Annotated in this window: 57 protein-coding genes and 1 tRNA gene (1 of these 58 running past the window's edge); 24 read left to right on the top strand and 34 right to left on the bottom strand. The window is 62.6% G+C overall.

Annotated features, from left to right (window positions below; genetic code table 11):
• The 17 genes from NKI69_RS10685 to NKI69_RS10765 form a co-directional block, all read right to left on the bottom strand.
• On the bottom strand, positions 1-492 hold the 5' portion of the coding sequence (locus NKI69_RS10685) for an ABC transporter permease (RefSeq protein WP_023810234.1). 672 nt of this gene lie to the left of the window's left edge; only the first 492 of its 1,164 coding nucleotides appear in the window; its start codon is at positions 490-492; its stop codon lies off the left edge, out of view.
• A gap of 302 nt (positions 493-794) precedes the next feature.
• Positions 795-1,706 carry a glycine betaine ABC transporter substrate-binding protein OsmF gene (osmF, locus tag NKI69_RS10690; protein WP_128305719.1) on the bottom strand — a complete coding sequence of 304 codons (912 nt, stop codon included), beginning with the start codon at positions 1,704-1,706 and terminating at the stop codon, positions 795-797.
• Positions 1,707-1,883: 177 nt separating this feature from the next.
• On the bottom strand, positions 1,884-3,101 hold the full coding sequence (locus tag NKI69_RS10695) for an MFS transporter (protein WP_352721223.1): 1,218 nt from the start codon (positions 3,099-3,101) through the stop codon (positions 1,884-1,886).
• Positions 3,098-3,598 (bottom strand): transcription antitermination factor NusB, encoded by a 501-nt coding sequence (gene nusB, locus NKI69_RS10700; RefSeq protein WP_023810231.1) that lies wholly within the window; start codon positions 3,596-3,598, stop codon positions 3,098-3,100. Before nusB ends, NKI69_RS10695 begins: the two co-directional genes overlap by 4 nt.
• Positions 3,595-4,089: a 6,7-dimethyl-8-ribityllumazine synthase gene (gene ribH / locus NKI69_RS10705; protein ID WP_013532245.1), complete on the bottom strand. Its 495-nt coding sequence runs from the start codon at positions 4,087-4,089 to the stop codon at positions 3,595-3,597. The genes nusB and ribH overlap by 4 nt, the downstream gene beginning before the upstream one ends.
• 107 nt (positions 4,090-4,196) lie before the next feature.
• A complete protein-coding gene (locus NKI69_RS10710; RefSeq protein WP_023810230.1) occupies positions 4,197-4,400 on the bottom strand; it encodes a type II toxin -antitoxin system TacA 1-like antitoxin in 204 nt (67 codons plus the stop codon).
• Positions 4,400-5,017: a riboflavin synthase gene (locus NKI69_RS10715; protein ID WP_023810229.1), complete on the bottom strand. Its 618-nt coding sequence runs from the start codon at positions 5,015-5,017 to the stop codon at positions 4,400-4,402. The genes NKI69_RS10710 and NKI69_RS10715 overlap by 1 nt, the downstream gene beginning before the upstream one ends.
• A 12-nt stretch (positions 5,018-5,029) precedes the next feature.
• Complete coding sequence (gene ribD / locus NKI69_RS10720; protein ID WP_023810228.1) at positions 5,030-6,145, bottom strand: bifunctional diaminohydroxyphosphoribosylaminopyrimidine deaminase/5-amino-6-(5-phosphoribosylamino)uracil reductase RibD; 1,116 nt, start codon at positions 6,143-6,145, stop codon at positions 5,030-5,032.
• Positions 6,146-6,147: 2 nt separating this feature from the next.
• The gene (gene nrdR, locus NKI69_RS10725; RefSeq protein WP_023810227.1) at positions 6,148-6,627 is read right to left on the bottom strand and encodes a transcriptional regulator NrdR; all 480 of its coding nucleotides are present in this window, start codon (positions 6,625-6,627) and stop codon (positions 6,148-6,150) included.
• 160 nt (positions 6,628-6,787) lie between these two features.
• On the bottom strand, positions 6,788-7,438 hold the full coding sequence (locus NKI69_RS10730) for a hypothetical protein (protein WP_352721225.1): 651 nt from the start codon (positions 7,436-7,438) through the stop codon (positions 6,788-6,790).
• A 76-nt stretch (positions 7,439-7,514) separates the two neighbouring features.
• Positions 7,515-8,828 carry a serine hydroxymethyltransferase gene (gene glyA, locus NKI69_RS10735; RefSeq protein WP_023810225.1) on the bottom strand — a complete coding sequence of 438 codons (1,314 nt, stop codon included), beginning with the start codon at positions 8,826-8,828 and terminating at the stop codon, positions 7,515-7,517.
• A 179-nt stretch (positions 8,829-9,007) separates the two neighbouring features.
• Positions 9,008-10,654, bottom strand: a complete 1,647-nt coding sequence (locus tag NKI69_RS10740; protein WP_352442548.1) for a Na+/H+ antiporter — start codon at positions 10,652-10,654, stop codon at positions 9,008-9,010.
• 142 nt (positions 10,655-10,796) lie between these two features.
• Positions 10,797-12,050: a L,D-transpeptidase family protein gene (locus NKI69_RS10745; protein WP_023810224.1), complete on the bottom strand. Its 1,254-nt coding sequence runs from the start codon at positions 12,048-12,050 to the stop codon at positions 10,797-10,799.
• 362 nt (positions 12,051-12,412) lie between these two features.
• Positions 12,413-12,811: a hypothetical protein gene (locus NKI69_RS10750; RefSeq protein WP_352611698.1), complete on the bottom strand. Its 399-nt coding sequence runs from the start codon at positions 12,809-12,811 to the stop codon at positions 12,413-12,415.
• 176 nt (positions 12,812-12,987) lie between these two features.
• Positions 12,988-13,503, bottom strand: a complete 516-nt coding sequence (gene ldtR / locus NKI69_RS10755; protein WP_008875359.1) for a transcriptional regulator LdtR — start codon at positions 13,501-13,503, stop codon at positions 12,988-12,990.
• Between the two features lie 238 nt (positions 13,504-13,741).
• Entirely contained in the window at positions 13,742-14,164 is a 423-nt protein-coding gene (locus NKI69_RS10760) for a DUF6163 family protein (RefSeq protein ID WP_023810222.1), read from the bottom strand.
• Positions 14,161-15,204 carry an enoyl-CoA hydratase/isomerase family protein gene (locus NKI69_RS10765; protein ID WP_352721229.1) on the bottom strand — a complete coding sequence of 348 codons (1,044 nt, stop codon included), beginning with the start codon at positions 15,202-15,204 and terminating at the stop codon, positions 14,161-14,163. The genes NKI69_RS10760 and NKI69_RS10765 overlap by 4 nt, the downstream gene beginning before the upstream one ends.
• A 247-nt stretch (positions 15,205-15,451) precedes the next feature.
• Here NKI69_RS10765 and NKI69_RS10770 point away from each other — a divergent pair, with 247 nt between their 5' ends.
• The 4 genes from NKI69_RS10770 to NKI69_RS10785 all read left to right on the top strand — a co-directional run bounded on the left by NKI69_RS10770 (position 15,452) and on the right by NKI69_RS10785 (position 19,094).
• Positions 15,452-16,228, top strand: coding sequence for a DUF8605 domain-containing protein (locus tag NKI69_RS10770; RefSeq protein WP_245273170.1), 777 nt, complete (start codon positions 15,452-15,454; stop codon positions 16,226-16,228).
• 88 nt (positions 16,229-16,316) lie between these two features.
• Positions 16,317-17,348 carry a porphobilinogen synthase gene (gene hemB, locus NKI69_RS10775; RefSeq protein ID WP_023810219.1) on the top strand — a complete coding sequence of 344 codons (1,032 nt, stop codon included), beginning with the start codon at positions 16,317-16,319 and terminating at the stop codon, positions 17,346-17,348.
• Between the two features lie 6 nt (positions 17,349-17,354).
• The gene (locus NKI69_RS10780) at positions 17,355-18,299 is read left to right on the top strand and encodes a cobaltochelatase CobT-related protein (RefSeq protein WP_352442539.1); all 945 of its coding nucleotides are present in this window, start codon (positions 17,355-17,357) and stop codon (positions 18,297-18,299) included.
• Between the two features lie 147 nt (positions 18,300-18,446).
• Positions 18,447-19,094 (top strand): dihydrofolate reductase family protein, encoded by a 648-nt coding sequence (locus NKI69_RS10785; protein ID WP_023810218.1) that lies wholly within the window; start codon positions 18,447-18,449, stop codon positions 19,092-19,094.
• 50 nt (positions 19,095-19,144) lie between these two features.
• Here the strand turns inward: NKI69_RS10785 and ppk2 are convergent, their stop codons facing one another.
• Positions 19,145-20,065, bottom strand: a complete 921-nt coding sequence (gene ppk2 / locus NKI69_RS10790; protein WP_352721232.1) for a polyphosphate kinase 2 — start codon at positions 20,063-20,065, stop codon at positions 19,145-19,147.
• Between the two features lie 270 nt (positions 20,066-20,335).
• On the opposite strand from ppk2, the gene NKI69_RS10795 reads away from it, so the two are divergent.
• On the top strand, positions 20,336-21,379 hold the full coding sequence (locus NKI69_RS10795; protein ID WP_352721234.1) for an aldo/keto reductase: 1,044 nt from the start codon (positions 20,336-20,338) through the stop codon (positions 21,377-21,379).
• Between the two features lie 174 nt (positions 21,380-21,553).
• A complete protein-coding gene (locus tag NKI69_RS10800) occupies positions 21,554-21,706 on the top strand; it encodes a hypothetical protein (RefSeq protein WP_013532262.1) in 153 nt (50 codons plus the stop codon).
• A gap of 66 nt (positions 21,707-21,772) precedes the next feature.
• Here the strand turns inward: NKI69_RS10800 and NKI69_RS10805 are convergent, their stop codons facing one another.
• Both NKI69_RS10805 and NKI69_RS10810 read right to left on the bottom strand, forming a co-directional pair.
• Positions 21,773-22,006 (bottom strand): DUF982 domain-containing protein, encoded by a 234-nt coding sequence (locus NKI69_RS10805; RefSeq protein ID WP_244506945.1) that lies wholly within the window; start codon positions 22,004-22,006, stop codon positions 21,773-21,775.
• A 113-nt stretch (positions 22,007-22,119) separates the two neighbouring features.
• Positions 22,120-22,785: a GntR family transcriptional regulator gene (locus tag NKI69_RS10810; RefSeq protein ID WP_352721236.1), complete on the bottom strand. Its 666-nt coding sequence runs from the start codon at positions 22,783-22,785 to the stop codon at positions 22,120-22,122.
• A gap of 182 nt (positions 22,786-22,967) precedes the next feature.
• On the opposite strand from NKI69_RS10810, the gene NKI69_RS10815 reads away from it, so the two are divergent.
• Positions 22,968-24,230 carry a multidrug efflux MFS transporter gene (locus NKI69_RS10815; protein WP_352721238.1) on the top strand — a complete coding sequence of 421 codons (1,263 nt, stop codon included), beginning with the start codon at positions 22,968-22,970 and terminating at the stop codon, positions 24,228-24,230.
• A 39-nt stretch (positions 24,231-24,269) separates the two neighbouring features.
• Positions 24,270-24,644 (top strand): DUF423 domain-containing protein, encoded by a 375-nt coding sequence (locus tag NKI69_RS10820; protein ID WP_352584498.1) that lies wholly within the window; start codon positions 24,270-24,272, stop codon positions 24,642-24,644.
• 43 nt (positions 24,645-24,687) lie between these two features.
• Here the strand turns inward: NKI69_RS10820 and NKI69_RS10825 are convergent, their stop codons facing one another.
• Complete coding sequence (locus tag NKI69_RS10825) at positions 24,688-24,837, bottom strand: hypothetical protein (RefSeq protein ID WP_127288860.1); 150 nt, start codon at positions 24,835-24,837, stop codon at positions 24,688-24,690.
• Positions 24,838-24,897: 60 nt separating this feature from the next.
• Positions 24,898-25,041, bottom strand: coding sequence for a hypothetical protein (locus tag NKI69_RS10830; RefSeq protein ID WP_126068772.1), 144 nt, complete (start codon positions 25,039-25,041; stop codon positions 24,898-24,900).
• Positions 25,042-25,196: 155 nt separating this feature from the next.
• Between NKI69_RS10830 and NKI69_RS10835 the strand changes: the two genes are divergently transcribed.
• Positions 25,197-26,276 (top strand): LacI family DNA-binding transcriptional regulator, encoded by a 1,080-nt coding sequence (locus NKI69_RS10835; protein ID WP_128305702.1) that lies wholly within the window; start codon positions 25,197-25,199, stop codon positions 26,274-26,276.
• Between the two features lie 2 nt (positions 26,277-26,278).
• Here NKI69_RS10835 and NKI69_RS10840 read toward each other — a convergent pair whose 3' ends face one another.
• On the bottom strand, positions 26,279-27,493 hold the full coding sequence (locus NKI69_RS10840; protein ID WP_352721241.1) for an OpgC family protein: 1,215 nt from the start codon (positions 27,491-27,493) through the stop codon (positions 26,279-26,281).
• A gap of 202 nt (positions 27,494-27,695) precedes the next feature.
• On the opposite strand from NKI69_RS10840, the gene NKI69_RS10845 reads away from it, so the two are divergent.
• Positions 27,696-28,358, top strand: coding sequence for an alpha/beta hydrolase (locus NKI69_RS10845; protein WP_352721243.1), 663 nt, complete (start codon positions 27,696-27,698; stop codon positions 28,356-28,358).
• Positions 28,359-28,383: 25 nt separating this feature from the next.
• Here the strand turns inward: NKI69_RS10845 and sthA are convergent, their stop codons facing one another.
• Positions 28,384-29,772 carry a Si-specific NAD(P)(+) transhydrogenase gene (gene sthA / locus NKI69_RS10850; protein WP_352721245.1) on the bottom strand — a complete coding sequence of 463 codons (1,389 nt, stop codon included), beginning with the start codon at positions 29,770-29,772 and terminating at the stop codon, positions 28,384-28,386.
• 207 nt (positions 29,773-29,979) lie between these two features.
• On the opposite strand from sthA, the gene NKI69_RS10855 reads away from it, so the two are divergent.
• The 3 genes from NKI69_RS10855 to NKI69_RS10865 all read left to right on the top strand — a co-directional run bounded on the left by NKI69_RS10855 (position 29,980) and on the right by NKI69_RS10865 (position 32,380).
• Positions 29,980-30,450, top strand: coding sequence for an RDD family protein (locus NKI69_RS10855; protein ID WP_352442530.1), 471 nt, complete (start codon positions 29,980-29,982; stop codon positions 30,448-30,450).
• A 140-nt stretch (positions 30,451-30,590) separates the two neighbouring features.
• Positions 30,591-31,355, top strand: coding sequence for an arginyltransferase (locus NKI69_RS10860; RefSeq protein ID WP_023810205.1), 765 nt, complete (start codon positions 30,591-30,593; stop codon positions 31,353-31,355).
• Positions 31,356-31,483: 128 nt separating this feature from the next.
• Positions 31,484-32,380 (top strand): DMT family transporter, encoded by an 897-nt coding sequence (locus tag NKI69_RS10865; RefSeq protein ID WP_023810204.1) that lies wholly within the window; start codon positions 31,484-31,486, stop codon positions 32,378-32,380.
• 12 nt (positions 32,381-32,392) lie between these two features.
• On the opposite strand, the gene NKI69_RS10870 is transcribed toward NKI69_RS10865, so the two are convergent.
• Together NKI69_RS10870 and parC are read right to left on the bottom strand one after the other, a co-directional pair.
• The gene (locus NKI69_RS10870; protein WP_352721247.1) at positions 32,393-33,607 is read right to left on the bottom strand and encodes an AI-2E family transporter; all 1,215 of its coding nucleotides are present in this window, start codon (positions 33,605-33,607) and stop codon (positions 32,393-32,395) included.
• Positions 33,608-33,924: 317 nt separating this feature from the next.
• Entirely contained in the window at positions 33,925-36,177 is a 2,253-nt protein-coding gene (parC, locus tag NKI69_RS10875) for a DNA topoisomerase IV subunit A (RefSeq protein ID WP_023810202.1), read from the bottom strand.
• On the opposite strand from parC, the gene NKI69_RS10880 reads away from it, so the two are divergent.
• Complete coding sequence (locus NKI69_RS10880) at positions 36,133-36,402, top strand: hypothetical protein (RefSeq protein WP_164893083.1); 270 nt, start codon at positions 36,133-36,135, stop codon at positions 36,400-36,402. The two genes, parC and NKI69_RS10880, sit on opposite strands and share 45 nt — an antisense overlap.
• Positions 36,403-36,598: 196 nt before the next feature.
• Positions 36,599-37,696 carry an aq_1923 C-terminal domain gene (locus NKI69_RS10885; protein ID WP_502900171.1) on the top strand — a complete coding sequence of 366 codons (1,098 nt, stop codon included), beginning with the start codon at positions 36,599-36,601 and terminating at the stop codon, positions 37,694-37,696.
• Positions 37,697-37,808: 112 nt separating this feature from the next.
• Here the strand turns inward: NKI69_RS10885 and aspS are convergent, their stop codons facing one another.
• A complete protein-coding gene (gene aspS, locus NKI69_RS10890; RefSeq protein WP_023810199.1) occupies positions 37,809-39,599 on the bottom strand; it encodes an aspartate--tRNA ligase in 1,791 nt (596 codons plus the stop codon).
• 299 nt (positions 39,600-39,898) lie between these two features.
• Between aspS and NKI69_RS10895 the strand changes: the two genes are divergently transcribed.
• Positions 39,899-40,237 (top strand): hemin receptor, encoded by a 339-nt coding sequence (locus NKI69_RS10895; protein ID WP_352553995.1) that lies wholly within the window; start codon positions 39,899-39,901, stop codon positions 40,235-40,237.
• 26 nt (positions 40,238-40,263) lie between these two features.
• Here the strand turns inward: NKI69_RS10895 and NKI69_RS10900 are convergent, their stop codons facing one another.
• Complete coding sequence (locus NKI69_RS10900; RefSeq protein WP_352721251.1) at positions 40,264-41,130, bottom strand: LysR family transcriptional regulator; 867 nt, start codon at positions 41,128-41,130, stop codon at positions 40,264-40,266.
• A 41-nt stretch (positions 41,131-41,171) separates the two neighbouring features.
• Here NKI69_RS10900 and NKI69_RS10905 point away from each other — a divergent pair, with 41 nt between their 5' ends.
• The 3 genes from NKI69_RS10905 to rnd all read left to right on the top strand — a co-directional run bounded on the left by NKI69_RS10905 (position 41,172) and on the right by rnd (position 44,745).
• On the top strand, positions 41,172-42,140 hold the full coding sequence (locus tag NKI69_RS10905; RefSeq protein WP_352721253.1) for a DMT family transporter: 969 nt from the start codon (positions 41,172-41,174) through the stop codon (positions 42,138-42,140).
• 133 nt (positions 42,141-42,273) lie between these two features.
• A complete protein-coding gene (locus NKI69_RS10910; RefSeq protein ID WP_023810194.1) occupies positions 42,274-43,515 on the top strand; it encodes an MFS transporter in 1,242 nt (413 codons plus the stop codon).
• A 78-nt stretch (positions 43,516-43,593) separates the two neighbouring features.
• Positions 43,594-44,745, top strand: a complete 1,152-nt coding sequence (gene rnd / locus NKI69_RS10915) for a ribonuclease D (protein ID WP_352721256.1) — start codon at positions 43,594-43,596, stop codon at positions 44,743-44,745.
• 50 nt (positions 44,746-44,795) lie between these two features.
• Here rnd and NKI69_RS10920 read toward each other — a convergent pair whose 3' ends face one another.
• Genes NKI69_RS10920 through guaB form a run of 3 tightly spaced genes read right to left on the bottom strand, consistent with a single transcriptional unit; the run spans position 44,796 to position 47,329 of the window.
• A complete protein-coding gene (locus NKI69_RS10920) occupies positions 44,796-45,215 on the bottom strand; it encodes an MAPEG family protein (protein WP_352721257.1) in 420 nt (139 codons plus the stop codon).
• A 37-nt stretch (positions 45,216-45,252) separates the two neighbouring features.
• On the bottom strand, positions 45,253-45,876 hold the full coding sequence (locus tag NKI69_RS10925) for a hypothetical protein (RefSeq protein WP_352721259.1): 624 nt from the start codon (positions 45,874-45,876) through the stop codon (positions 45,253-45,255).
• Positions 45,827-47,329 (bottom strand): IMP dehydrogenase, encoded by a 1,503-nt coding sequence (guaB, locus tag NKI69_RS10930; protein ID WP_127258107.1) that lies wholly within the window; start codon positions 47,327-47,329, stop codon positions 45,827-45,829. The genes NKI69_RS10925 and guaB overlap by 50 nt, the downstream gene beginning before the upstream one ends.
• 306 nt (positions 47,330-47,635) lie before the next feature.
• On the opposite strand from guaB, the gene NKI69_RS10935 reads away from it, so the two are divergent.
• Entirely contained in the window at positions 47,636-49,057 is a 1,422-nt protein-coding gene (locus tag NKI69_RS10935; RefSeq protein WP_352442523.1) for an MFS transporter, read from the top strand.
• A gap of 11 nt (positions 49,058-49,068) precedes the next feature.
• On the opposite strand, the gene NKI69_RS10940 is transcribed toward NKI69_RS10935, so the two are convergent.
• Both NKI69_RS10940 and NKI69_RS10945 read right to left on the bottom strand, forming a co-directional pair.
• Positions 49,069-49,866 carry an RlmE family RNA methyltransferase gene (locus tag NKI69_RS10940; protein ID WP_352442521.1) on the bottom strand — a complete coding sequence of 266 codons (798 nt, stop codon included), beginning with the start codon at positions 49,864-49,866 and terminating at the stop codon, positions 49,069-49,071.
• 22 nt (positions 49,867-49,888) lie between these two features.
• Positions 49,889-51,247: a Ppx/GppA phosphatase family protein gene (locus tag NKI69_RS10945; RefSeq protein ID WP_352721261.1), complete on the bottom strand. Its 1,359-nt coding sequence runs from the start codon at positions 51,245-51,247 to the stop codon at positions 49,889-49,891.
• A 392-nt stretch (positions 51,248-51,639) separates the two neighbouring features.
• On the opposite strand from NKI69_RS10945, the gene NKI69_RS10950 reads away from it, so the two are divergent.
• The 4 genes from NKI69_RS10950 (at position 51,640) to NKI69_RS10965 (ending at position 55,389) form a co-directional block, all read left to right on the top strand.
• The gene (locus NKI69_RS10950; protein ID WP_023810186.1) at positions 51,640-52,572 is read left to right on the top strand and encodes a lysylphosphatidylglycerol synthase domain-containing protein; all 933 of its coding nucleotides are present in this window, start codon (positions 51,640-51,642) and stop codon (positions 52,570-52,572) included.
• 176 nt (positions 52,573-52,748) lie between these two features.
• Positions 52,749-52,822 (top strand) — tRNA-Gln (locus NKI69_RS10955).
• A 37-nt stretch (positions 52,823-52,859) separates the two neighbouring features.
• Positions 52,860-53,639, top strand: a complete 780-nt coding sequence (locus NKI69_RS10960) for a hypothetical protein (RefSeq protein ID WP_352721263.1) — start codon at positions 52,860-52,862, stop codon at positions 53,637-53,639.
• A gap of 70 nt (positions 53,640-53,709) precedes the next feature.
• On the top strand, positions 53,710-55,389 hold the full coding sequence (locus NKI69_RS10965) for a hypothetical protein (RefSeq protein WP_352721265.1): 1,680 nt from the start codon (positions 53,710-53,712) through the stop codon (positions 55,387-55,389).
• Between the two features lie 99 nt (positions 55,390-55,488).
• Here the strand turns inward: NKI69_RS10965 and NKI69_RS10970 are convergent, their stop codons facing one another.
• On the bottom strand, positions 55,489-55,710 hold the full coding sequence (locus NKI69_RS10970; RefSeq protein WP_023810183.1) for a hypothetical protein: 222 nt from the start codon (positions 55,708-55,710) through the stop codon (positions 55,489-55,491).
• Between the last annotated feature and the right edge of the window lie 134 nt (positions 55,711-55,844).

The following is a 55,844-nucleotide window of genomic DNA, read 5'->3' on the forward strand; positions in this document are numbered from 1 at the left end:
TTCCTTCAGGATCGATAGATTGTCCCAGCTTCCCGAAATCAACAGCAGCCCGATCGCCAAAGCCGCGACCACAAGCACGCCAACCCGCGCCAATGGCGACAGGTTCAGCCTTGTCAGCACGTCGGCGAGCAAAAGCGTGAAGGCAAAGATCAGAATCCAGAAACCGGAGGCTGGCGAAACTCTGGCGAAGGTGTTGCCCGCCGGCGTGAGAAATGTTCCGGCGACACCGATCAGCAGCGCGAGCGCGGCAAGCGCCATCACGCTGGCGGCAAGGCGCAGCACAAGTGGTGTCTTGAACAGCGCGATGAGTGCTGCGGCGACAATGATGGCGAGCAGCAGCGTCCCGGTCGTTGCCGGCAGCGCCTCGAGAATCGAGCGCGCCTGGCCGGGGACGATGCGGTTGGCACGGAACGTGGCAAAGGGCGCGGCAAAAGCCGCGTAGGCTGATATCGCGGCGATGACCACGCCGAGCTTGTCGAAGCGGGGAGTCATGGTTGCCCCTCATGAGGGGCGATTTGCCACATCGCGCAGCTTTCTTTGGGGATTGGCGAAAACCGACGCGATATCCGATCTCCCCCCTTGCGGGGGAGATGGCCGGCAGGCCAGAGGGGGGTGTGAAGGATCGCCAACTTTCGGGTGTCGGCTTGTTCAGAAGCAACCCTGTCGAGGCATGCACCTTTGACGGGTTGGGAGGTCGGCGGGACAGCACCCCCCTCTGTCCTGCCGGACATCTCCCCCGCAAGGGGGGAGATCAGCAGCTTCCAGAGGGGGGTGCCTTGCACCGGTGTCACTGACTACTTCAAAAACCCGTTCTTCTTCAAAAAGTCCTCGGCGACGCCCTTGACCGGCTCGCCGCCGACCTGCACGCGACCGTTCAGCTCCTGCAGCGTGACGAGGTCGAGCTTGGCGAAGACCGGCTTCAGCAGCGTCTCGATCTCGGGATGTTCCTTCAGCACCGCTTCGCGGATGATCGGCGCCGGCTGGTAGACCGGCTGCACGCCCTTGTCGTCGTCGAGCACGACGAGGCCGGACGGTGCGATGCCGCCATCGGTGCCGTAGACCATGGCTGCATTGGCGCCGTTGGTCTGGTTGGCGGCCGCTGCGATGGTTGCTGCCGTGTCGCCGCCCGAAAGGGTGATCAGTTGGTCCGGCTTCAGCGTGAAGCCATAGGTGGTCTGGAAAGCCGGAAGTGCAGCCGCCGAATTGACGAACTCGGCGGAAGCCGCCAGCACCACCTGACCGCCGCCCGCGACATATTTGCCGAAGTCGGTGAGCGTGGCAAGTTTGTTGGTCTCGGCGACTTCCTTGCGCAGCGCGATCGCCCAGGTGTTGTTTGCGGGCGACGGCGACAGCCAGACGATCTTGTTGGCGTCGTAGTCGAGCTTCTTGGCCGTTTCATAGGCCTTGGCGGCGTCTTTCCAGACCGGGTCGTCGGCCTTTTCGAAGAAGAAAGCGGCGTTGCCGGTATATTCGGGATAGATGTCGATCTCGCCGGCGGTGATCGCCTTGCGCACCACCGGCGTGCCACCGAGCTGGATACGGTCCGATGTCTTGATGTTGTTGGCGTTGAGCACGAGCTGGATGATGTTGCCGAGCACGCCGCCCTCTGTGTCGATCTTGGAAGAGACAACCACCTGGGCATTGGCGGTAGCCACCGTAATGCCGAGCGCCAATGCCGCGCCGGCCAGAAACTTGACTGAAAACATTGTGAAACCCCTTGCTATGAACCGAAACGCGGTGACCGCATATGAGCATGGCTTCAACGGCCAGTCGGGGCACACGGTTTCATAACAATAGGTACAGACGCAATATTTTTGTTACGGAGCGGTAAATTCGACCGACATCGTGCTGACAGCGCCGTGTCAGGTGAAACGGCGGATGGATCAGGCTTCGGCTTTGCGCAAGCTCGTCAGCTTGAGCGCGCCGAGCGCCACGAAGCACAGGACGGTGACCGGAAAGACTATCCAGTTCAGCATCTCCCAGCCCCAGGCATTGTAGACCATGCCCGACATCAGCGAGGCGCAGGCGACGGAGCCGAACAGGACGAAGTCGTGGAAGCCTTGCACCTTGCCCTTTTCCGACGGCCGGTAGGTGGCGGCCACCATCGCGGTCGCGCCAATGAAGCCGAAGTTCCAGCCAAGGCCTAGCAGGATCAGCGACGTCCAGAACTGCCACAGCGCCAGGCCCGACAGAGCGACAATGGCGCAGCCGATGAGCAGGATCAGGCCGGTGGCCACAATGCGTTCGGCGCCAAAGCGATGGATCAGCGAGCCGGTGAAGAAGCTTGGCGCGAACATCGCCATGACGTGCCAGGAGATGCCGAGCGTCGCGTCGTTCTCCGACAGGCCGCAACCGACCATGGCCAGCGGTGCGCCCGTCATGACGAAGCTCATCAGCGCATAGCTGCCAACCGCGCAGAAAAGCGCGGCGACGAAACGCGGCTGCGTGACGATTTCAGCCAGCGGCCTGGCGTCGCTGTCGGCGATCTCCACCTTGCCGGATGCTTTCGTCGGCAGCCGCAGGAACGACAGGATGATGGCGCCGACCGCTGCCAGCGGCAGGATGGAGACGAACGAACCGGCAAACATGACCGGCGCAAGCAATTCGCGGGTGAAGATGACGATCTGCGGTCCGAGGATGGCGGTGACGATGCCGCCGGCCAGCACGAAGGAGATGGCGCGCGCCTTGAATTCAGGCGGTGCGTTGTCGGCGGCGGCGAAGCGGAACTGCTGGACGAAGGCGCCGCCGACACCGATCGTGAGCAAGCCAAAGGCAAACAGCCAGAAGCTGCCTTGAAAAAGCGCTAGCGTGGCGATCAGGCCACCGAGCGCCGTGACGATCGTGCCGGTCATGAAACCGCCGCGCTGGCCCATACTACGGATGATAGCCGCCGCAGGCAGCGCGCCGAGCGCCACGCCGATGTTGAAGCCGGTGATCGGCGCTGTCGCCAATGATTTGTCGGGACCAAGCAGATATTGCCCGGCCAGCGCCCCCACGGAGATGGCGATGGGGGCCGCCGAGCCGATGATCGCCTGCGAGGCGGCCAGGATCAGCGCCGTGCGTCGCGCCTCCTGACTGGCATCGAGGGCGATGGCCGTCATGATGCGTCCTTGCCGCGCCCCTCGCCACGCACCCGGCGAGACACACGGTCGAGCACGGCATTGACCAGCTTCGGCTCATCTTCCTCGTAGAAGGCCTTAGCGATGTCGACATATTCGGAGACGATGACGGCGACGGGGACATCCTCGCGCTTCATCAGCTCGTAGACGCCGGCGCGCAGGATGGCGCGCAGCGTCGAATCGAGCCGCGACAATGGCCAGTCCTCGGTCAGCGCCTGGCGGATGATCGGATCGATGGTCTTCTGGTTCTCGACGACACCCGCCAGAATAGCGCGGAACCATTGCGCATCGGCCTCGCGGTAGAGCGCGCCGTCGACTTCCTTGCCGAGACGAAAGGCCTCGTATTCGGCGGTGATCTCGAAGACGCCACTGCCGGCGACATCCATCTGATAGAGCGCCTGCACGGCGGCCAGACGGGCAGCGCCGCGTTTGTTGGCGTGGCGCACCGAGGGCTGGCCGGGCGAAGCGGGTTCGCTCACGATCGCGCTCCCAGTTGTTCCTTGAGGGCAATCATGGTCAGCGCCGCACGCGCGGCAAAGCCGCCCTTGTCGCCTTCCGAGCGCTTGGCGCGAGTCCAGGCCTGGGCGTCATTCTCGGTGGTGAGGATGCCATTGCCTATGCAGACAGAGTCCTGCACGCTCAAATCCATGAGCGCGCGGCTGGATTCATTGGCGACAATGTCGAAATGATAGGTGTCTCCGCGGACGACGGTGCCGAGCGCGACAAAGCCATCATAATGTGTGCCGCCTTCCGTCGCGCCGTCCAGTGCAAAGGTGATCACCGCGGGGATTTCGAGCGAACCTGGGACGGTGACGACATCATAAGTCGCGCCCGCTTCATCGAGCGCGCTTGTCGCGCCATCGAGCAGCGCGTCGGCAAGGTCGTCGTGAAAGCGCGCTTCGACAATAAGCAGATGCGCCTTCGCCTTCGGACGAATGAAGGCTTTGCCGTGTTGGGATGTACCAGCCATAAAAGTCTCCGGGGAGTTGCCGGTGACTTAGGCCGAAGCCGGGTTCATCGCAAGCGGAAGATTGTCCACGTTGCCGAAGGTCCGCAGAACTTATTGGTTTCCAGTGCTCATACGCCTGTATTGTGACGGTAGCCACGCACGGTATCGCGCAGACGATCGTTCACCGATCGAGGATTGATCAAGGCTTCAACGAAGACTCTGCTGTCGTTGACGGACAGATCGAGTTGCGAGTGCTCTTCGGTGTTCACATCGGCCTGCACCTCACGCATCAACTTGTCTTCCTGCGTGGAATTCACCCTGTCCTTGGTCATCAAAGCCCCTCTTTCGTCGCCTCCACCAGCCGCGCCGCATAGCGGGCCATGGTGTCGATCTCGAGGTTGACGCGGTCGCCGACCTTGCGCTCGCCCCAGGTGGTCACGGTCAGCGAATGGTGGATCAAAAGCACGTCGAAGCGCGTGCCTTCGACCTTGTTGACGGTGAGCGAGGTGCCGTCGAGCGCGACGGAGCCCTTGGGCGCGATGAACTTCGCCAGGTCGCGCGGCGCCTCCAGCGTGAAGCGCACGGCGTCGCCCTCATCCTTGCGCTCGACGATTTCGGCCATGCCGTCGACATGGCCCGAAACGATGTGGCCGCCGAGTTCGTCGCCGATCTTCAGCGCCCGCTCCAGATTGACCTTGGTGCCGGATTTCCAGCCCGAGGCCGTCGTCAGCCTCAGCGCCTCTTCCCAAGCCTCGACCTCGAACCAGCGCGCGTTCGAGCCGCTGTCGGGCAAGGCAGTGACTGTCAGGCAAACACCGCCGCAGGAGATCGAGGCGCCGATGGCGATGGTCTGCGGATCATAGGCGGTGTCGATGCGCAGCCCCACCCCTTCCCTGAGCGGCTCGACGGAAGCGACAGTGCCGACATCGGTGACAATTCCGGTAAACATTGGTGTTGATCCCTAGAGGTCTCTTATCCACTCGGCGTAGCTGTCTTCGCCGAAACGCATGTCGCGCAGTTTGCGAAATCCTGCCGGGATATGGTCGGCGTCGATCGGCGATGCAATGCCGTCGTCGCCGATCGCTTCCGGCCCCTGGAACAGCACAACGCGGTCGACCAACCCATCGGCCAGGAAGGCGCTCGCCACCTTGGCGCCGCCCTCGACCAGCACGCTGCCCATGCCGAGCGCGGCCAGATCCTCGAGCAGTTCCGGCAGAGCGATGCCGCCCTCATGTGTTTCAGTGCCGATGAAGCGCACGCCTGCGCGTTCGAGTGCTGCCCGCCGCAGCGGATCGGCCTCCAGGCAAGCGGCGACATAGAGCGGCACCCGGTCGACGCCCGAAACCAGCTTCGAGGCCTCCGGCAACCGGATCTGGCGGTCGAGCACGATGCGGGCAGGCGAACGGTTCTCCAGCCCCGGCAAACGCACCGTCAGGGCCGGATCATCCTCAAGGGCCGTCCCGATACCAACCAGTATGCCATCCGCCTCGGCCCGCATCAGATACACTTCGCGGCGCGCGATATCTCCGGTGATCGACACCTGCCCACCGCCTTCCCTGCCGATCTTGCCGTCGCTGGAAAGCGCAAGCTTGAGAATCACTTCCGGGCGTTTTCTCAATGATCGGATCAAATAGCCGGCCATCTGCTCGGCGGCTTGCTCGGCCAACACCTTCTCGACCACCTCGACACCGGCGGCACGCAGGATCGCGTAACCCTTGCCGGATACGCGCGAATCGGGATCGCTGGCCGCACCGACGACGCGTGCGACACCGGCATTGACCAGCGCATTGGCGCAAGGCGGCGTGCGGCCGTGATGGGCGCAAGGCTCCAGCGTGACGTAAGCGGTGGCGCCGCGCGCGAGGTCGCCGGCCTCGGCCAAGGCCTCGGTCTCGGCATGCGGGCGGCCGCCGACAGCGGTGACGCCGGTGCCGACGATCATCGGGCCATTGCCGTCATCGCGTACGATCAGCGTGCCGACGGAGGGGTTGGTCGCGGTGCGCCCGGCATTTTTTCGCGACAGTCTGAGTGCCGCCGCCATGAAGCGGCGATCAAGGGCGGCCTGTTCGCTTGCAGTCATGCTCAGCTGGCTTCCTCTTCACCCTTGATTTCGTCGCCCTTGAGCTCGCCCAGCAGTTCGTGGAAATCCTTGGCCTCGCGAAAATTGCGGTAGACCGAGGCGAAACGCACATAGGCGACATCGTCGAGCGATTTCAGCGCTTCCATGACCAGCCGGCCGACTTCTCCCGAAGCAACCTCAGTCTCGCCGGAACTTTCGAGCTGGCGCACGATGCCGGTCACCGCGCGGTCGATGCGCTCGGGATCGACATTGCGTTTGCGCACGGCGATCTCCACCGAACGCAGCAGCTTGTCGCGGTCGAAGGGTACTTTGCGGCCCGATTTCTTGACCACGACGAGGTCGCGCAACTGCACGCGCTCGAAGGTGGTGAAGCGACCGCCGCAATCGGGGCAGACGCGCCGCCTGCGGATCGCCGCGCCATCCTCGGCGGGGCGCGAATCCTTCACCTGCGTATCTTCTGACTGGCAATAGGGACAGCGCATGGAGAAGCCTTTGGTTGGCGAATCTGGTGAAGCGAAAGGCTTAGAGGTTTTTGCAGCGATGGCAAAGTGTCGCCAACAATCGCCCTTCATCGCACAGAGATAGCGAGGCGCAAGCAGGATTGCCAGCCTCGCCAGGCGGCCGCACAGCGTACCGATGTCTTCAGGGAGCGACGTCGGCGGTCGGAAATCCGCATGATGTGCCGAGACTTCGATAGGCCTTGGTGAAGCCGTCCATGGATATGCTTCCAACCGGCGCGTCGCCGAAGGAGACGTCAAGCACCGATGCCCGCCGCATGGCGCGCAGGAGCGCCAGGCTGGTCTTGGCCTGGTTGTCCACGGTCCAGCTGAGCCGGCCGTTTACGGCGCCATCAGAATGGAGTTTTGCGGCAACACGGCCCTTGTCGTCGCCGAAGGTGGCGGCGACGGACTTGCCGGCCGGCAGATCCTTGTTGTCGACGGCGATCGTTACGGACGGGTAGGCATCCGGCGGCAGTGCATCGCCGTTCGTGTTGACGAGCGTCAAGGTACCGGGCACGCCGCCCGCGCCGATAAAGGCGGTCGAGGCAGCGCAGGTCTTGCGCAGATCCTCACCGGTGTCGACCTCGTCGACCAGGGTCGACCATCTGCCGAAAGTTTCGAGCTTGGGTGCCGGCTGGGCGGGCGCCGCCGGCTCGGCCTGAGGTGCGGGTTGCGCGGGCGCGGGTTGAGCAGAGGCGGTTTGCGCCAAGGCGATGCCGGGGAAAGGCACGGCGATCAAAGCGGCCAGAGCGCCAACGGCGCCAAGGTCGGCGAAACGAAATGGTCGCATCATCAAGGCTCCTGCCGGCCGCCCCGGCCTGCTGCAACGACGCTTGTCGTTGCAGCAGGCCGTAAGACTTCCTATCGCGTCAGCCCAGATAGGGATAGAGCGGGAAACGATCGGTCAGCGCCACGACCTTGGCCTTGACCGCTGCTTCGACAGCGGCATTGCCCTCGTCGGAATTCGCAACCTTGAGACCGTCCAGCACTTCGGCGATCAGCTTGCCGATCTCGCGGAATTCGGCCTGGCCGAAGCCGCGCGTGGTGCCGGCCGGGGTGCCGAGACGCACGCCCGAGGTGACGAACGGCTTTTCCGGGTCGAACGGAATGCCGTTCTTGTTGCAGGTGATGTTGGCGCGGCCCAGCGCCGCCTCGGCGCGCTTGCCGGTGGCGTTCTTGGGCCTGAGGTCGACCAGCATGAGATGGTTGTCGGTGCCGCCGGAGACGATGTCGAGACCAGTCTCCTTGAGGCTGGAGGCCAACGCCTTGGCGTTGGCGGCAACGCTCTCGGCATAGACCTTGAAGCCTGGCTTCAGCGCTTCGCCGAAAGCGACAGCCTTGGCGGCGATGACATGCATCAGCGGGCCGCCCTGCAGGCCTGGGAACACCGCCGAATTCATCTTCTTGGCGATGTCCTCGTCATTGCACAGGATCATGCCGCCGCGCGGGCCGCGCAGCGATTTATGCGTCGTGGTCGTCACGACATGGGCATGCGGCAGCGGCGACGGGTGCACGCCGCCGGCGACGAGGCCGGCGATGTGGGCCATGTCGACCATCAGATAGGCGCCGACCGCATCGGCGATCTCGCGAAAGCGCTTCCAGTCCCAAACGCGGGAATAGGCGGTGCCGCCGGCCAGGATCAGCTTCGGCTTGGTCTCGTGCGCTGTCTTCTCGATGGCGTCCATATCGAGCAGATGGTCGTCCTGGCGCACGCCATAGGAGACGACCTTGAACCATTTGCCGCTCATGTTGACCGGCGAACCATGGGTCAGATGGCCGCCGGAATTGAGGTCGAGGCCCATGAAAGTGTCGCCGGGCTGCAACAGCGCCAGGAAGACGGCCTGGTTCATCTGGCTGCCGGAATTCGGCTGGACGTTGGCGAAGTTGCAGCCGAACAGCTTCTTGGCGCGCTCGATGGCCAGTTCCTCGGCCACGTCGACGAACTGGCAGCCGCCATAGTAGCGCTTGCCCGGGTAGCCCTCGGCATATTTGTTGGTCATGATCGAGCCCTGCGCCTCAAGCACCGCGCGGGAAACAATGTTTTCCGAGGCGATCAGCTCGATCTCGTGACGCTGGCGACCGAGTTCGTTGCGGATGGCGCCGAAAATCTCCGGATCGGCATCGGCCAGCGTGGTTTCGAAGAAGGATTCGAATTTGTTCGACACTGCCGCTGCTGTTGCCATGGCCTGAAATCCTCGGGGTTCGGGGGCAATTTTCGATTTATGCAAGTCGTTGTCCCAAAACCGCTGCACACTTTTGGGCGACTTGCATTTGCCGGGCCATTAACACAGTTGTTTTCGCCCCGCCACGTTTGCGGCGCGAAATTTGCTGGCCGGATTGCGCCAGCGAAGCCTTCAGGTCGCTATTTCCTCGCCTTGCGGCCTCTCAGCAAGGCCTCGGTGAGCGTGATCTCGGTAAACAGCGCCTGCGACGTGTGGTCGTTGATCTCGCCCCGGCGAAACATGGCGCGTACGGCCTCGCGCTCGGCTTCGATGCCCGCAAATCTCAGCTCGAGTTCCAGCCTTCCGGCTTCGCGCGCCTCAGCGCGGGCCTCATCGGCTTCGTCCGAGGCGGCGATGCGGCGCCGGTAGCCGGCGACGATGCTGTCGGCGGCGGCAAGCCTGGCGCCGGGCACCTCGCCTCCCTCATCGTCACCAACTCCAGCGATGCTCTCGATGCGTGCGATTGCCGCCTTGGCGGCGCCGACACGCGCCAGGCGCTCCTCGGCTGCGCCGGCATCCTCGCCCGGTTCGACCAGCCCCCTGGCGATCGTCGGCAGAGCGAGGCTGGCGAAGACCAGCGAACAGATGATGACGCCAGCGGCCAGGAAAATGACCAGGTCGCGCGCCGGAAAAGGCGAGCCGTCCGGCATGGCGAGCGGCAGCGACAATATGCCGGCCAGCGTAATGGCGCCGCGCACGCCGGCCACCGAACCGGCAAGCCGCACGCGCAACCCGAACGGCTCCACCTTGCGCTTGCCCAGACGCGCGGCGATGCCGGCCGCGATATCGCCCACCCAGATCCACAGGAAGCGCAACGCGATCAGGCACAGCGTCAGCGCGATGACGGTCGCGATCGGCTGGATGATCGGGTGCAGGCTCATGAGTTCCGGCGGCACATGGCGGATGATGTCGGGAAGCTGCAGGCCGAGCACGATGAAGAGAGCGCCGTTGAAAACGAAGGAAAGCGTCGTCCACAGCGACATCGTCTGCATGCGCGCCGAGACACCGAGGAAGCGAAACACGCCGGAGCCGCCGGTGAGCAGGCCGGCGGTGACCGCCGCCAGGATGCCGGAAGCTCCGACATGCTCGGCGCCGAGATAGGCGATGAAGGGCAGCAGGACCATCACCAGCACCTGCGCCTCGGCCGGCACGCCGCCGATCCGGTTGAGCAGTTGCAGCAGCTTGGCGGCAACGAACAGCGCCGCCACGCCGATCAGGATGCCGATCGCCACGGCATAGAGAAAACTGAGCGAAGCCGCGGCAAGGGAAAAGCTGCCGGTCAGCACCGCCGCGACGGCAAAGCGGAACATGACCAGCCCCGACGCATCGTTGAGCAGCGACTCGCCTTCCAGAATGTGCATCAGCCGCGCCGGGACGACATTTCTGTCGACGATCGAGGACACGGCCACCGCGTCGGTCGGCGACAGCACCGCGGCGAGCGCGAAAGCGACGACCAGCGGGATGCTCGGCACCAGCCAGTGCAAGGCGTAGCCGAAGCCGACGATGGTGAAGAAGACGAGCCCTATGGCAAGATCGAGGATCGGTCTGCGCAGCGCCATCAATTCACGCTTCGGCGCGCCATAGGCATCGCCGAACAGCAGCGGCGGAATGAACACCAGCAGAAACAGTTCCGGATTGATCTCGACATGGATGCCGCGCACCGGCCAGGCGAGCGCGGCACCGATCGCAATCTGCAGCACCGGCAACGGTACCCGCACCAGGCGAACCAGAGCGCCGGAAAGCGCCACGAAGACGAGCACGACCAGAATGAAGACGGCGACTTCCATGGTCCGGTTCCAGGCTTTCCGCCGACCATGCGCGCAAAGCCGGCCGATCCGTCCAGCCGCCCGTCCCGTGAAAAACGCCGCGGCACCCAATCAATAAAAAGGCCGCCCTGAGAGGCGGCCTTTTTAGATAAGAATCAAATGCTTACAGCGCAGACGTGATCTGCAGTTCGTTGTTGCCATCAAGCGCGTAGACGTCGTCGCGGAACTGCACCACGCCCGGACCGGTCGACCAAGCCGAGAGATAGAGGAAGTGGACCGGCACCGGATTGGTGACCTGGATCGGCGTGTTTTCACCGGTCTTGATCGCCGCCTCGAAATGCTGGCGATCCCAGCCGGGCGTGTCGCGCAGGATCCAGGTGACGAGGTCGCGCACATTCTGCACGCGCACGCAGCCCGAGGAATCGAAACGCAGCATCTTGCCGAACAGGCTCTGCTGCGGCGTGTCGTGCATGTAGACGCCGTCAGGGCTCGGGAAATTGATCTTCACCGAGGCCATGGCGTTTTCCGAGCCGGGATCCTGGCGGAAACGGTACTTGGCGGCGTCGTCGGTCGACCAGTCCACATTCATCGGATCGACTTCGCTGCCATCGGGCGCGAACAGGCGGATGTGGCTGTTCTTGAGATAATCGGGATTTTTCCGCATCAGCGGAATGATGTCCTTGCGCACGATCGAGACGGGCGCGTTCCAGTATGGATTGACGATGATCTCATTGATCTTGGAATTGACGATCGGCGTCTGCCGGTCGATCTTGCCGACGATCGCGGTGTGGCGAAGCACGACGCGATCGTTCTCGACCGCTTCGACCTGCGCTGCCGGAATGTCGACCAGCACGTAGCGGCTGCCCAGCGTGCCGGCCTTCTCGCGCAGCCGTTGCAGATTGGTCTGCAGCTGGCCGAGCCGGATCTGCGCCGAAACGTTCATCGCCGCATAGGTGTATTTGCCGAGCGCACCATCGGCAGGCAGACCGTGGCGCAGCTGGAAGCGCTTGACCGCCGAGTCGACATAAGAATCGAAAGCCGTCGAAATGCCGGCGCTCTGCGACAGGTCGCCGGAAACCATCAGCCGCTTGCGCAACGGCACCACATCGGGATCATCGACGCCAAGCTGCAGCTTCTTGGTCGCGGGAACCTCGACCCAGCCACCCTGCCCGACAATGTTCTGGTATTGCCCGACCGCCTGTTCCGTGAAGGCGACGGTCTGCGGGCTGAAGATCGGCAGCGTCGAGGCCACCTTGCCGCCCTCGCTGGCGCGGGCGTCGAACTGGTCGTCCCAATTGCCGCGCGCCGAGGATTTCAGGATATCACCGATCACATCTTGCGCATTGGCGCCGCCGGCGACCACCGCTGCTGCGAGCGCGGAGGCTCCGGAGAGGAAAAAACGACGGCTGGTTCTCATGGACGTTCCAGACATTTGTAGCAGTTCGATCACTTGCTGCGTTGATCACCGGGCGATCTCGCCCGCACTGTAAAATTGGCAATCTTAACAATTAGCCAACCATGCTCCGTATCACCTTGGTGTGACAGCGCCCAGGCGCGATACAGATTGCGGGTGAACGCATGGTCTTCACACCAGCATCACTGCCACTCTCGGTTCCATTGGAATATGGCGGCAACGTGGCCTTGGCCCGCGATTTGCATCGGGCGCCGCAGCGAAATGAAAGGCCCGTGCTTTTTCGGTATCGATCGGCATCCTTGATCGCGTCAAGCAGACGGCGGTTCGGCCGCTCCACGAGACGCGCTGCCTATCCTCACGATCCCTCAGTGTGAGGTTTCAACCTTTGGGCCCGGACCTGGCTTCGCCTTCAATTCCGAACATCGTTGCAACACCTCATGCTGGGGGTAGCGCAGGACTTTGTTGTCCTCGAGTTTGAGCAGCAGCTCCCGCCTCTTGTCTGTGCTCTCGCCGTCCGTACACGTCATATCCAGGATGACGACATCCAGGCGGTTGATCTTCTGAACCTTGTCCAACGTGCAGCGGACCTCCCACATTTCCATTGCTTTGTCGGTAAACGTCACTATCGAGTCATTGTTGTCACAGGGCTCGCTGCCTTCCCCAGCGAAAGAATCCTTCCACCATTCCTCGGCAAAAGCCGTTTGCGAGACCAACAAAAGCACTGCGGCAACCGAGCAAATCTTCGTGCGTTTTCCCTCACCCATAACGCGCCCCTCCAGGCCGTGACATTAGGCACTGCTGCAGCGAAAGCAAACCTGGCCGGATATTTGGGCTTTGGGATCAGGAAAAGAAAAGGCCGATGCCTCTCGGCACCGGCCCTGACTGAAGGTCGATATTTCGGCCGCGCTTCTGTGGCGCGGGCCGGATCCGATGCGGCGCCTTACATCCGGTAGGCGATGGTGTCGTTCCAGAAGCGGTCGAGCCGCTGCAAAGCGCGGTTCATCTGCTTGAACTCGTCGGTGTTGATGCCGCCGACCTGTTCGATCGAGCCGACATGACGCTCGTAGAGGCCGGCAACGACCTCCGCCACCTCGTTGCCCTTCGGCGTCAGCGAGACACGGACCGAACGGCGGTCGATGCGCGAGCGCTGGTGGTTGATGAAGCCGAGATCGACCAGCTTCTTCAGATTGTAGGAGACGTTCGAGCCGAGATAGTAGCCACGCGAGCGCAGCTCGCCGGCGGTCAGCTCGGAATTGCCGATATTGAACAGCAGCAGCGCCTGGATGGCATTGATGTCGGAACGGCCGTTGCGGTCGAATTCGTCCTTGATCACATCAAGCAGGCGGCGGTGCAGCCGCTCAACAAGCTGCAGCGATTCCATGTACAGGGAACGGATAGCCTCGCGGCGATCGTCGGATACGTTGGCGGTCTTCGCCGCCGGACGCGAATTGATCATTGTCTTTGCCTCTCGTTTGTCGCCCTGGTGATTTTTTGTTTTTCACCTTGATCGCGACACTATCGAATACTCATAAAATTCGACTTAAACGCTAGGGCTAACAAGAGCTTACCGGTAAGAGGTTTCGCAAGAGGCTTAACGAACGGTCACCCGAGCAAGGATAATTAACCTAAAGATTTCGGCAACGATTGCGGGGCTCATTCGAGGCGACAGCCGGGCCGCCAATGTGCTCAAGGGCTTAGTGGCGGACCGGGCGCTTCTGCAGGTAGATGACGACGCGGAAGACAATGTAGAGCACCGCCACCGCCGCATGCGAGACGACAATCAGCAAGCGATGGCCGAATAGCTCGGGAAAGCCGGCATACATGACCGTCTCGGTCACCGCGCAAATGAACCAGATCACCGGGCCCCAGGACGCCAGCATCCACAGGCCGGCAGCGGCAAAGGGGAAGAACACGGCGAGCACCACCGCCGCGACCTGCCAGTGCACGGGCATCAGGTCGAAACGCCACAGTGTGCCCGGATAAAAGCCGATCAGCCTGATCCAGTAGAGAATGCCGAACAGCAGGCAGTAGCCCGATATGACGCGCTGGAACCAGGCGAAGATCACCTCCACCCCGGAGGGCTGCAGCACGACGCGCCTCGAGGTCACCTCGCTCATATCAAGAGTTCCCGTTCGCCGAGCGGAGCGAAATAGGCGTCGACATCCGCTTCGCTAACCGCAGCGAGGCTTGCCGGCCGCCATTGCGGCTTCGAGCCCTTGTCGATGATGGCGGCGCGGATGCCTTCGTAGAAATCATGGCCGGCGAGCATCCGGTTGAGGATGCGGAACTCCATTTTCATGCAGGCTTCCATGGACAGCGTCAGTCCGGCGCTGATCTGCCGCCAGGCGACGCGCAGGCTGGTCGGCGAGCGGGTGCGGATCGTCGCCAGTGTCTGTGCCGCGAACTCGTCGGCGGCGGCCGCACGCTCGAGGCTGTCGATGACGCGGTTCAGGGACGGTTGCGAAAAATGGCGGACAATCGCCTCCAGCGTCGGCCTGTCGGTTTCTCGCCTTGCCTGCACGAAGAAGCCGCGCAGCACCGATTCCGGATCGCCGGTCAGCGCCAGGCGGTCGAGGAAGCCAGCCTGGTCCTCGGCCTTGATGGTATGGGTGGCCAGCCCCGACCACAGCGCATCGCCATAGCGGATGCGATTGCCGGTCAGCGCCAGATACATGCCGAAGGAGCCGCCGAGATCAGGCAGCAGGTGGCTGGCGCCAACATCCGGAAAAAAGCCGATGCCGACCTCCGGCATGGCAAATTGGGCATTCTCGGTCATCACCCGGTGCGAGCCATGGAAGGAGATTCCGACACCACCGCCCATGACGATGCCGTCGATCAGGGCCACATAAGGTTTCCTATAACTGTTGATGCGGGCGTTGAGGCGATATTCGTCGGCGAAGAACTCGACCGGCGGTTTTCCCGCCCGGCCTGTCTCATAGACATGCAGGATATCGCCGCCGGCCGAAAAGGCCCTGCCCTCGGCCCTGACGACGACGACATCGACGCCCTGGTCGGTCTCCCAGGCGGAAAGGGCAGCGTCGAGCGCCCCGATCATGCGGTGCGTCAAGGCATTGAGCGCCTGCGGCCGCGTCAAGGTGACGACGCCGGCCCGGCCCAGATGTTCGAAGCGGATCTCGTCGCCTCCGCCAAAATCCATCGTGAAGAATCCCTCCCCCGGCCGCCGGGACTGAAGTGCTAAAGCGTGGCGCATGGGTGCGTCAATGGCGAGCACACCGGTGCAAGCTCTGGCCCGGACCAGGAGCCGGTACTAAAAATCGAGCTGCAATACCGAAAAACTGGATAGAGTTCATTCCAGCGCAGCTCTGGCGGGTCTTCAAATGGGACGATTGGTTACGACTCGATTTTCACGCTTTGCGCCGGTGGCAATTGGGCTGAGCATCTGCTTGGCTGTTCACCCTGTCATGGCGGGGACTTTGGAAGACCTCTACAGTTCGCAGACCATCGTCAACGGCAAGTACGAGAAGAACCGCCAGTCCGGCTTCAAGCGCTGTCTCGACGCGGTTCTGGTGCGGATTTCCGGTGATCAGCGCCTGCCGGCGAAACCTGAAATGACGGTATTGCGTGATAAGGCCGGCAGCTTCGTCGCTGGCTTTCGCTACCGCGACCGCATGGAAGGCATTCCCAACCATGACGATCAGGGCACGTACGATCGGCCTCATAATCTTTACTGCCAGTACAAGCCGGCTGACATCGACCCGGTGCTGGCTTCGCTCGACAGCAGGCCGTGGCTGACCGAGCGGCCACGGCTGGCGGTGTTTTTGGTGACCGAACGCGGCCCAAGGCATGCCGCGCTCGATGCCAATGACGAGCGCGGCATGCTGATGCGCGAATCCTTCAGCAATGCCGCCGCGCCACTGGCCATGCAGGTGAGTTTTCCAACGGCAGCACTGCTGTCGCAGGCCGGGCTGGACGATCAGACACTTCGCAACGCCGAGATGACCAAGCTCGACAGCATCGCGAAAAAGGCCGGTGCCGACCAGGCGCTTTCCGGCAACCTTGTCTGGAGCGACAAGGAACTGGGCTGGATCGCCGACTGGCGGCTGGCCATGGCCGGCAAGACCTACATCTGGCAGGTGCGCGGTGTCGGCTTCGACGAAGCTTTCCGTGTCGCCATCAGGGGCGCAGCACAGATTCTGTCAGGCAATGGGCAACCCGAATAGACCTCGACCGCGTCGCTGGCACAATCGTGCCGCATTGGTCAGCGGCGGGAGCTCGTGGTAAAAGCCTGCCCGAACGAGAGTATTGGCGATGAACAAATTCACCCCCGCAAAGCCCGCCGGCGCGCGCGGCGTCGACGAGATCACCGGCAGCCGCCGTCTGCGCCGCATGCGCAAGGCCGACTGGTCGCGCCGTCTCGTGCAGGAGAACCGGCTCACGGTCGACGACCTGATCTGGCCGATCTTCGTCGTCGAGGGCAAGGGTGTCCGCGAGCCGATCGCCGCCATGCCCGGCGTCTTCCGCCTGTCGATCGATCTCGCCGTCAAGGAGGCCGAGCGCGCGGCAAAACTCGGCATTCCGGCACTCGCCACCTTCCCCAATGTCGACATCTCGCTGCGCGACCAGACCGGCTCGCACATCCTCGATCCCAACAATGTCATCAACCGCGCCACCCGTGCGATCAAGGATGCGGTGCCGGAGATCGGCATCATCACCGACGCAGCGCTCGACCCGTTCACCAGCCACGGCCATGACGGCATCCTGCGCGACGGCATCATCGTCAACGACGAGACAGTGGAACAGGTGACCGCCGCTGCTGTCATCCAGGCGGCCGCCGGTGCCGACATCATCGCGCCGTCCGACATGATGGACGGCCGCATCGGCGCCATCCGGGACGCGCTTGACGCCAATGGTTTCCAGGATGTGGCGATCATGTCCTATGCGACCAAATTCGCTTCGGCCTTCTACGGCCCCTATCGCGAGGCGGTGGGCACCGCCGGCCTGCTCAAGGGCGACAAGAAGACCTATTACATCGACCATGCCAATTCCGACGAAGCGGTGAGAGAGGCCGAACAGGACATTGCCGAGGGCGCCGACATGCTGATGGTCAAGCCCGGCCTGCCCTATCTCGACATCATCCGGCGGCTGAAAGACGAGTTCCAGATGCCGACCTTCGCCTACCAGGTGTCGGGCGAATATTCGATGATCAAGGCGGCAGGCGCCAATGGCTGGATCGACGGCGAGAAGGCGATGCTGGAATCGCTGCTCGCCTTCAAGCGCGCCGGCTGCGACGGCATCTTGACCTATTTCGCGCCCGAAGTGGCGGAACTGCTGAAGGGATAGCCGACATTGCTGCGAAGGCTGGGCAAGCATTTCAGATCATTGTTTGTCCCCGTGCCACGCGGCGACACTGCTACGCCCGGCTATCACGCCTACGTCACGCTCCATGACTGGATTGTGCCGAGCCTAAAACTGTCAAACGCTATCGGGCAGCTTTCGGACAAACATAAATCCGCGGTCGAGGCGATATGGGCAGAGCTGGAGAGCGGCCTCGCCGGCTGGAGGACGAAGCATCTGATTCTGGCAGCGGATATTGCCACTGAAGTCCGGGATAGCGTATCGGCGCCTGACCGCGCTGACACGGTCGTCTCCATTCTCGTCGACCAGTCCGGATCGATGCGCGGCCAGAAAATGCTGTACGCGGCTGCTTCAGTCGACATTGCACAGGAGTTTCTGCGGACACTCGGCATAAAGGTCGATATCCTTGGGTTCACCACGCGCAATTGGCGCGGTGGGGAATCGCGGCGCATCTGGAATGAAGATGGCCGGCCCAAAAATCCGGGAAGGCTGAACGACCTGCTGCACATTATCTACCGGCAGGCCGACGACAGCCGTCAGAGCAGTTTGGGTCATGTTCTCAAGCCGATGTTACGGCCGGACCTTCCCAAGGAGAACATCGACGGCGAAGCCATCGAGTGGGCCGTTGGGCGTCTGCGAGAACGACCCGAGGCCCGTAAGGTTCTGCTTGTTGTGTCAGACGGAGCACCCGTTGACGACGCCACGCTGCTGGCAAATGGAGCGCACTATCTCCAAGACCATATTTTGCAGGTGATTGGGCAGGTTGAGGCAGCCGGAGATATCGAATTGCTGGCCGTTGGTCTGGGCTTTGCCGTCGACCGATACTACCGGACGTCGGCGCATTGCGAGGCGCCCGACGAGCTTGCCGGGACGGTGTTGTCCCTCTTGCGGGACCATTTGATCGCTAAACGGGACAGTAAAGTCGAGCCGAGCTGACAAGGCTGCACCCCGCCTTTCGTACCCCAGCGTTGCAGGTCCGCTACGTTGGGAGATTGCTGCCGCCAGAAAACTGCTTGCAATTAAAAACCAGTTTGATACAAAACAACTGCTTGCAAAATACAACTGGTTATCGAGGAGGCTCGCATGTCCAAACTTCGCGTCAACGCTTTCACCCTGTCGCTCGACGGCTATGGCGCCGGTCCTGATCAGGATCTGCAAAATCCGCTCGGCGTCGGTGGGGAATCCTTGCACAAGTGGTTTGTCGACACCCGCACCTTCCGAGAGATGGTGCTCGGACAAGATGGCGGCACCACCGACGTCAACGAGGCGTTCGCGGCGCGCAGCTTCGAAAATGTCGGCGCCTGGATCCTCGGCCGAAACATGTTCGGACCGATCCGCGGCGAGTGGCCTGACGACAGCTGGAAGGGCTGGTGGGGCGACAACCCGCCCTATCATGTGCCGGTTTTCGTGCTCACCCATCACAAGCGGGAACCGATCACGATGGAGGGCGGCACCACTTTCCACTTCGTCACTGACGGTATCCATTCAGCTCTTGAACAGGCTAAGGCTGCCGCTGGCGGCAAGGACGTGCGGGTCGGCGGCGGCGTCGCCACCATCCGGCAATATCTGCAGGAAAAACTGATCGACGAGATGCATCTGGCGATCGCGCCGGTGCTGCTGGGCACGGGCGAGAACCTTTTTACCGGCCTCGACATGCTCAAGCTCGGTTATGTCTGCAACGAGCAGGTGGCGACGCCGCTCGCCACGCACGTCATCATCAAGCGGGCGTAGGTGGAGAGCCAATCTCCCCCCTCGAGGGGGAGATTGCAGCTTCGTCTATCTCAATACTTCTCCGGCACGTAAAGCTCGCGCGGCAGCACTTGGCGTTCGTATTCGGGGTTGAAGACGCGCTCCGGCAGCGTGATCTCCTCGTGCGGCACCTCCTCGTAGGGCAATTGCTTGAGCAGATGGTCGATGCAGTTCAGCCGCGCGCGCTTCTTGTCGTTGCCCTCGACGATGAACCAGGGCGCTTCCGGGATGTTGGTGCGGGCGAAGGTCTCTTCCTTGGCCTTGGTGTATTGCTCCCAGCGCACGCGCGACTGCAGGTCCATCGGCGACAGTTTCCACTGCTTCATCGGATCATGGATGCGCATCAGGAAGCGCATCTGCTGTTCCTCGTCGGTGATCGAGAACCAGTATTTGACCACGGTAATGCCCGAGCGGACCAGCATGCGCTCGAACTCCGGCACGTCGTGAAAGAATTCTTCGACCTGATCGGGCTGGGCAAAACCCATCACCCGCTCGACGCCCGAGCGGTTGTACCATGAGCGGTCGAACAGCACGATCTCGCCGCCGGCCGGCAGATGCGGGACATAGCGCTGGAAATACCATTGCGACTTTTCGCGCTCGGTCGGCGCCGGCAGTGCCACAACACGGCAGATGCGCGGATTGAGCCGCTGGGTGATGCGCTTGATGACACCGCCCTTGCCGGCCGAGTCGCGTCCCTCGAAGATCACCACCAGCTTCTTCTTGTGATAGGCGACCCAGGACTGCAGCTTGATCAATTCGGACTGCAGGCTGATCAGGTCGCGAAAATATTGCATGCGATCGATCGAAGGCGGATGCGAATTCTTGTAGATCTTGGCGATCTCCATCGACAGCGCCGGCTCCGACATTTCGAGCTCATAGTCTTCGTCGAGCGTGTCGGCGAGTTCGGCTTCAAGCCAATCCCTGGCCGCAGAATTCTGTTTTAGCTCGGTCATTATCGGCTGCTCCACTTGCAAGCTCTGTCGATCGGCGCCCCAAACTCCCGGCTTACAGCCCGGAACGGCAACGCCTGAGCCGACTTCAATATAGGCCCGCAATGACGGTTTTATTGCAGCCTGACCTGATCGCCACCACTGCAAAAACCCGCGAGGCATGATCGATCCGCCGCCCTGGCATGGAGACATGCCGCGCAAATTGTCCTACAAATAGCAGCCACATTCGGGCGCCCTTCCCAACCCCTTCTCAATGCAATCGCGAGGACCGACATGGAATACCGCACTCTCGGCCGTTCCGGCCTGAAAGTATCGACGCTGACCATGGGCACCATGACTTTCGGCGGCGCCGGTGCATTTTCGGCTGTCGGCAAGACCGACCTCGACGAGGCGCGCCGGATGATCGATCTCTGCATCGACGCCGGCATCAATGTCATCGACACCGCCAATGTCTATTCGAACGGCATGTCGGAAGAAATCATCGGCGAAGCGCTCGGCGGCAAGCGCAAGGGCGACGTGCTGATCGCCTCCAAGGCACGGATGCGGATCGGCAAAGGTCCCAACGATGAAGGCCTGTCGCGCCATCACCTGATCCGCGAATGCGAGAAGAGCCTGAAGCGGCTCAGGACCGACGTCATCGACATCTATTTCCTGCACGAATGGGATGGCGTGACACCGCTGGAGGAAACCATCGCCGCGCTCGATACGCTGGTTGCCCAGGGCAAGATCCGCTATGTCGGCTGCTCCAACTATTCCGGCTGGCAGGTGATGAAGGCGCTCGGCATCAGCGACAGCCATCATCAGCCCCGCTTCGTCACCCAGCAGATCCATTACACGCTGGAAGCGCGCGAGGCGGAGTACGAACTGCTGCCGATTTCCGTCGACCAGGGGTTGGGCGTTCTGGTCTGGAGCCCGCTTGCCGGCGGATTGCTGTCCGGTAAATACCGCCGTGACAGCCCCACCGCCCGGCAGCTCGCCGGCTGGTCCGAACCGCCGATCCGCGACGAGGACCGGCTGTGGCGGATCGTCGATGTGCTTGTGGAGATCGGCGCGCAGCGCGGGGTGTCGGCAGCGCAGGTGGCGCTGGCTTGGCTGCTTGGCCGGCCGTCCATCAGTTCCTTGGTGATCGGTGGCAGGACGGAAACGCAGTTCCGGGACAACATCGCGGCGGCAAGCCTGGTGCTTTCCGGCGAGGAGCGCGAGCGCCTCGACGCGGTCAGCCGGCCGCCCTTGCTCTATCCCTACTGGCACCAGCAACTGACGGCAAAGGACCGTTTTGGTGCCGCCGATCTGGTGATTGACCGAAGCGGCATCTGATCGGCAAATCGACGGCGATAGGTATCGCCACCGCAATGATGGGCCTGGCCCTTCATTGCGACGCGCATCTTGCAAGCCTGGCCATCATCGACGCACTATCGCTTCAGCTGTTGTGTTTGACGGCTAATGCTCCTAGGCAGGACCAGAGCCGCGAGGCAGTGAAAAGGAGCCGATATGGCGCGACCACCAAATTACGATCAGGAACGCAAGGAACGCGACCGCCAGAAGGCGGCCAAGAAGGCCGAGAAGCTGGCAGCCAAGGTTGCAGCGAGGGAACGTTCGAAGCCCGAAGACGAGACTGAAGCCGAAACCGAAACGGCAAAGTGACGGCAAACGGCCCGCAGATGCGGGCCGCGCCCCAATTCGGATTGCCGCCCCGGATGTCGCCTTGTGTCAGGCCGGCGCCTTGTCGCTGACGAACACGTCCACTTCGCGTGCTGCCGCGATGAAGGCGCGCCTGGCGTTCATCGCCGGCTTGTCGCCGGCCAGTGCGTCATGGCAGGCCTGCAGGGCCGCGCGATGCTTGGGGCTGCGCTTGCCGGGCCAGCTGTTGAGGAGGTAGTCGGAAGCCTCACGCGCCGTGCGCAAGAGCTGAGTGCTTCCCGCCGCGACTGACTTCACAGTCACAGGTGTTTCAAATCGGTTGTTTTCCATGGCCGCTCCTTACGCCATCGGCGTCTGCGAAGCGAGGCGAAAGTGCGCATACATCCAGACGCCGCTTTGCGCCCCTTCATCCACTCTCAAGCAGCAACGACGGCAAAGCCTCTGGCGCGAAGACCGCGCCGATCGTTGGCGAGCGACGTCACCAGCCGGTCGCGGCTGCCGACGATGTGGACCGAGAGCAGGCGCGCGGCTTCATCGGCGTCGCCAAGGCGCGTGGCCGCCAGAATGGCGCGATGTTCAGCCCAGGCGCGGGCAAGGGCCGCTTCGTCGCGAACCTCCAGCCAGCGCGCCCGCGACAGGCGCGTCATGGCATCGCGCACCGCCCTAAACAGGAATTCATTGCCCGACAGACGCGCCAGTTCGATGTGAAAATCCATGCCGACGCGATGCCATTCCTCGCGCGGCGTGTCGTTGTCGCAGGACTCGAGCATCGCCTCGATGACATCGACGGCGCTCCGGTCCGCCAGGCTGCATGTCAGGCGAAGCGCCGCAACCTCGACCGCCTCCCTGTAGACGGCGATCTGCTGGAGTTCAGCCAGATTGATCGGCGACACCGTCCAGCCACGTCCGTCCCTGCCGACCAGGCCCTCGGTCTCAAGCCGCAGCAGTGCTGCCCTGACCGGGGTTCGCGACGCGCCGAAGCGGCTCTCGATCCAGCGCTCGGTCAGCTTCTCGCCGGGACCGATCTCGAGGCCCAGGATCATTTGCCGAAGCTGTTTCTCGACGCTCTGCATCTGCGACATTGTCGTTTTCCATTTTTTGATCGTTGCTGGCGATCGTCTTGCCGGCCGCCTTTTCCGATCACGTTTGAGACGGTCGCATTGACAGCGGTCAAGCTTGCGTCCATCAGGGGCACCATCTTGGTATCCCAATTTGGTATCCGCAGCAACCATCGATAAAGAGTTGCTGGGACAGGACATATGACATGCAGCAGCAGAGCACGCCCCCGGCAACCGACAGCACCTACAACATTCACTGGCGGCGCAATCTGTTCGTGTGCTTTGCCGGATCGTTTTCGACGCTTGTCGCCATGACGCTGCTGCTGCCGTTCCTGCCGCTCTATATCGAGCAGCTCGGCGCCGAGGGCCACGCGGCGATCGTGCAGTGGTCGGGGATCGCCTATGGCGCGACATTCTTCGCGGCGGCGCTGGTGGCGCCGCTCTGGGGACGTCTCGGCGACCGCTACGGCCGCAAGGTGATGCTGGTTCGCGCCAGCTTCGGCATGGCCATATGCATGTCGCTGACCGGCATGGTGCAGACGGTCTGGCAACTGGTGCTGCTGCGGCTGCTGATCGGTTTTGCCGGCGGCTATTCCTCGGGATCGACCATCCTCGTCGCCATGCAGACGCCGAAGGAGCGTTCCGGCTGGGCGTTGGGCCTGCTGTCGGCCGGTATCACGGGTGGGGCTCTGGTCGGTCCGCTGGTTGGCGGCGCCCTGCCGCCGCTGATCGGCATCCGCGCCACCTTTCTCCTCTCCGGCGGCGTCATCTTCCTGGCGTTCCTGGCAACCACGTTTCTGATCAAGGAGAATCCCCGGCCGAAAACAGCGGACGCCGCAGCGACGCAGAAGCGGAAAGGCGGCTGGTCACAAATCCCCGACAAGCGGCCTGTCGTCGCCATGCTGGCGACCGGCATGCTGTTGAGCTTCGCCACCATGTCGATCGAGCCGATCATCACCGTCTATGTGCAGCAGTTGATTGCGGACCAAAGCCGTGTGACGCTGATATCAGGCGTCGTCATGTCGGCGGCGGCCCTTGGCGCCATCCTGTCGGCCTCGCGTCTCGGCAAGCTCGCCGACCGCATCGGCCACTGGAACGTCATCATCGGCGCGCTTGCCGTCTCGGCGCTGCTGCTGATCCCGCAGGCCTTCGTCACGCAAAGCTGGCAACTCATCGGCCTGCGCTTCCTGATGGGCCTGGCGCTGGGCGGCCTCTTGCCGTGCATCACCAGCGTTATCCGTCACAATGTGCCTGACGGCGTCGGCGGCAACGTGCTCGGGTTGTCGATTTCCGCCCAGTATGTCGGGCAGGTCGCCGGCCCCCTGCTGGGCGGCTTTGCCGGTGGTCATTTCGGCATGCGCTCGGTGTTTCTGGGCACATCCGTCTTGATGGCGGGGGGCGCGGTGTATAACTGGCTCGCACAGTCGCGCCGCGAGCAGGACATGCTCGCCAAAGCCGGCAAGTCCTGACGGGATTGGGCATCCCCCTGATATCACGGAGCCATGGACATGAGCACGGCCGAACGACCTTCCGACAACAGCGGCCGTATCCTCGTCCTGGCCGGCGGCCTGTGCGGCGGCGCCGGCGTGGCGCTGTCGGCCGCGGCAGCGCATCTGGGCGGCGCCTTCGTCGGCACCGCCGCATCCTTCCTGCTGATGCATGCGCCGGTCTTCCTTGCCGCCGGATTGCTTGGCGCGAACCGGATGCTGCGCATCGGCAGCCTGATCCTGCTGGTTGGGCTTCTGCTGTTCTGCGGCGATCTGCTGGCGCGCGATTTCATCGGGTCGCGGCTGTTCCCGCTGTCGGCGCCGATCGGCGGCACGCTACTCATTGCCGGCTGGCTGGCGATCGCTGCCTCGGCGCTGGTGCGCGTGCGTCCCTGACGCCTCGGCGCGCCCGCCGGCACCAAACGTCAAAGCGTGGCTGCTAGTCTTGCCGACGCTCGGGCTTGATGAGCAATTCGCGATTGCGTCGCCGCAGCTTGGCCAACCAGCGCTCTTGCGGCCTTTTGGAAGCCGGCGCGATGCCCCAATAGTTGCGGTAGATGTCTTCGAACAGATAGCTGACGGGGTGCATGATGTGCTTCCTTTAGATTCTTGAATCGATCCAATCGACAGGCGCGAAAACCGACCCCGCTCAGCTCCGCTTGCGCTCCACAAGGAACCGCAACTCGCGAACCCATGGGCTGGCTTTGCCGCGGCGCTTCTGCGTCGTGGTGTTCGACGAGATGCTCCAGTCGTTGCGGTAAATGTCTTCGAACAGAAAATTGACGGGATGCATGGCACAACTCCCCTGAATATGTTGAATCGATCCAATTCAGAGAACCATCGCTCACTTGGATCGATTCAAATATACGCCTTGGCGAGGCTGCGATCAAGTCAAGATTTGAACCGATCCAACGAAAGTGTTAGATGGGAGGGATTCAGGAGACGAAGATGGCGCCACTTATCTCTGCAAAGACAAGACCGGTCCGGCTGGCGGACATTGCCAAGGCGGCCGGCGTGTCGCACGGCACCGCGTCCAACGTGTTCGCCCGTCCGGAGATCGTGCGTGAGGAGGTCCGCGAGCGGGTCAAGGCGGCAGCCGAGGCCATGGGATATGGCGGCCCCGATCCCAAGGGCCGGCTGCTGCGCGCCGGCAAGGTCAATGCCATCGGTGTCGCGACCGCGGAACCCCTCTCCTATTTCTTCGACGACCCCTTTGCCCGGGTGATGATGGCCAGCATCTCGCAGGCTTGCGACGCGACCGGTGCGGGGATTTCGTTGGTCTCCGCAGCCAACAACGAACAGCTTGCCTGGAACATACAGAGTGCGCTGGTCGACGGTTTCATCGTCTTTTGCGTCGATGGCGGTTCAAGGCTGGTCGAACTGGCGCGTGAACGCAAACTCCCCTTTGTCGCGCTCGATCTCGATTCGGACGACGACGACGCCGTTGCAGCGATCGGCGTCGACAACATCGCCGGGGCTGGCCTGGCGGCCCGCCACCTGACCGAACTCGGACATCGCCGCTTTGCCGTGCTTGCCCTGCCCGTCGCGGACTCCGGCTTCGGCCCCACCACAAGGGAGCAGATGGAGAAGGCCCTCTATTCCGGGACGCGCGACCGCCTGCGTGGCTATTTCGCGGAACTCTCCCGCGTCGACATCGACGTCGAGCGTGTGCCGATCTACGAAACCGTCAATGACGAGGAAAGCGTGCGGGCCGGCCTCGATCATATTTTCGCCGGCGCCGAGACCCCGACCGCCATCCTGGCTATGTCAGACAGGATGGCCTTGCATGCATTGGACTGGCTGCGGCAGCGTGGCGTCACGGTACCCGGCGACGTTTCGATCGTCGGCTTCGACGGTGTTCCGGAAGGAGCGGTTTCCAGTCCGCCGCTGACCACGATCGTCCAGCCGATCGCCGAGATGGGCCGTCTTGCCGTCAAGGCGATCCTTGAAAATGATGGCTCGTTCAGCCGGCAATCGCTGCCGGTCCAACTCGTGGTGCGAGCTTCATCCGGCCCCTCGCCCGCCTAAGCTCAACGGCCCATTCTTGTCGCCATGGTCGGCATCGCGAAGGATGCAGCATGGACGCGCGGTGCGGCGTTGTGAGCCGGCCTGCTTTTGCCGGGCCAGCCAAGGCCCGAAAGCCATTCCAGATAGTAGGCAAGCGCGAACTGCATGACGATGCCGGCCGATATCAACAGGCTGTCATAGGCAAATCCGCCCGGATTGATCAGCTTCAGCACCTGCGCCGCCATTGCAAGGACCGTGCCGGCAATGAAAACCGGCAGCGATCGTTTGCCCAATATGGCAAGCGGATGATCGCGCCCGGTGCGAAACAGGTTCGAGACCGCCGGGAATGCCACGATCAGGTAGCTCACCGCCAATATATGCAGCAGCCTCGGCAGCGACAGAAACGTCTTGTCGAAGCCGGTCAGCACCGGAGGCAGGCCAAACCAGGAGATATGCCCCCAAAGCGGGCTGTGCACCCAGACCAGCGCGGTTGCGGTGTAGGCCAAGGCAGCGCCAACCAGCCAGCGATTGACCGGGATGATGCCGCCGCGACGCACATGCAGCGTGCCTGCCAGGCCGATGTTGAAAAGGAACTGCCACGACAGCGGGTTGAGAAACCAGAAGCCGGGCTCGGGATAGTTGGGCGGAGCAATTTGATAAACCCCCGCGACCAGCCACAGGGCGCCGGAGGCGACCAGTGCCGAGACCGGCCGATAGCTGACAATGAGCAGGAACACCGGCGTCAGCAAGAGCAGCACCGCATAGACGGGCAGTATGTTGTTGTAGCCGAGTTGGTGGCCGAGCGTCGCGATGCCGATCAGCACCTGCGGCGTATTCTTGATCAACGGCTCGATGTTGATCATCGTCAGAAGCTCCGGCCGCCTGACGAACACTGCCGCCGCGCAGAAGATGGCCATCACCACCATGGTGGTGACGATGTGGGCGGCATAGAGGACACCGGCGCGGCGCCACATCTTCAACGTTGCCAGCAGCCGGTTTCCAGGTTGGAATTTCCTGCCATAGGCAAGTGCGACCGAGATGCCGGAGATCAGTACGAAGACTTCCGCCGCATCGGAAAAGCCGAAATTCTTGTAGGTCAGATACTCGAAGGCGGTACCTGGCACATGGTCGACATAGATGGTCAGCAAAGCGAGAGCACGGAGCACGTCTATGCGCGTGTCGCGCTCAGTGCGATCCGGGACACGCGCATCGCGGTCCGGGGAAATCTGGGTGGTCATCGACAAAAAGGCCTCAAAGCTGGTTGTTCATACCGGGCAATGCGACCCCCGGCGCACCGCTTCGATTCCTCCCGAAGGAATGTTATCGGCGGAGAAACGGACTGTAATGTGCCCGGTTCAATCAACTTTCGCGGAGCTTGAAAATATTGCGTTTTGAAGCCGGCAAATTGAGCGAAACCTCATATAATCAAGAGGATGCGCGATGATCGAAGAGACCTCACAAGATGGTGCGCTGGGGCGTGATCTCGCCTTCAGCTACCGGCTTTACAGCCCGGCGGATTCAACCGGCGAATGTCTCTTCCTGCTGCATGGGTCGGGTGTCGACGAGACGACACTGGTGCCGCTGGCGCGAGAGATCGCACCGCGTGCCACGCTCATCGCGGTGCGCGGCCGCGTTGTCCAGGAGGATGGTTTCCGCTGGTTCGCGCGCATCACGCCGACGCGCTTCGAACAGGCAAGCATCCGCACCGAAACCGAGGCCTTTGCGGGCTTCGTCGCCGACGCGGCCACACATCACCATCTCGACCTCTCGCGCACAATTTTCCTCGGCTATTCGAACGGTGCCAATCTGGTTTCGAGCCTGATGCTGCTGCATCCGGGCCTTGTCGAGCGCGCCGCGCTGCTGCGGCCGATGCCGGTGCTCGATGACGTGCCGGCGACGGATCTGTCAAAGGTGCGGGTGCTGATGATCGCCGGCGCCACCGACCTCACCTATGCGCCTTTCGCCCCTGCTCTGGTGACATTGCTCAGCCGGCATGGCGCCGAGATCGACGCCAGGATTGTCCCGTCAGGTCATGAATTCGGCAGCGCCGACGCCGCAATCGTCAGGCAATGGCGGCCGGGATCGGCGGCGCAGGCAGGTTGACGGACTCACCAGCATGACCAGCCGCCTACCCTCGTCCCATCCTGTTCCAGGCATCCAGTCCGGCGATCTTGTAGGCTTCGGCAAGCGTCGGATAGTTGAAGGTGTTGTTGACGAAGAAGTCGACGGTGCCGCCGAGATTGATCACCGCCTGGCCGATGTGGATGAGCTCGGTGGCGCCCTCGCCGATGATGTGCGCGCCGAGCAGACGGCGCGTTTCGATCGAAAAGAGCAGCTTCAGGAAACCGGTGTTGACGCCCATGATGTGGCCGCGCGAGGTTTCGCGAAAGCGCGCTACGCCGACCTCATAGGCCGCACCGCTTTCACGCACCTGTTCCTCGGACTGGCCAACCGTCGAGATTTCCGGCACCGCATAGATGCCATAGGGGAATGTTTCTGGTGGCGGCGGCAAAGGCACGCCGAAGGCATGGCAGGCGGCCACCCTGCCCTGCTCCATCGACGTCGAGGCCAGGCTCGGAAAGCCGATGACGTCGCCGGCGGCGTAGATGTTCGGCACTCTGGTCTGGAACGTATGCGGATCGACCTTGATACGGCCCCTGGAATCGGCGTCGATACCGACCACATCGAGGCCCAGGCTGCCGACATTGCCGGTGCGACCGGCGGCGTAGAGCACGACCTCGGAACGGATAGTGCGGCCATCGGCCAGTTCCACCTCGGCGGCATCAGGCTTGGAGCGGATTTCCTTGACCGCGCTGCCCAGCCGGATGGTCATGCCACGATCGCGCATCTGGTGAATGAAATCGTCGACGATCTCGCGGTCGACGAAATCGAGGATGGAGTTGCGCGGCTCGACCAAGGTTACCGGCACGTCAAGCGCGGAAAAGATCGTGGCATATTCGACCCCGATGACGCCGGCGCCGATCACGGTCAGCGTGCGCGGCAAGCGATCAAGCTCCAGCATCTCGTCACTGTCGAAGACGCGGGTCTTGTCGAAAGGCACGTCGCGCGGCCGGTGCGGCCTGGTGCCGACCGCGATCAGCGCATTGGCAAAACCGACCTCGCTGTAATCGCCGGTGTCGGTGGTCAGGCTGACCTTGTCGGGGCCAAGGAATTTCACCGCAGCCCGGGCGCTCTTGACCGTGTTGCGCATGAACTGGTGCTGCAGCACCTCGACCTCATGGTCGAGCGTCTTGTGCAGGCGCTCGACCAGATCGCCGACCGAGATATCCTGCTTGACCCGGTAGCCGCGCCCGTAGAAGCCGCGCTCACGCCAACCCGAAAGGTTGAGCACAGTTTCGCGCAGCGTTTTCGACGGGATGGTGCCGGTATGCACCGAGACACCGCCCAGACGCCGGCCGCGATCGACCACCAGCACCGACTTGCCGAGCTTGGCCGACTGCACCGCGGCCCGGCGACCGGAAGGGCCGCTGCCGATGACCAGCATGTCGTAGTCCATATTGCCCCGTCCCCTGCCATGTGCGCTTTTGCTGCGCCGCAGCAAGCTAATGCTATCCGCGCCGCAAATTCAACCGGTTCAGATTGCGCCTGGCGCCTTGAAGGCCGGCGCACCGCAAGAAGCCCGATCTTGATTCCGCCACAGGCCTTCACCATTTCATGGCTGAGCGGTCCGCACCCTATGTCGGACCTGTTACGAGGAAATGACATGGACGCGCGCGTTCTCGACGGCGAAATCATCACCAGTAGGCTCGACGATGTCAGGGCCTATGACGGTGTGCGCACGAAGCGCATTCTGGCTTTCGTAATCGACTATGTCATCGTCGCGCTGCTTACCATTCCGTTTGCCATTCTGGTGTTCTTCCTCGGGCTTTTGACCCTCGGGCTTGGCTGGATGCTGTTCGGCATCCTGGTACCGGCCGTCGCCATCCTCTACATCTGGAACACGCTGGGCAGCACCGACCAGGCCACCACGGGCATGAAGATGATGGGCATCCGCCTTGACCGGCTCGACGGCAGGCCGATCGACGGCCTCACCGCGGTCGTCCATTCGGTGCTGTTCTGGGCCGGCAATGTCATCCTGTCGCCGCTCGTCCTGCTGGTGACGCTGTTTTCCGACCGCAAGCGCACCTTGCACGATCTTTTGCTTGGCACGGTCGTCAGCCGCACCGACCGCTGAAACGGCCCTCTGAAGAGCAGTCGCAACTGATTGAGCACAAATGTGAAGGCGTCGAGTCGACCACGCCCACACAATCCTGTTGAATTTTTCGCCGTCCGCGCCAAAGGTAGAGCGATTCGAAGGAGTGTTTCCAAGGCTCGATGACGCAGCATCCGACCCAGTCGCCGCAGTTCTTCCTGACCGCGCCATCGCCGTGCCCCTATCTCGACGGCCAGTTCGAGCGCAAGGTGTTCACGCACCTGGTTGGCGACAAGGCGGCGGAGATGAACGACCTCTTGACGCAAGGCGGCTTCCGGCGCTCGCAGAATATCGCTTACAGGCCGGCCTGCGAGACCTGCCGCGCCTGCGTTTCGGTACGCATCCTCGCCCAGGAATTCGTCGCCAGCCGCAACATGAAGCGCGTGCTGCAGCACAATTCCGACCTCGTCGGCCACATGCACAATGCCGAGCCTTCGACCGAACAATATTCCCTGTTCCGCAGCTATCTCGACGCCCGCCACCGCCGTGGCGGCATGTCCGACATGACGGTGCTCGACTATGCGATGATGGTCGAGGATACCCATGTCGACACCAAGGTGATCGAGTACCGGCGGCGTGGACCCGATACGTTCATCACCGGCAAGGGACAGGGCGAGCTGATCGCGGTGGCGCTCACCGACAAGATGGCCGACGGCCTGTCCATGGTCTATTCCTACTTCAATCCCGATTTCGAGGAACGGTCGCTCGGCACGTTCATGATCCTCGACCACATCGCCCGCGCCAGGGCGATGGGCCTGCCCCATGTCTATCTCGGCTACTGGGTCAACGGCTCGCGCAAGATGAATTATAAGATGCGCTTCATGCCGCAGGAGCATCTCGGCCCGAAGGGCTGGGAGCGCTACACCAACGAAGCGGTCGCGCGCTGATTAGTCTTTCCCAAGTCCGGGCTTAAACATTTTCAATCGAGACGATGCTGGTCTTTCCGCTGGTGGCGGAGAGCGTGAGATTGCGCCGGTCCGCCATCCTCTCCCGAATTCATTGTGAAAGTCGCTGCATGTCGTCTCACGATACTCACACCAAAGGACTTCTGCTCACCGCATTTGGCGGGCTGACGCTGACCGTGGATATCCCGCTGATCCGGCTCGCCCATGGCGAGGCGTGGACAATCTTGCTGCTGCGCACCGGCTGCACCTTGGCCGCGGCACTGATCATGTGGACCATCTGGCGCTCATTCAGCAAGAATGCGCCGCAGCTGATACCTGGCTGGTCGGGCCTGATCGTTGCCGCGATCTACGGGCTCGGCGCGATTGCGTTCATCACAGGCGTCTACAACACCTCGACCGCCAACCTGGTGTTCATCCTGGCCTTCACAACCATGTTCGCCGCGCTGCTTTCATGGGTGTTCCTGAAGGAGCGGCCGCGGCCGCTGACCCTTGCGGCATTGGCCATGATGATTGTCGGCGTCGTCATCATCGTCGGCGATTCCGTCGGCACCGGACATCTGTTCGGCGACCTGATGGCATTGTGTTCGGCCTTTTTGATCGCCTGCGCCATCACCATCTCGCGCGCCAGCGGCAAGGATATGGGCTTTACCTCACTGATCGGCGTCGTCCTGCCTTTAGGGCTGGCGGCGTTCATGGTCTCCAAGACCGGCTTTCAGGTGGAGGCGCCATGGTGGATCATCCTCAACGGCGCCGTCATCATGCCGATAGCATTCTTCTGCCTTGCCACCGGGCCGAAATACATTTCGGGCCCTGAAGTGGCGATGTTCTACCTGCTTGAAACCGTGCTGGCGCCAGTCTGGGTGTGGATGATCTTTGCCGAAACACCGACGCGCAACAGTCTGATCGGCGGCGGGATCCTGATCGTCACACTGGTCGCGCATTCGCTGTGGCAACTTCACGAGGGACGCAAGCGGCGTGGCGACCTTGCGGTGCAACATCCGGTCTGAGGTGTGTTGAAATCAGGCGCTGGCCTTCTTCGCCACGTCAGGTTCCGGCAGGGCCTCGATTTGCGGACCGGCTTCGATTTCGGCTGGCGAGCCGGGGATGATGTCGTCGGCCAGTTCGACCTCGCGCAGCCATTCGCGCCAGATCGCGACCAGCAGCGCCATCAGCACCGGGCCGATGAACAGGCCGAGAAACCCCATGGTCTTGACGCCGCCGATCAGGCCGAAAAAAGTCGGCAGGAAGGGCAGTTTTATCGGCCCGCCGACGAGCTTCGGGCGCAATGTCTTGTCGACGATGAACAGCTCGACCGCGCCCCAGATGAACAGCGCCAGCCCGGCCATCGGCGACCCGCTGGCGGCGAGGTAGATCGAGACCAGCGTGAAGGACAGCGGTGCACCGCCGGGGATCAGCGCCATGACGCCGGTCAGGGCGCCGAGTGTTACCGGTGACGGCACGCCGGCCAGCCAGTAGGCAATGCCCAGCACCAGGCCTTCGCCGATGGCGATGACCGTCATGCCGGTCACCGTCGACGAGATCGTTGCCGGCACGACGCGCGAGATCCGCTCCCATCTGGTCGGCAGGATGCGCTCGCCGAGACGGTCGACCTGGCCGGCAAAATGCTCGCCGTCGCGATAGGCGAAGAACAGCGCGATCATCATGAACAAAAGCGTCAACAGCAGGCCGAAAGCGCTGCCGCCGGCCGCCAGCACACCGCGATAGATGCTGCCGATATTGGCGCCGCTGACCAGCTGGATCAGTTCACCAATGCCGCCCGGATGGCCGAAATTGGTCGTCCACTGCTGGTTCAGCCACTCGCCCACGACAGGCAGCGTGGCGATCCAGTGCGGTGTCACCGCGCCATGACGGTTGGTCTCGATCGCCCAGGCGACCCATTCGCGGACCTCGTTGATCGCATAGGTGCCGGCGAGCGCGATCGGGATCACCAGGAAGGCGAGGATGAAGAGGATGGCTAAGGTCGCGGCGATGGTGCGGTCGCCACTGACCGCGACAAGCAGGCGGCGGTAGAGCGGCCAGCTGGCGAAAGCGATGACGAGCGCCGCCAGCACCGGAAACAGGAAGCCGTGGAAGAAATAAACGCCGGCGGCGACGATCAGCACCAGCAGCCAGCGCGCCGCCGACAGCGGCGGGATGACGGCGGACCTGAGCGGCGTCGACAGGCCGAACAGGCGTTGCTGCCGTTCCGGTTTCTGGACTTTTGCTTCCTTCAAACGCCTGGCTCTCCCAAACACCCCTCCTGTCTATGCACTGATATAGTGCAGCAATCGTGACGATAGTCCAAATGGTGATGGAGTTGCGCGCGCCATTGGCGTCGCCGCGGGCCAGCACCCCCCTCTGTCCTGCCGGACATCTCCCCCGCAAGGAGGGAGATTGGCTGTCATGTCGGCTTTCGCAAATCGCCAACATTGGAAAGCGGGCAGAAAGGGCGAAGCTTCCGATCTCCCCCTTGCGGGGGAGATGTCCGGCAGGACAGAGGGGGGTGTGAAGGATTGCTAGCGCCTGAGATTTTCAAACCTGAAAACTGCCGCTACCCAAATTTCCCCGTCCTCGGGAATCCCTTCGGCACCATGCGTCCGGCTGAGGCGCGGGCGCCGATCCACTCAGTCAGTTCCTCACGCGACCGGATGAAAGTGCGGTCGGCCGAATCCTGCCAGGATAGGCCGGTCTCCAGCGTGAACGGCTTGAGGTCGAGAAGGCCGCCATCCTTGTATTTCTGCAGCCGCACGCCCTTGCCGCGGCCCATTTCCGGAATCTCGGAGAGCGCGAACACCAGCATCTTGCGGTTCTCGCCGACGATGGCGAGATGGTCACCGGTGACCGGGATGCAGCGCTTGGCTTCGTCCGGCGCCTTGACGTTCATCACCTGCTTGCCCTTGCGGGTGTTGGCGACGACTTCCTCCTCCGGCACGATGAAACCGTTGGCGTCGTGCGAGGCCAGCAGCAGCTTGCGCTTTGGGTCGTGAACGAAGGCGGTGACGATGTCCTGGTCATTGTCCATGTCGACGATGATGCGGATCGGCTCGCCATGGCCTCGCCCGCCAGGCAGCCGGTCGGCGCCGATGGTGTAGAATTTGCCGCCGGTGGTGAAGACCAGCACCTTGTCGGTGGTCTGGGCATGGAAGGCGAGCTTGAGGCTGTCGCCCTCCTTGAAGGTCAGCGTCGAGAGATCGGCCAGATGCCCCTTCATCGCCCGCAGCCAGCCCTTTTCCGAGACGACGACGGTGACCGGCTCGCGCTCGATCATGGCATGTGCGATGTCGGTCAGATCATGCTCGGGCGCGTCGGCGAACTGGGTGCGGCGCTTGCCGAGTTCGGTCTCCGGACCGAACTTGTCGCGGATGTTGGTGACTTCCCATTTGATCGTCGCCCACTGCTTCTCGTTCGAAGCAAGCAGTGCCTCGATCTGCTTCTTCTCGGCGCTCAGTCCGTCGAATTCCTTGCGGATCTCGAATTCTTCCAGCTTGCGCAAAGCGCGCAGCCGCATGTTGAGGATGGCTTCGGCCTGGGTGTCGGTGAGCGACCAACGGGCCATCATGACCTGCTTTGGCTCATCCTCCTCGCGGATGATCCTGATCACCTCGTCGATGTTGAGGTAGGCGATCAGGTAACCGGCAAGGATTTCCAGGCGCCGTTCGATCTCACCGAGGCGGTGTTTCGAGCGGCGGACCAAAACGTCGCGGCGATGCTCGAGCCATTCCTGCAGCACGCCCTTCAGCGACAGCACATTGGGCACCTTACCGCGCGACAGCACATTCATGTTGAGCGGGAAGCGGCTTTCGAGTTCGGTGAGCTTGAACAGCGATTCCATCAGGATGCCGGGGTCGACCGAACGGCTCTTCGGCACCAGCACGACGCGGATGTCCTCGGCGCTTTCGTCCCTGATGTCCTCGAGCAGCGGCAGCTTGCGCGCCATCAGCAGCTCGGCGATCTTCTCGATCAGCCGCGCCTTCTGCACGCCATAGGGAATTTCGGTGACGACGATGCTCCAGGTACCCCTGCCCTGGTCCTCCTGGAACCACTTCGAGCGCACGCGAAAGCCACCGCGGCCGGTTTCGTAGGCTTCGAGGATCGAGGCGCGGCTGTCGACGATGATACCGCCGGTCGGGAAATCCGGCCCCTGGACAAAGTCCATCAGCTTCGCCACCGGCGCGTCCCGGTTTTCGATCAGGTGAAGTGCGGCATCGCAAAGCTCCGCGGCGTTGTGGGGCGGGATCGATGTCGCCATGCCCACCGCGATGCCGGACGAGCCGTTGGCCAGCAGATTCGGAAAGGCGCCGGGCAAAACCACCGGCTCCTCGTCTTCTTCATTGTAGGTCGGCCGATAATCAACGGCATCCTCGGTGATGCCGGACAACAGTTCGGTCGCCACATCGGTCATGCGCGCTTCGGTGTAGCGCATGGCGGCGGCGTTATCACCGTCGATGTTGCCGAAATTGCCCTGCCCGTCGACCAGGGGATAGCGCATCGAAAAATCCTGCGCCAACCGCACCAGCGCGTCATAGATCGACTGGTCGCCATGCGGGTGGAACTTGCCCATCACCTCGCCGACGATGCGGGCGCATTTGGCAAAGCCCTGGTCGGGGTTGAGCCGCAGCAGGCGCATGGCGTGCATGATGCGGCGATGGACCGGCTTCAGTCCGTCGCGCACGTCGGGCAGCGCCCGGTGCATGATGGTCGACAGCGCATAGGCGAGATAGCGCTCTTCCAGCGCCTTCTTCAGATCGACCGGCTCGATATGATCGCCACCGCCATTTTCAGGCGGCAAAAGCCTTTTTCCCATGGGCTCGGACTAGCCGAGCGGGTGATTCGCGGCAAGAGCCCGACAGAGATACCGGCCCTTCTGCAACATGAAACCGCACCGCGGGGGATGTCGGCCAACATCAGGCTGTTACATGCGGGTTCTATGGCCAAGCGTGACGATATCCGGCTATCGGCTCTTCATGACAAATTCACCGGTTTGCGCAAAGACGGCGGGATCAGGTTTGCCTTTCACCGCGATTTTTGACCATTGTGCCGGGACACGCCTTTTTCCGGTCCAGTTCGTCACGGAATGGTGATGGCGCAAATAATTGAAAAAACAATTTCAGGACACTCTCAGGGACCTTGCGATGACAATCAAACGCTCAACTCTTAGGAAATTAGCCCTTTCGACCTTCTTGCTCACGCTGCCGCTAAATGCGGCCCTCGCACAGGATACGGCAGTGGCCGACCGGCTGAAGGCCGCGCTTGTCGCACAAGGTGTCGACATCACCTGGACCGGCGTGACCGGCGACAACACCAGCATGGTGCTGCAGGGCGTTGCCATCAAACCGGCGGCGGAGAAGGAAGCGCTTCCCATCGGCGACGTCAAACTCGAAGGTGTGACCGAGGCAAATGGCGGCTATGACATCGCCACCGTATCGACGGCTGCCTTCACACACAGCAAGGACGGCGTCACCCTCGACCTCAGCCCCTTCGTCATCCATGACATGACAGTTCCGGCCGACGGCGCCACCGGCCCGCTCGGCTCGCTGATGATGTACAAGTCCGCCGAACTCTCGAACATGACCGTCAAGGTCGCCGACAAGACCGCCTTCTCGATGGACGGGCTTGCCATCGAAATCACGCCGCCGGCGGACGGCAAGGCAATGGAATTCACCGCCACCACGGAGAAATTCAACGCCGACCTGACGCTGGTGGACGATCCCAAGTCCAAGGAAGTCATCAACGCGCTCGGCTACCAGAACATCGCGGGCAATCTCGAAATGGCCGGCACCTGGCAGCCCACGGACGGCAAGATGGAACTGTCGAAATACGACATCTCGGTCGAGAATGCCGGCACGCTCGGCATGACCTTCAATCTCGGCGGCTACACGCTGGAATTTATCAAGTCGCTGCAGGAAATGCAGAAGAAGATGGCGGCACAGCCTGAAGGGGCCGACAATTCGGCGCAAGGCATGGCCATGCTCGGCCTGTTGCAGCAGCTTTCGTTCAACAGCGCCTCGATCCGCTTCGACGACGATTCGCTGACCAACAAGGTGCTGGACTATGTCGGCAAGCAGCAAGGCATGTCCGGCAAGGACATCGCCAACCAGGCCAAGGCGATAGTGCCGTTCGGCATGGCGCAGCTCAACAACCCAGAACTGACGGCGCAGGTTACGGCCGCGGTCAGCAAATTCCTCGACGATCCGAAGAGCCTCGAAATCTCGGCCGAGCCGCCGGCATCCGTGCCGTTCGCACTGATCATGGCGGGCGCCATGTCCAACCCGCTCGACCTGCCGAAGACGCTCGGCGTCACCGTCAAGGCCAACGAAGACTGATCGAAGCGATCTCAGTATGCGAAAAGCCCGGCATGCCGGGCTTTTTTTGTCGGGATTAGCGAATCGAAAGAATCGGTTCGGGCGGTTCTTTAAGGCATCGCCCGAAGCGCGATCAGGCGTCCTTCTTGGGCACGGCAACGCGCAGCGCCAGCTCGCGAAGCTGCTGCGGGCTCGCTTCCGACGGTGCGTTCATCAACAGATCGTAGGCCTGCTGGTTCATCGGGAACATGGTGATCTCACGCAGGTTCTTGGCGCCGAGCAGCAGCATGACGACGCGGTCGACACCGGCGGCCATGCCGCCATGCGGCGGCGCGCCATACTGGAAGGCACGATAGAGGCCGCCGAAGCGCTCCTCGACCGTGGCGCGATCCAGCCCGACCGTCTCGAACGCCTTGACCATGGTTTCGGGCAGATGGTTGCGGATACCGCCGCTGGCGATCTCGAACCCGTTGCAGACCATGTCGTACTGGAACGCCTTGATGCCGAGCAGGTCCTCGCCATTCAGCGCATCGATGCCGCCTTGTGGCATTGAGAACGGGTTGTGGGCGAAGTCGATCTTCTTTTCTTCCTCGTTCCACTCGAAGAACGGGAAGTCGACGATCCAGCACAGTTCGAAACGCTCGCGATCGACCAGGTTCAGCTCCTCGCCGGCACGGGTGCGCGCAGCCCCCGCAAAGGAGACGAACTTCTTCGGGTCGCCTGCAACGAAGAAGGCGGCGTCGCCATCGGCAAGGCCGAGCTGAAGGCGGATCGCCTCGGTGCGCTCCTCGCCGATGTTCTTGGCGAGCGGGCCGGCGCCTTCGAGCTTGTCGCCCTCCTTGCGCCAGAAGATATAGCCCAGCCCCGGCTGGCCCTCGCCCTGCGCCCAGGAATTCATGCGGTCGCAGAAGGCGCGGCTGCCGCCGGTCTTGGCGGGAATGCCCCACACTTCGGCCTTCGGGTCGTTGGCCAGGATGTTGGCGAACACCTTGAAGCCGGAATCGCGAAAATGGTCGGAAACGGCCTGCATCTCGATCGGGTTGCGCAGGTCCGGCTTGTCGGAACCGTATTTGCGCATGGCGACATCATAGGGAATGCGCTGGAATTTCTGCGTCACCGGCTTGCCGTTGGCGAAGGTCTCGAAGACCCCGCGCATGACAGGTTCCATGGTCGACAGCACGTCGTCCTGCTCGACGAAGCTCATTTCGAGGTCGAGTTGGTAGAATTCGCCGGGCAGACGATCGGCGCGCGGGTCCTCGTCGCGGAAGCAGGGCGCGATCTGGAAATAGCGGTCGAAACCCGACACCATGATCAGCTGCTTATATTGCTGCGGCGCCTGCGGCAGCGCGTAGAAGGTGCCGGGATGGATGCGCGACGGCACCAGGAAGTCGCGCGCGCCTTCCGGCGACGAGGCAGTCAGGATCGGCGTCGAGAATTCGGTGAAGCCGACATCGCCCATGCGCTTGCGCATTTCGGCGATGATTTTTGTCCGCGCAATGATGTTCTTGTGCAGCGTCTCGCGGCGCAGGTCGAGAAAACGGTATTTCAGCCTGATATCCTCGGGATAGTCGGGCTCGCCGAACACCGGCAGGGGCAATTCCTTGGCCGCCGACAGCACCTCGATCTCGCGGGCGAATATCTCGATCTCGCCGGTCGGCAAATTGGCGTTGGTGGTCTCGGGCAAGCGCGCCTTGACCTCGCCGTCGACCCGAATGACCCACTCGCCGCGCACGGTTTCGGCGACCTTGAAGGCAGGCGAATCCGGATCGGCGACGATCTGGGTCAGGCCATAATTGTCGCGCAGGTCGATGAAGAGCAGGCCGCCATGATCGCGCACGCGATGCACCCAGCCCGACAGGCGAACGGTCGAGCCGACGTCGCTCTTCCTCAACTGGGCACAGGTATGGCTGCGGTAACGGTGCATTGTCATTGGTAAAGTCCGGGGTGCTGGGGCCGAAGCATCACCGCCCGGCCTGAAATTTGCGCGAAAAGCGCATGGGAGGCCGGATTTGTCAAGGCAAGCGGACACTCGATTGCCTCTTGGTCCGACCTTCAGAGTTCGCGCCAGGGCCGACCGTCGGGCATTGCCGCTGGCAGTGTTACTTGCGACCATACGGCCATCACACGATTTGGAGATGATTTGTGCCTGAACGTGCTCGCCCAAAGGGGATCGGACCACACAATGGCCGCGAGTTGGAATTGATGCTTCGAGGCGACAAGCCAATGGCTGCATTCGCGGCCGAGCCGAACATGAGCGCCGAAGATATCGGTGACGCGGATTTCGGGCCGTTTGTCGAGGAAGGCCGCATCCTTAAGTTTTCCCAGGTTGACCCCAAAACGTCCGTGGAAGAACGCTGCTACTGCCTGCCGACGGAGGAATGGCGCTGCAAGCTCAGCCTACTGATGTCCCGGATGTGCCGCAGCGGAGAAGCCTTCGACGCGTTCACATCGAACGATCTGGCGAGACTTGAAGGCACGCTTCTCGGCTACTCAAAGGAAGATATTGAAGCGTTCGTCATCCATGCCGCATCGCGGAAAATGCAAAATTCCAGCCGGGATTGACCGACTGCTTCCGAGTTCGGATAGCCCTATGAGCCCAGCGCCGATAGAAGGAGGCGATGAGCAAGGTGATCGATTACCAGCACGGCGCTGGCGGAAGACGTTTCGGCCCGATGAAGGCGGATCTCCGCTCCGGGCAGCGGCGGCAGATATCGGCCGGGATGGATGCCGCGCAGGCCAGGCGCAAGCATGCTGCCTTTGACCACGGTGACCGCCAGTCCCTGTTCGACAATTGCCTCCGTGGCTGAAAGGCTTGGACTGACATAGGCCAAACGCCATGGCCGGCCTGCCTTGTCGAGCGCCTCAATGGCCCAGGAGCGAAACAGGCAATCGGGGCTCGACAGAGCGACCGGCAACGGATCGAGTTCCTCGACGGCTCGCGTCGCCGCCGCCGCCCAAATCGCCCTTTCGCGGCATATCAGATCCCCCTCGGTTGTGCCTTCCGGGTGCATGGCGATGACGGCGTCGAACGACGACCCAAGCCGTTTCAGGAGCCGGGCGGTGAGACCGATCTCCATTTCGACCTGCACCAACGGAAATCGCTCGGCGATGCCAGAAAGGAGGCGCGGCAGGATCTTGGTGCCATAATCTTCCATGACCCCGATGCGAACCTGTCCGGCCACCTGCTGACCGGAAACACGCGCAATCGCCTGCTCATTGAGAGCAAGTATGCGGCGGGCATCGATCAGAAAGCCCTCCCCGGCGGCGGTGAGTTCAACGCGGGCTGTCGAGCGCCGGAACAAGATGGTCTCGATGCGCTCCTCAAGACGTTTCACCTGCAAGCTGACGGCCGCCTGCGTTCTATTGAGCTGCTCGGCGGCTCGCGTAAACGAGAGGCGCTCGGCAACGACGACGAAGGCCCGCAGAAGGTCCGGATCGAGATTCGGGATGCTCATAGTGGAATGTTATCAAACTCATTGAGCTTATTCGATTCCTTATGGCCCGCCTGCCCGATATCCGTGGTTCAGAGTTGGCAAGGTCAGGAACCATGGAAATCACAGGAGTGCTCGCCGCGATTCTCTCCAGCGCTTTTGGGGGTACCGCCGTTGGCGCAACGCGATATCTCGCGGGCACGCTCGATCCTCTCGTTATCGGTGCGGTCCGGTTCGGCGGCGGCTTTCTGGTTTTGGCCGCCGTAGCTCTCTGGCGACGAGACAGGTGGCCGCCGAAGAGCGACTGGCTCGGCACTGGTGCATTGGGTCTTCTGTTCTTCGGGCTGTTTCCGGTGCTCTTCAATGGAGCCCTTGTCTACACAACGGCCGCGCGAGGTGCGCTTGCGCTTTCGACACTGCCTCTGCTCACAATGCTTGCCGCGGCAGTTCTGAGGATCGAGCCGCCGACCATCCGCAAGATCGTCGGTGTCCTGATCGCAATGGCAGGGGTGGCCGTAGCGCTCGGCACGAGCCTGACGACTGCTCCCCCAGGTGCCTGGCGCGGAGATCTTCTCATGGTCGCGGCCGCTTTCTGCATGGCGCTCTACAACGTCTGGTCGAGACCATTTCTATCCCGCACCGCGCCAATCCCGTTCGTGGCGTTTGGCATGGGCGTGGGCGCGGTCTGCCTATCGGTCCTGGTGGTTTCGAACGGAGGCTTCGCGCGACTTGCCACTCTCAGCGCACCTCAGTGGATCGCGAGCGCATATCTGGCCATAATTTGCGGCGCCTTCATTTTCTTCCTCTGGGCATTCGCGCTCGAGCGCGCGTCGCCGACACTGGTTGCCGTCTCCGTTGCGGTTAATCCGGTGACGGCATCGATCTTTGGTGTTGTCTTCCTGGGCGAACAGGTAAGCGCGAACCTGATTGTCGGGCTGGTGGCAGTCCTCGCAGGAATAGGCATCGCAACGGGAGCAGCCGAGCGGCTCAGCCTGTGGCCCGACGATCGGCAGTCACGTCGAAGGCAGCTTTGAGCGCTGACCAAGCAAAACGCGGAAACGAATCCAGGCGAATACAGCGATCATCCCTGTTGGCGCAGGGAATTGCTGCTGGCGTTGGCCAGGGTGATGGTCCAAGAAGGGATCACCGACACGTGATCGCCTCTTCATGTCCTCCATCCGCCCGATGATCCCGCTCCTTCTCGCCGCCGGCATTTTGCTCGGCGGCAATGGGCTGCAGAGCACGCTGATCGCGCTGCGCGGCGCGCAGGAAGGGTTTTCGGCTTCCGACATCGGCCTGATGGGCACCTTCTACTTCGCCGGCTTCCTGCTCGGCTGCCTGGCCATCACTCGCATCATGAAGGCGGTCGGCCATATCAGGGCGTTTTCGGCGCTGGCGGCAATCGCCTCGGTCGGCACCTTGCTCCTGGTGCTGGTCATCGATCCGGTGATGTGGTGCGCGGTGCGCCTTGCCGGCGGCTTCTGCTTCGCCGGGCTGTTCACCATCGTCGAAAGCTGGCTGAATTCCGGCGTCGGCAATCACGACCGGGCACGCGTGCTGGCGATCTACCGGATGGTCGACATCGGTTCGGTGACATCAGCCCAGTTCCTGATCCCGGTCTTCGGCGCCGGCGGTTTCGCCATCTTCGCCATCATGTCGATGATGATCACCTTGTCGCTGGTGCCGGTGTCGCTCGGCGACCGCTCCAACCCGGCACCACCCGAAGAGGTCAAGCTCGACCTGGCGCGCGTCTGGCGGATTTCGCCGCTGGGCTGCTTCGGCTGTATCGCCGTCGGCGTCACCAACAGCGCCTTTCGCACCCTGTCGCCGGTCTATGCCGAGCAGATCGGCATGTCGGTCGCCGATGTCGTCACCTTCGTCAGCGTCGGCATTTTCGGCGGCGCCATCATCCAGTATCCGCTGGGTTACCTCTCCGACCGCTGGGACCGGCGCCGGGTGCTGCTGATGACGACGTGCTGCGCGATGTTCTCGGCGCTGGCGCTGGTGTTCATCGCCGGCAGCAATCCGGCGCTCAACTTCATCTTCATCTTCATCTTCGGCTGTTTCGCCATGCCGCTCTATTCGCTGTCGGCGGCGCATTCAAACGACCGCGCCGACACGGGCGAGTTCGTACTGATCAACGCGGCGCTGATGCTGTTCTATTCCTTCGGCGCGATTGGCGGCCCGTTCGCCGCCTCGACGGCAATGCAGTATTTCGGACCGGGCGCCCTGTTTGTATTCAGCGCGGTGGTCTATGCGATCTTCATCGCCGTCATCCTTTACCGCATGCAGGCCCGGTCCGGTGTGCCGGCAGGCAGGCGCGGCCGCTTCACCGCGCTCCTGCGCACTTCGACGGTTTTCGCGCGGCTGGCCAGGAGAAACGACGATTCCGATGGTCCGGGAACCTGATGATGGCGGTGCCAAAGCTTGACGAAAGCCCCGGCGGCTGAAATCTAGGAAGACCTTACTCCTGTCAAAAGCGATTTGATGAACGTCATCACCACCCAGAAAGAACTCGAGACCGTTCTCGCCGCTTTCGAAAAGTCGGATTTCGTCACCGTCGACACTGAATTCATTCGGGAAACGACCTTTTGGCCGATCCTGTGCCTGATCCAGATGGCCGCACCCGGCGTGACGGCGCTGATCGATCCGCTGGCGCCCGATATCGACCTGAAGCCGTTCTTCAGGCTGATGGCCAATGAAGCGGTGGTCAAAGTCTTCCACGCCGCGCGGCAGGACATCGAAATCATCGTCCACCTCGGCGATCTGGTTCCGCATCCGGTGTTCGACACGCAAGTGGCGGCGATGGTCTGCGGCTTCGGTGACAGTGTTTCCTACGATCAGCTCGTGCAGCGCATTACCGGCGCGCGGCTCGACAAGTCGTCGCGCTTCACCGACTGGCGCCACCGGCCGCTTTCCGACAAGCAGCTCGACTACGCGCTGGCCGACGTCACGCATCTCATCGAGGTCTATCAGCACCTCAGCGCCGAATTGGAGCGGGAAAACCGCGCCCATTGGCTCAACGAGGAGATGGAGGTGCTGACCTCACGCGAAACCTATGATCCGCATCCCGAGGACGCCTGGAAGCGGCTGAAGATGCGGCTGCGCAAACCGCAGGAATTGGCGATCGTGCAGGGCGTTGCGGCGTGGCGTGAGCGCGAGGCGCGCGAACGCGACGTCCCGCGCGGCCGCGTGCTCAAGGACGACGCGATCTACGAGGTGGCGCAGCAGGCGCCGCGCGACACGGCAGCCCTCAGCAAGCTGCGCACGACACCGAAGGGCTGGGAGCGCTCGTCGACGGCAACGGCGCTGCTCGGCGCGGTCAACACCGCACTTGCCTTGCCCAAGGAGCAGATGCCGAAATTGCCAAAGAGTTTCCAGCCGCCCGAGGGCTCGAGCGCCGCGGCGGAACTGTTGAAGGTGCTGCTGCGGATCGTCGCCGAAAAGGAAGGCGTCGCCTCGAAGGTGCTGGCCTCCAGCGACGATATCGACCGTATCGCCGCCGAGGGCGAGGAAGCCGACGTACCGGCCCTGCAGGGCTGGCGCCGCGCGGTGTTCGGCGAGGCCGCGCTCAAGCTGGTGCGCGGCGAGATCGGCATCAAGTTCGATAAACGCAAGATAGCGGTGTTCGATCTGTAGACGAGCGTTCTTTCCTTCTCCCGCAAATGGGGAAGGGAGAGCTGCTCTGCTCAGACCGCGCCGAGCAGGTGCAGCGCGAACCAGATCCATCCCAGCAGAAGAATCACCGCACTGACGAAGAATGACCGGCTGCGCAGCAGCAGATTGTTGCTGGTCAGGTGAATCCAGGCATGGAAATAGCGCGACGCGACGAAAATCCACATCAGCGCCTGGGTCAGATAGTTGACGCCGTTGGTCAGGTGCAGCGTCAGGCACAGCACATAGAACAGCACCGGCAATTCGAACTGGTTGGTGAGATTGGCGGCAACGGTGACGCTGGAGGCCGGCTCGGTCGAACGCACCTTGAACTGACCGGGTTTCGCCTCGCCTGACCTGACTGCGCCGTATCTGCGGCGACCCAACACGCAGTAGACGATGTAGATCAGCAGCACATGCGCCAGAACAGGCCAGAAGATCGTGGTCTGGTTCATCAAGTGTCCCCTACCCGGCTGTGCTTTCCGCGCGGCATCAGGCCTGGCGTTTCTGGCCTGCCAGCCAGAAGGCGGCAATGACGATCACCGGTATAGCGAAAAGCGCGAATTTGGTAACGGTGAGCGCCGAGGCGAAAGACAGCGAGTCAGGGTTGGCCGACAGGAAATCGGACAGAAGCCGCGCCACCGCAAAGTTCTGAACGTAATGTGCAAGCGTGTAGGGAAGCACCAGGACCAACGCGAAAATCGACTGCAGCTGCGCCGGCAGCACGCGGAAAGCCTTCAATCGCCGGCCGGTGGCCAGGATGAGGCTGACCAGCGTGACCGACAACAGCGCCGGGAGCAACAGATCGAAGGTCAGATAATGCCAGACGAGAATGATCTCGCCGCCGCGCCGGCCGAGCGCCGTCAGCCAGGCCATGCCTTCGTCCGGCGTAAACCCTAAAATGCGCATGTCGAGTGACGGCAAGCCGCCGCTCAACTGGCGGAAATAGAAGAATTCCAGCGCCGTCATGGCGATGAAAACCACCACCGACAGGAAACAGAGCGCGCCTGCGTGGCGCGATAGCCGCAGGATCGTTGCCGTCAGGTTCCGCCCGATCCCGTACTGGTCAGGCTCCGCCGGGATAGTTCGGGCTTTCGCGGGTAATCGTGACGTCATGGGCGTGGCTTTCACGAAGTCCGGCATTGGATATGCGCACAAAAGTGGCGCGCTCGCGGAAATCGGCAAGATCACGGCCACCAACATAACCCATAGCGGCTTTCAGCCCGCCTGCAAGCTGGTGCAACACCCCAGACACAGGTCCTTTGTAGGGAACCTGCCCCTCGATGCCTTCAGGGACCAGTTTCAGCGTGTCGCGCACCTCGGCCTGGAAGTAGCGATCGGCGGAGCCGCGCGCCATGGCGCCAACCGAGCCCATGCCCCGATAGGCCTTGAAGGAGCGGCCCTGGTGCAGATAGACCTCGCCAGGGCTTTCGTCGGTTCCAGCCAGCAGCGAGCCGATCATGGCGGCACTGGCGCCGGCGGCCAGCGCCTTGGCAAGATCGCCGGAATATTTGATGCCGCCATCGGCGATCACCGAGACGCCGGATTTGTGCGCCGTCTCGACAGCCGACATGATGGCGGAAAGCTGCGGCACGCCGACGCCGGCAACGATGCGGGTGGTGCAGATGGAACCCGGACCGATGCCGACCTTGACGGCGTCCGCCCCGGCGTCGATCAGCGCCTGCGTGCCCGCGGCGGTGGCGACGTTGCCGGCCAGGATGCGGACCGAGTTGGATAGTTTTTTCGCCCGCGTGACAGCGTCGAGCACGCGCTGCGAGTGGCCATGCGCGGTGTCGATCACCAGAAGGTCGACGCCGGCATCGATAAGGCGTTCGGCGCGCTCGAAACCGTCATCGCCAACGCTGGTGGCGGCGGCGGCACGCAAGCGGCCCTGCGAGTCCTTGCTGGCGTGCGGGTTGAGCTGCGACTTCTCGATGTCCTTGACGGTGATCAATCCGACGCAATTGCCCTGCCTGTCGACGACCACCAGTTTTTCGATGCGGTGCTGATGCAGAAGCCGCTTGGCCTCGTCCTGGTCGACATTCTCCTTGACTGTGATCAGGTTGTCACGGGTCATCAGTTCATGGACCTTCTGCGCCGGATCGGACGCAAAGCGCACGTCGCGATTGGTCAGGATGCCGATCAGCCGTCCGATCTTGTGACCGCCGCTGCCGCCGTTCTCGACCACCGGAATGCCCGAGATCGAATAGCTGCGCATCAGGCCCAGCGCGTCGGCGAGCGTCGCGTCGGGGCCGATGGTAACGGGATTGACCACCATGCCGGACTCGAATTTCTTGACCTGCCGCACCTGCTCGGCCTGTTCGGCCGGCGAGAAATTGCGGTGGATGACGCCAATGCCGCCGGCCTGGGCCATGGCGATGGCAAGCCGCGCCTCGGTGACGGTGTCCATAGCCGCCGACAGGATCGGCACATTGAGGTCGATGTCGCCGGCGATGCGGGTGCGTACATCGGTTTCGCCGGGCATGACCTCGGAATGACCGGGCTGCAGCAGCACGTCGTCAAAGGTCAGCGCCAATGCGCCGGTGGACGTTTCGATGATTTTTGCCATAGCCAGTCCCTCGATATAAACGCGGTGGGGGAATACAAAAAAGCGCTGGACCGGAATGGACAGCGCCGACTCGTTTCTTCCCTTTCAGGATTGGCGCTGGCTGGTACCACGTCCGGGCGCCGATGAAAAGCCGATGATTTCACGCTCCCGGAAAGGTGACTTTTCGGCGAAGGGATGCGACCTGTGGTTGCCGGTCGCACAAAAGTGACAGCAAATTAATGCGACATGCCGGCGAAGGCATGGTAACCGCCCGCCTCAAGGCCGACATGCAACCGGCAACGCAACATTCAAGTCTGGACGCGTTCCTTGAACCGCACCATTCCGCTTATACTGGCGGTCGCCCTTTTCATGGAAAACATGGATTCGACCGTCATCGCGACATCGCTGCCGGCGATCGCCGTCGACATCCACACCAGCCCGATCGCGCTCAAGCTGGCGCTGACTGCCTATCTGGTATCGCTGGCGATCTTCATTCCGATCAGCGGCTGGATGGCAGACCGTTTCGGCGCCAAGAATATCTTTCGCGCCGCGATCGCGGTCTTCATCGTCGGGTCGATCGCCTGCGCCCTCTCCGGTTCACTGCCGGCTTTCGTGGTGTCGCGCTTCCTGCAAGGCATCGGCGGCGCCATGATGACGCCGGTCGGGCGGCTGGTGCTGGTGCGCGCGACACCGAAAAGCGAACTCGTCGCGGCGATGTCCTGGCTGACCGTTCCGGCGCTGGTCGGACCGCTGGTGGGCCCGCCGGTCGGCGGCTTCATCACCACCTACTTCACCTGGCACTGGATTTTCCTGATCAATGTGCCGATCGGTCTGATCGGCATCTGGCTGGCGACGCGTTTCCTGCCGGAGACCGAACCCGCGCAGACCCCACCACTTGATTTCATCGGCTTCGTGCTGAGCGGGCTGGCGGCATCCGGCGTGGTGTTCGGCCTGTCGGTGGTCAGCTTGCCCTATCTGCCGCCAATCGTCGGTGTCCTCACCGTAGCGGTCGGCCTCGTATCGGGCGCGCTCTATCTGCTGCATGCGCGCCACGCCAAAAACCCGCTGCTGGCGCTCGAATTGTTCCACAACCAGGTGTTCCGCTCCTCGGTGCTTGGCGGCGGGCTGTTCCGCATCGGCATTGGTGCTGTGCCGTTCCTGCTGCCGCTGATGTTCCAGATCGGCTTTGGGCTGACGCCGTTCCAGTCCGGCATGATCACCTTCGTCTCTGCAATCGGCGCCATCGGCATGAAATTCGTCACCGCGCTGATCTTCCGCGTCGCTGGCTTCCGCCGCGTTCTGGTTGTCGGTTCGCTGGTCGCCGCCGCCTCGATCGCCATCAACGGCCTGTTCACACCCGACACACCCTATCTCTTGATGCTGGCCATGCTGCTCGTCGGCGGCTTCATCCGCTCGATGTTCTTCACTGGCGTCAATGCGCTCGCCTATGCCGAGGTTTCGGCTGAAGACACCAGCAAGGCGACGCCGATTACAGCGGTGTTCCAGCAGTTGTCGGTCGCGCTCGGCGTGGCGCTGGCCGGCGGAATCCTGGAAGTATCGACGAGCCTGAACGACAGGTCATTGACACTGGCGGATTTCCACACCGCGTTCTTCGTCGTCGCGGCGATTTCCGCCGCCGCGTCCCTGTCGTTCATGCGGCTGGCGCCCGATGCCGGCAACGCCATCTCGGGCCATGGCCGGCTGACCGTGCCCAAGACGCTGGAAACGGTGAGCCCGCCCGGCAATTGATGCGGCTGGCTTTACGTTTCGTCGTCCTCCGGCCCCTCGCTATGGCTCCGGGCGCTCGAGTCCTTCGGAACGTCCACTGGACGTTCCGATCCGCCTGGCGGCGGACCGGCCTCTCGCCCTTTAAAATCCTTGGCCAGCAAATAGAGCTCGACCGATTCATCCCGCGACGCCGGCGGCTTGACGTGATGCACGGAGCGGAAGTTCTTCTTGAGCATGGAGAGCAGTTCGTTTTCGGCGCCGCCCTGGAAGGTCTTGGCAAGGAAATGCCCGCCCGGCTTCAGCACCGACAGCGCGAAATCGGCTGCCACCTCGCACAGATGCATGGTGCGGATATGGTCGGTCCGCTTGTGGCCGGTGGTCGGTGCCGCCATGTCGGACAGCACGATATCGGGATCCCCGCCCAACGCCTCGGCCAGCTTCTGCGGCGCCAGCGGATCGAGGAAATCCATCAACAGCACCGGCGCGCCGGGCACGGCGTCCATTTCGAGATAATCGATACCGATGACATGCGGCTTGTCGGCCGTCGATTTCGTCCGCGCGGCCGCAACCTGGCACCAGCCGCCGGGGGCCGCACCAAGATCGATCACCTTCATGCCGGGTTTCAGCAGATGATGCTTGTCGTCGATCTCGATCAGCTTGTAGGCCGCGCGCGAGCGATAGCCGTCAGCCTTGGAGCGCTGGACATAGGGATCGTTGATGTGGCGCTGCAGCCAGCGGCGCGACGATTCCTTCAGCCCGCTCTTCTTCTTGATCCGCGTCTTCAGCACACGAATGCTGGCGGACCCTGGTTTTTCCGGTTTCTTCGTCATTGCTTATTTCTTCGGTTCGGGCTCACGCTCTGCCACGCCCATCGTTGCGCCAGACGCCATCATCGGCCATCAGTTCGCTCAAAATACCTTCGCGCAGGCCACGATCGGCGACTCGCAGCCGCTCGGACGGCCACACGCCGCGGATTGCTTCGAGGATAGCACAGCCGGCCAGCACCAGATCGGCGCGATCGGCACCGATGCAAGGGTTGGCGCAGCGCTGCTGGAAATCCCAGCCAACCAGTCTTTCGACCATGCGATCGACGCTGTCGCGGTCCATCCACAGCCCGTCGACACGGCGGCGATCATAGCGCTCGAGCTCAAGGTGGACACCGGCCAGCGTCGTCACAGTGCCTGACGTACCCAGCAGATGGAAATTCGGGCTGGCCTTGAGATGGCTCAGCCGATCGCGACCGTCGAAGCTGGCCAGCCGGCCGGCAACGTCGTCGACCATGGCGGCAAAGATCTCGCGCGTCACCGTGCGACCGCCAAAGCGCTCGGCCAGCGAGACGACGCCGACCGGCAGCGACGTCCACGACACGATGTGATTGGCCAGCCTTGGCGAACGGCGGCCTGCGAGATCGATGAGCGCGATTTCCGACGAACCACCGCCAATATCGAACAGGACGACGCCTTGAGTGTCGCGCTCGACCAGCGAGCCGCAGCCGGACACCGCCAGCCGCGCCTCGGTCTGGCGGTCGATGATCTCAAGCTTCAGGCCGGCCTCGCGTTCGACACGGTCGATGAACTCGACGCCGTTTTCGGCCGTGCGGCAGGCCTCGGTGGCGATCAGCCGGGCTTTTCTGATCTTGCGGTTGCGCAATTTGTCGCCGCAGATTTTCAGCGCCTCGACCGCGCGGTCCATCGCCGGCTGGCCGAGCCGGCCATTGGCGGTGAGCCCCTCGCCCAGCCGGACGATGCGAGAAAAAGCGTCGATGACGCGGAACTGGCCATGCCGCGTCGGCACGGCCACCAGCAGCCGGCAATTGTTGGTGCCGAGGTCAAGCGCCGCAAACACCGGAAGCTCCTGGACCGGCGGCCGACGGGCGCTCTGTTCCGGCCGTGGCACTACAGCGGCGGGCGAGACCACCGATTCCGCCGGTCTGTGGGACTCCGCCGCCGGGACACCGGCTTTGCCCGGCGCCGGCGATCGATTCTCCGTGGGACGTGCCTCGTCGCGCGCAAAAACCTTGCGCCCGCGCCTTCGCTTGCGCCGCTTCTTGGGCTTGCCTTTGTGGGGTGCGTCGCCCGCCTGCCCGTCCGCGGAGCGGAGCTCCGTCGGGCGACGTTGCTGCCAGCTTGCGTTCCCCGGGCCAGCCGACCGCTGGGAAGCGCTGGACACGCCCACCTCCGGCGCGCCGGCGCCGGTGTCGTGGTCTTCCACTGTCGTTCCTTCCGGCGCCGCGCGAACCTATGATGGACGCAGCAGGCGCTTCAGTGTTTTAAGTTGCCGCCAGACTAACAGCGCCGCGCCCGATCACCAAGAGCCGCGTGCCGAATTTTGCCGGCAGGCCGCAAACCGCCGTTCCGGTGCGGCCGCGTAATGAACCCGCACGCCGCAGATGCCGGCGCTACGCCTGCCGGCATCTCTTTCGGCCGCTCACGACGGACAAATCTTGCCGGCCGCCGCTGCGACAAGGGTTCGCGGTTGAATAGCCGGCTTCGATGAGGCATTTCTGAAATGAGCGGAAGAATCCGGCAAGCCGGCCTCCCACCAGCCACGGAAAAGGAAGCGGCCCCGCAACGCATGGCAGTCAGGCAATGAATTGGCAGGCAATGAACTGGAGACGCTATTTCTGGCCGGTTGTCGGCATCGCCGCCGTGATCTTCTCGCTGCTGCTGCTCTGGCACGAACTGCGCGGCGTTTCCCTCGACGACGTCTGGGACGGTATCACGGCCATTCCGACCCGGGGTTGGGTCCTTGCCGCGCTGTGTTCGGTCATCGCCTATGCCTCGCTTGCCGGCTACGACCACATCGCGCTCCTGCATATCGGCAAGCGCGTGTCGTGGCTGTTCGTCACGCTGTGCTCCTTCACGACCTATGCGCTGTCGCACAACATTGGCGGTTCGGTGTTTTCCGGCGCCGTCATCCGCTATCGCGCCTACGGCACCAGAGGCCTGACCGGTCAGGATGTCGGCGTGCTGGTGGCGATCTGCTGGATCACCTTCGTGCTATCGACGATTCTCGCCTCTGGCCTCGTTCTGGTGTTCGAGCCAGAGGTACTCGACCGGTTTTCCGGCATCGCTCATCATGGCCTGTCGGAAGCGGCCGGTATCGCGATGCTGCTGCTCGTCGCCGCCTATGTCTTCGGCAGCTGGCTGCATCTGCGCCCGCTGAAGATCGCCAGCTTTCAGCTCCACTATCCGGCGCTGCCGATCGTCGCCCGGCAGTTGCTGATCGGCCCGATCGAACTGCTGGCCGCCGCCGCGATCATCTTCTTTGCCCTGCCAGCAGCCCACAATCCCGGTTATTTCGTCATTCTCGGCGTCTTCCTCGTCTCCTTCTCGATCGCACAGATCTCGCATGCGCCGGGCGGGCTCGGCGTGTTCGAGGTGGTGTTTCTCGCCGGCCTGTCGGACATGGATCCGGTCGGCGTGCTGGCGGCGCTGCTGGTGTTCCGGCTGTTCTACCTGATCATCCCGCTGATTCTGGGCCTGGGGGTGGTGCTGTTCTTCGAACGCTCGCAGTTCAGCCGGACGGAGCCTTGAGGCGCGGGATTGGACTGGGGGCCGCGCGCCGGCATCTGAAGAGTGGTGTCTGAAATCACCTGACGAAACCTGCCATTGAACCACAGAGCAGGCTTGACTATTTTCCGCTGGCGGCTACAAGGCAGCGCTCACAGCGGCTTGCCCGCTCGGCCCGCACGGTTCATGACCGCGCCTGCTGGGGAATAGGTTAACGGTAGACCCACGGACTCTGACTCCGTTAGTCCTGGTTCGAATCCAGGTTCCCCAGCCAAAATCCCACAAGCAAACCGATGATTTAGCACGCCAATTTGGCATCGTTTTCATCTGCATCGCTATGTCAGTTACGCACAGTACCGGGCTTTTACGGGCGCTACCCGCAGTTGCCCGCAATTGAGCCGGTCGAGATTCCCGGAGCGAAAAAGATCGTTGCCGCCGGCGCGTGCTACTCGCTAAGCTTCATGAAGGTTCCAGCACAATGCCGCGTCATGCTCACTGACAGCCAGTACATTTTCGAAAGCATCAAGGAGGGCTGCTTGACGCTCTCCGATGACGAGTTCGTCATCGACAGGCTGGTGAAGTATTTCGGCAATGGGAGGATCCGATGGCATGTCGAATTCCGTGGGCATCGCGTCGAGCTGACGACAGGCCAGCTCAAGAAGCAGCCGACCTTCCGCAGGAAGATACTCGAACAGGCTGGGGTGCTGCCGCCCCAGCGTGCCGGAACCGACTACAGGCGATGGGCACTCGATCTGAGGAAGAATGCCATCGAGCTTCCGTGGCGGGATAGGCCGGTGGACGTCGGTTTCGCCATCGACAGGCTGACCAGCCATGGCGATGAGCGCTGGACGGTCGAATACCAGGGCAAGGCCATCAAATTCACGACGACCAAACTCCGCAGGCAGGTGAGTTTCCGCAAACGCATGCTGGCCAAGGCCAAGGTGTTGCCGCCTCAGTTGGACCCGGCTGCCTATCGGAAGTGGATGGACTGGCTCATTCAAAACGCCACTGACCCGCAGCCCGGCGATGTCTTGATGACGGAAAAAAGTTGGCTCGACGACCTGCCAGAGCTAGCCGGCTGGCAAAAATGAAGCGCCGCGTAAGGACCAGCTAGCAGTGGTGGCAATATCTAGAACAACAGCCCAAACTTGAATGGAAGACATGGACCGCTTCGACCTCGGCACCTACCGCCGCCCCATCTCCACTCGCTCGGCAGAAACCCAGCGTTGGTTCGATATCGGCCTCAACTGGTGCTACGGCTTCAACCATGAGGAAGGCATCAAGTGTTTTCAGAAGGCGCTGGAGACGGATCCTGACTGTCCGATGGTTCATTGGGGCATCGCCTATGCCGCCGGACCTTTCTACAATCTGACCTGGAAGGAGCATGGCGAGGCCGAGGCCGGCAGCGCGGCCAAGCGCTGCTTCGAGCATGTCCAGCTTGCGCGGGCCAATGCGGTTGCCGCCAACGAAATCGAGAAGCGGCTGATCGAGGCGTTGGCCGCCCGCTTCCAGAAGCCGCACCGGGTGAGCCCCGAGGAATTCGAACGGTGGGGTGACGCCTATGCCGCCGCGATGCGGCTTGTGTACAGCGACTTTCCCGACGACCATGATGTGATGGCACTGCTGGTCGAAGCGCTGATGATGCGCACGGTGCGGCGGCTGTGGAACCTCAAGACCGGCGCGCCGGCTCCGAATTCCGATGTCGTCGAGGCGCTCGATGTCTGCGAGCGGTCGATCCGGCTTGCCGATGAAGCCGGCGCGGCACAACATCCGGCGATCGTCCACCTGCACATTCATCTCCTGGAAATGTCCACCATGCCGGAGCGCGGCATGCGCTCGGCGGATCTGCTCGGCGAGATGTGCCCCGATGCCGGACATATGAACCACATGCCGGGGCACATCTATGTGCTGTGCGGCGAGTATGAGAAAGCCAAACGTGCCAGCGAAAAGGCGGTGCGCGCCAACGACCTCTATCTGGCCTATGCGGACGAGCCGACCTACTATTTGCTGGGCTGCTGCCACGATCTGCACCTGATGATGTTTACCTGCATGTTGTCGGGCCAGTACCGGCCTGCACTGTGGGCCGCCGACAGAGTGCGCAGCCTGGTCACGCGCGAGGTGGTCGCCATCCAGGGCCGGCCCAAGCTCACGCAGACGGTGGAAGGCTACCATGCGATGAAATCGCATGTGCAAGTGCGCTTCGGCCGCTGGCAGGAGATCATCGACGAGCCTGTAACCGCGGAGCCCGGCCTCTATGTGCTGACGGCGGCCATGCAGCACTACGCCAAGGGCGTCGCGCATGCGACGCTTGGGCAATCTGCTGAGGCCGAGCGCGAGCGCGAAGAGTTCCATCGGCATCTGAAAGGTATTGCGCCCGAGCGGCGCTTCCTCAGCAACCCGGCGCAGGCTTCGCTGGCTGTCGGTGTCGCTCTGCTCGACGGCGAGCTGGCGTACCACCAGGGCCGGCATGACGAGGCCTATGGCCATTTGCGGCAGGCGGTCGAGCTTGACGACAATTTGTCCTACACCGAACCGTGGGCCTGGATGCACCCGCCGCGCCATGCGCTGGCGGCGCTGCTTCTCGACCAGAGCAACGCGCAAGAAGCAGAACAGGTCTATCGCGACGACCTGGGCCTGAGCGGCACGGTGCAGCGCTGCGCCCAACATCCGAACAATGTCTGGGCACTGCACGGGCTGGTAGAATGCCTGAAACGGCGCGGCGAGACTGATGAATTGCCGATATTGCAGACAAGCCTTGCCGCGGCGATGGCCAAGGCGGATGTGCCGATCACCTCGTCCTGCCTGTGCAGGACGAGCGCGCAGCAAGGCTGCTGTCACTGACGCGAAGTCAGCCTGTCGCCACTGTTGCGGCCGATCGGCTCGCCAAACAAATTGTCGGCCGATCGTCGTTGGCGGTGGAAACCTCGCCGCCCGGTCGTGTCACCTGCCGATCAGCCAAGGCTCCATGCCGCGTCGTTCCACGCCTTCGTCGATCAGCACGGAGCAGTCTATCTCATCGTGAAGCTGGGCGTTTGGGTCAGACGAAAGCCAGGAAGCATAGGACCGAAGCTGCTTGAGCCTGGCTGTTTTCTCCAGCCGTGCCTGGCGCTCATCCTCGGCTGGTTGAGCCGGTCTTCTGTCCTTCTGGGCAGGAAATGTCATCCTGGCTCTCCTCGGTCACTGAGCCTATGAAAACAGGCGCTCAATGGGACCTTGGCCCATTGCCAACACAGGCGCTGACGAGAGTCGCCATCCATCTTGATGATGGCGGACCCTTATCAACAATGCACCCGCGC

This window comes from Mesorhizobium sp. M0491 (assembly GCF_040321265.1).
Lineage (GTDB): Bacteria > Pseudomonadota > Alphaproteobacteria > Rhizobiales > Rhizobiaceae > Mesorhizobium.

Bases quoted from the DNA above. Each gene is read 5' to 3' on its own strand.
- guaB (WP_127258107.1), bottom strand. From the start codon at position 47,329: ATGGCAAAAATCATCGAAACGTCCACCGGCGCATTGGCGCTGACCTTT.
- NKI69_RS10860 (WP_023810205.1), top strand. From the start codon at position 30,591: ATGACGCAGCATCCGACCCAGTCGCCGCAGTTCTTCCTGACCGCGCCA.
- NKI69_RS10815 (WP_352721238.1), top strand. From the start codon at position 22,968: ATGCAGCAGCAGAGCACGCCCCCGGCAACCGACAGCACCTACAACATT.
- NKI69_RS10855 (WP_352442530.1), top strand. From the start codon at position 29,980: ATGGACGCGCGCGTTCTCGACGGCGAAATCATCACCAGTAGGCTCGAC.
- NKI69_RS10785 (WP_023810218.1), top strand. From the start codon at position 18,447: ATGTCCAAACTTCGCGTCAACGCTTTCACCCTGTCGCTCGACGGCTAT.
- NKI69_RS10810 (WP_352721236.1), bottom strand. From the start codon at position 22,785: ATGTCGCAGATGCAGAGCGTCGAGAAACAGCTTCGGCAAATGATCCTG.
- NKI69_RS10865 (WP_023810204.1), top strand. From the start codon at position 31,484: ATGTCGTCTCACGATACTCACACCAAAGGACTTCTGCTCACCGCATTT.
- ldtR (WP_008875359.1), bottom strand. From the start codon at position 13,503: ATGATCAATTCGCGTCCGGCGGCGAAGACCGCCAACGTATCCGACGAT.
- aspS (WP_023810199.1), bottom strand. From the start codon at position 39,599: ATGCACCGTTACCGCAGCCATACCTGTGCCCAGTTGAGGAAGAGCGAC.
- NKI69_RS10765 (WP_352721229.1), bottom strand. From the start codon at position 15,204: ATGGATTTTGGCGGAGGCGACGAGATCCGCTTCGAACATCTGGGCCGG.
- NKI69_RS10825 (WP_127288860.1), bottom strand. From the start codon at position 24,837: ATGCACCCCGTCAGCTATCTGTTCGAAGACATCTACCGCAACTATTGG.
- NKI69_RS10800 (WP_013532262.1), top strand. From the start codon at position 21,554: ATGGCGCGACCACCAAATTACGATCAGGAACGCAAGGAACGCGACCGC.
- NKI69_RS10895 (WP_352553995.1), top strand. From the start codon at position 39,899: ATGGCTGCATTCGCGGCCGAGCCGAACATGAGCGCCGAAGATATCGGT.
- NKI69_RS10900 (WP_352721251.1), bottom strand. From the start codon at position 41,130: ATGAGCATCCCGAATCTCGATCCGGACCTTCTGCGGGCCTTCGTCGTC.
- NKI69_RS10730 (WP_352721225.1), bottom strand. From the start codon at position 7,438: ATGATGCGACCATTTCGTTTCGCCGACCTTGGCGCCGTTGGCGCTCTG.
- NKI69_RS10880 (WP_164893083.1), top strand. From the start codon at position 36,133: ATGATCGCCACCGCCATTTTCAGGCGGCAAAAGCCTTTTTCCCATGGG.
- NKI69_RS10920 (WP_352721257.1), bottom strand. From the start codon at position 45,215: ATGAACCAGACCACGATCTTCTGGCCTGTTCTGGCGCATGTGCTGCTG.
- NKI69_RS10965 (WP_352721265.1), top strand. From the start codon at position 53,710: ATGGACCGCTTCGACCTCGGCACCTACCGCCGCCCCATCTCCACTCGC.
- NKI69_RS10925 (WP_352721259.1), bottom strand. From the start codon at position 45,876: ATGACGTCACGATTACCCGCGAAAGCCCGAACTATCCCGGCGGAGCCT.
- glyA (WP_023810225.1), bottom strand. From the start codon at position 8,828: ATGGCAACAGCAGCGGCAGTGTCGAACAAATTCGAATCCTTCTTCGAA.
- sthA (WP_352721245.1), bottom strand. From the start codon at position 29,772: ATGGACTACGACATGCTGGTCATCGGCAGCGGCCCTTCCGGTCGCCGG.
- NKI69_RS10845 (WP_352721243.1), top strand. From the start codon at position 27,696: ATGATCGAAGAGACCTCACAAGATGGTGCGCTGGGGCGTGATCTCGCC.
- NKI69_RS10795 (WP_352721234.1), top strand. From the start codon at position 20,336: ATGGAATACCGCACTCTCGGCCGTTCCGGCCTGAAAGTATCGACGCTG.
- NKI69_RS10745 (WP_023810224.1), bottom strand. From the start codon at position 12,050: ATGAGAACCAGCCGTCGTTTTTTCCTCTCCGGAGCCTCCGCGCTCGCA.
- NKI69_RS10715 (WP_023810229.1), bottom strand. From the start codon at position 5,017: ATGTTTACCGGAATTGTCACCGATGTCGGCACTGTCGCTTCCGTCGAG.
- NKI69_RS10740 (WP_352442548.1), bottom strand. From the start codon at position 10,654: ATGGAAGTCGCCGTCTTCATTCTGGTCGTGCTCGTCTTCGTGGCGCTT.
- parC (WP_023810202.1), bottom strand. From the start codon at position 36,177: ATGGGAAAAAGGCTTTTGCCGCCTGAAAATGGCGGTGGCGATCATATC.
- NKI69_RS10820 (WP_352584498.1), top strand. From the start codon at position 24,270: ATGAGCACGGCCGAACGACCTTCCGACAACAGCGGCCGTATCCTCGTC.
- NKI69_RS10970 (WP_023810183.1), bottom strand. From the start codon at position 55,710: ATGACATTTCCTGCCCAGAAGGACAGAAGACCGGCTCAACCAGCCGAG.
- rnd (WP_352721256.1), top strand. From the start codon at position 43,594: ATGAACGTCATCACCACCCAGAAAGAACTCGAGACCGTTCTCGCCGCT.
- ribD (WP_023810228.1), bottom strand. From the start codon at position 6,145: ATGACTGCAAGCGAACAGGCCGCCCTTGATCGCCGCTTCATGGCGGCG.
- NKI69_RS10750 (WP_352611698.1), bottom strand. From the start codon at position 12,811: ATGGGTGAGGGAAAACGCACGAAGATTTGCTCGGTTGCCGCAGTGCTT.
- NKI69_RS10940 (WP_352442521.1), bottom strand. From the start codon at position 49,866: ATGACGAAGAAACCGGAAAAACCAGGGTCCGCCAGCATTCGTGTGCTG.
- NKI69_RS10760 (WP_023810222.1), bottom strand. From the start codon at position 14,164: ATGAGCGAGGTGACCTCGAGGCGCGTCGTGCTGCAGCCCTCCGGGGTG.
- osmF (WP_128305719.1), bottom strand. From the start codon at position 1,706: ATGTTTTCAGTCAAGTTTCTGGCCGGCGCGGCATTGGCGCTCGGCATT.
- NKI69_RS10905 (WP_352721253.1), top strand. From the start codon at position 41,172: ATGGCCCGCCTGCCCGATATCCGTGGTTCAGAGTTGGCAAGGTCAGGA.
- NKI69_RS10840 (WP_352721241.1), bottom strand. From the start codon at position 27,493: ATGACCACCCAGATTTCCCCGGACCGCGATGCGCGTGTCCCGGATCGC.
- NKI69_RS10835 (WP_128305702.1), top strand. From the start codon at position 25,197: ATGGCGCCACTTATCTCTGCAAAGACAAGACCGGTCCGGCTGGCGGAC.
- NKI69_RS10695 (WP_352721223.1), bottom strand. From the start codon at position 3,101: ATGACGGCCATCGCCCTCGATGCCAGTCAGGAGGCGCGACGCACGGCG.
- ribH (WP_013532245.1), bottom strand. From the start codon at position 4,089: ATGGCTGGTACATCCCAACACGGCAAAGCCTTCATTCGTCCGAAGGCG.
- NKI69_RS10910 (WP_023810194.1), top strand. From the start codon at position 42,274: ATGTCCTCCATCCGCCCGATGATCCCGCTCCTTCTCGCCGCCGGCATT.
- nrdR (WP_023810227.1), bottom strand. From the start codon at position 6,627: ATGCGCTGTCCCTATTGCCAGTCAGAAGATACGCAGGTGAAGGATTCG.
- hemB (WP_023810219.1), top strand. From the start codon at position 16,317: ATGAACAAATTCACCCCCGCAAAGCCCGCCGGCGCGCGCGGCGTCGAC.
- NKI69_RS10830 (WP_126068772.1), bottom strand. From the start codon at position 25,041: ATGCATCCCGTCAATTTTCTGTTCGAAGACATTTACCGCAACGACTGG.
- NKI69_RS10710 (WP_023810230.1), bottom strand. From the start codon at position 4,400: ATGACCAAGGACAGGGTGAATTCCACGCAGGAAGACAAGTTGATGCGT.
- NKI69_RS10950 (WP_023810186.1), top strand. From the start codon at position 51,640: ATGAACTGGAGACGCTATTTCTGGCCGGTTGTCGGCATCGCCGCCGTG.
- ppk2 (WP_352721232.1), bottom strand. From the start codon at position 20,065: ATGACCGAGCTAAAACAGAATTCTGCGGCCAGGGATTGGCTTGAAGCC.